Origin of the sequence: Plantactinospora mayteni, from assembly GCF_016862935.1 — a bacterium.
Lineage (GTDB): Bacteria > Actinomycetota > Actinomycetes > Mycobacteriales > Micromonosporaceae > Plantactinospora > Plantactinospora mayteni.
Genome location: NZ_BONX01000017.1, coordinates 1 through 50,918 on the forward strand (window position 1 = coordinate 1; position 50,918 = coordinate 50,918).

Annotated in this window: 43 protein-coding genes; 29 read left to right on the forward strand and 14 right to left on the reverse strand. The window is 73.0% G+C overall.

Annotated elements, in window-relative coordinates:
- The 7 genes from Pma05_RS13255 to Pma05_RS13285 all read left to right on the forward strand — a co-directional run.
- The coding region (locus tag Pma05_RS13255) for an adenosylcobinamide amidohydrolase (RefSeq protein WP_203857688.1) at positions 1-337 on the forward strand (337 nt) is incomplete at its 5' end.
- A gap of 253 nt (positions 338-590) precedes the next feature.
- Positions 591-1,676, forward strand: a complete 1,086-nt coding sequence (locus Pma05_RS13260) for a hypothetical protein (RefSeq protein WP_203857689.1) — start codon at positions 591-593, stop codon at positions 1,674-1,676.
- A gap of 151 nt (positions 1,677-1,827) precedes the next feature.
- The gene (locus Pma05_RS13265; protein ID WP_203857690.1) at positions 1,828-3,027 is read left to right on the forward strand and encodes a CapA family protein; all 1,200 of its coding nucleotides are present in this window, start codon (positions 1,828-1,830) and stop codon (positions 3,025-3,027) included.
- A 304-nt stretch (positions 3,028-3,331) separates the two neighbouring features.
- Positions 3,332-4,126, forward strand: coding sequence for an endonuclease III (gene nth / locus Pma05_RS13270; RefSeq protein WP_239312321.1), 795 nt, complete (start codon positions 3,332-3,334; stop codon positions 4,124-4,126).
- Positions 4,123-4,866, forward strand: a complete 744-nt coding sequence (locus Pma05_RS13275) for a TlpA family protein disulfide reductase (RefSeq protein ID WP_239312307.1) — start codon at positions 4,123-4,125, stop codon at positions 4,864-4,866. The genes nth and Pma05_RS13275 overlap by 4 nt, the downstream gene beginning before the upstream one ends.
- A complete protein-coding gene (locus tag Pma05_RS13280) occupies positions 4,863-5,579 on the forward strand; it encodes an NUDIX hydrolase (RefSeq protein WP_203857692.1) in 717 nt (238 codons plus the stop codon). The genes Pma05_RS13275 and Pma05_RS13280 overlap by 4 nt, the downstream gene beginning before the upstream one ends.
- A 299-nt stretch (positions 5,580-5,878) precedes the next feature.
- Positions 5,879-7,057: a MarP family serine protease gene (locus Pma05_RS13285; RefSeq protein WP_203857693.1), complete on the forward strand. Its 1,179-nt coding sequence runs from the start codon at positions 5,879-5,881 to the stop codon at positions 7,055-7,057.
- Positions 7,058-7,174: 117 nt separating this feature from the next.
- On the opposite strand, the gene mycP is transcribed toward Pma05_RS13285, so the two are convergent.
- Together mycP and eccCa are read right to left on the reverse strand one after the other, a co-directional pair.
- On the reverse strand, positions 7,175-8,419 hold the full coding sequence (mycP, locus tag Pma05_RS13290; RefSeq protein WP_239312309.1) for a type VII secretion-associated serine protease mycosin: 1,245 nt from the start codon (positions 8,417-8,419) through the stop codon (positions 7,175-7,177).
- 232 nt (positions 8,420-8,651) lie between these two features.
- Positions 8,652-12,632, reverse strand: coding sequence for a type VII secretion protein EccCa (gene eccCa / locus Pma05_RS13295; RefSeq protein ID WP_203857694.1), 3,981 nt, complete (start codon positions 12,630-12,632; stop codon positions 8,652-8,654).
- Positions 12,633-12,946: 314 nt separating this feature from the next.
- Here eccCa and eccD point away from each other — a divergent pair, with 314 nt between their 5' ends.
- Entirely contained in the window at positions 12,947-14,374 is a 1,428-nt protein-coding gene (gene eccD, locus Pma05_RS13300) for a type VII secretion integral membrane protein EccD (protein ID WP_203857695.1), read from the forward strand.
- A gap of 192 nt (positions 14,375-14,566) precedes the next feature.
- Here the strand turns inward: eccD and Pma05_RS13305 are convergent, their stop codons facing one another.
- Positions 14,567-15,073, reverse strand: coding sequence for an inorganic diphosphatase (locus Pma05_RS13305; protein ID WP_203857696.1), 507 nt, complete (start codon positions 15,071-15,073; stop codon positions 14,567-14,569).
- Between the two features lie 530 nt (positions 15,074-15,603).
- Between Pma05_RS13305 and dacB the strand changes: the two genes are divergently transcribed.
- The 5 genes from dacB to Pma05_RS13330 all read left to right on the forward strand — a co-directional run bounded on the left by dacB (position 15,604) and on the right by Pma05_RS13330 (position 21,087).
- Positions 15,604-17,082, forward strand: a complete 1,479-nt coding sequence (gene dacB, locus Pma05_RS13310) for a D-alanyl-D-alanine carboxypeptidase/D-alanyl-D-alanine endopeptidase (RefSeq protein WP_239312323.1) — start codon at positions 15,604-15,606, stop codon at positions 17,080-17,082.
- 47 nt (positions 17,083-17,129) lie between these two features.
- Positions 17,130-18,200, forward strand: a complete 1,071-nt coding sequence (locus Pma05_RS13315; RefSeq protein ID WP_203857697.1) for an Rv3626c family coenzyme F420 biosynthesis-associated protein — start codon at positions 17,130-17,132, stop codon at positions 18,198-18,200.
- Between the two features lie 13 nt (positions 18,201-18,213).
- On the forward strand, positions 18,214-19,218 hold the full coding sequence (gene tilS / locus Pma05_RS13320; protein ID WP_203857698.1) for a tRNA lysidine(34) synthetase TilS: 1,005 nt from the start codon (positions 18,214-18,216) through the stop codon (positions 19,216-19,218).
- Between the two features lie 128 nt (positions 19,219-19,346).
- Positions 19,347-19,877: an RNA polymerase sigma factor gene (locus tag Pma05_RS13325; protein ID WP_203857725.1), complete on the forward strand. Its 531-nt coding sequence runs from the start codon at positions 19,347-19,349 to the stop codon at positions 19,875-19,877.
- Positions 19,870-21,087 (forward strand): hypothetical protein, encoded by a 1,218-nt coding sequence (locus tag Pma05_RS13330; protein WP_203857699.1) that lies wholly within the window; start codon positions 19,870-19,872, stop codon positions 21,085-21,087. Before Pma05_RS13325 ends, Pma05_RS13330 begins: the two co-directional genes overlap by 8 nt.
- 80 nt (positions 21,088-21,167) lie before the next feature.
- Here Pma05_RS13330 and Pma05_RS13335 read toward each other — a convergent pair whose 3' ends face one another.
- Positions 21,168-22,151: a GlxA family transcriptional regulator gene (locus Pma05_RS13335; protein ID WP_203857700.1), complete on the reverse strand. Its 984-nt coding sequence runs from the start codon at positions 22,149-22,151 to the stop codon at positions 21,168-21,170.
- Between the two features lie 185 nt (positions 22,152-22,336).
- On the opposite strand from Pma05_RS13335, the gene Pma05_RS43455 reads away from it, so the two are divergent.
- The 4 genes from Pma05_RS43455 (at position 22,337) to folE (ending at position 26,476) form a co-directional block, all read left to right on the forward strand.
- Positions 22,337-22,468, forward strand: a complete 132-nt coding sequence (locus tag Pma05_RS43455) for a hypothetical protein (protein ID WP_275414687.1) — start codon at positions 22,337-22,339, stop codon at positions 22,466-22,468.
- Between the two features lie 102 nt (positions 22,469-22,570).
- Positions 22,571-23,146 carry a hypoxanthine phosphoribosyltransferase gene (hpt, locus tag Pma05_RS13340; RefSeq protein ID WP_203857701.1) on the forward strand — a complete coding sequence of 192 codons (576 nt, stop codon included), beginning with the start codon at positions 22,571-22,573 and terminating at the stop codon, positions 23,144-23,146.
- Positions 23,147-23,651: 505 nt separating this feature from the next.
- Positions 23,652-25,676 (forward strand): ATP-dependent zinc metalloprotease FtsH, encoded by a 2,025-nt coding sequence (ftsH, locus tag Pma05_RS13345; RefSeq protein ID WP_203857702.1) that lies wholly within the window; start codon positions 23,652-23,654, stop codon positions 25,674-25,676.
- Positions 25,677-25,798: 122 nt separating this feature from the next.
- A complete protein-coding gene (gene folE, locus Pma05_RS13350) occupies positions 25,799-26,476 on the forward strand; it encodes a GTP cyclohydrolase I FolE (protein ID WP_203857726.1) in 678 nt (225 codons plus the stop codon).
- Between the two features lie 55 nt (positions 26,477-26,531).
- Here folE and Pma05_RS13355 read toward each other — a convergent pair whose 3' ends face one another.
- Both Pma05_RS13355 and Pma05_RS42530 read right to left on the reverse strand, forming a co-directional pair.
- Positions 26,532-26,972: a hypothetical protein gene (locus tag Pma05_RS13355; RefSeq protein ID WP_203857703.1), complete on the reverse strand. Its 441-nt coding sequence runs from the start codon at positions 26,970-26,972 to the stop codon at positions 26,532-26,534.
- Positions 26,969-29,947, reverse strand: a complete 2,979-nt coding sequence (locus Pma05_RS42530) for an FtsK/SpoIIIE domain-containing protein (RefSeq protein WP_239312312.1) — start codon at positions 29,945-29,947, stop codon at positions 26,969-26,971. Before Pma05_RS42530 ends, Pma05_RS13355 begins: the two co-directional genes overlap by 4 nt.
- Before the next feature lie 184 nt (positions 29,948-30,131).
- Here Pma05_RS42530 and Pma05_RS13365 point away from each other — a divergent pair, with 184 nt between their 5' ends.
- Positions 30,132-30,698, forward strand: coding sequence for a hypothetical protein (locus Pma05_RS13365; protein WP_203857704.1), 567 nt, complete (start codon positions 30,132-30,134; stop codon positions 30,696-30,698).
- A 25-nt stretch (positions 30,699-30,723) separates the two neighbouring features.
- Here the strand turns inward: Pma05_RS13365 and Pma05_RS13370 are convergent, their stop codons facing one another.
- From Pma05_RS13370 to Pma05_RS13400, 7 genes are all read right to left on the reverse strand, one after another.
- Positions 30,724-31,353 carry a hypothetical protein gene (locus Pma05_RS13370; protein ID WP_203857705.1) on the reverse strand — a complete coding sequence of 210 codons (630 nt, stop codon included), beginning with the start codon at positions 31,351-31,353 and terminating at the stop codon, positions 30,724-30,726.
- A gap of 17 nt (positions 31,354-31,370) precedes the next feature.
- Positions 31,371-32,504, reverse strand: coding sequence for a M23 family metallopeptidase (locus Pma05_RS13375; RefSeq protein WP_203857706.1), 1,134 nt, complete (start codon positions 32,502-32,504; stop codon positions 31,371-31,373).
- Positions 32,505-32,529: 25 nt separating this feature from the next.
- The gene (locus Pma05_RS13380) at positions 32,530-33,075 is read right to left on the reverse strand and encodes a hypothetical protein (protein ID WP_203857707.1); all 546 of its coding nucleotides are present in this window, start codon (positions 33,073-33,075) and stop codon (positions 32,530-32,532) included.
- Positions 33,076-33,079: 4 nt separating this feature from the next.
- Positions 33,080-35,104 (reverse strand): MFS transporter, encoded by a 2,025-nt coding sequence (locus Pma05_RS13385; RefSeq protein WP_239312314.1) that lies wholly within the window; start codon positions 35,102-35,104, stop codon positions 33,080-33,082.
- A gap of 3 nt (positions 35,105-35,107) precedes the next feature.
- Positions 35,108-38,641 carry an ATP-binding protein gene (locus Pma05_RS13390; protein WP_239312316.1) on the reverse strand — a complete coding sequence of 1,178 codons (3,534 nt, stop codon included), beginning with the start codon at positions 38,639-38,641 and terminating at the stop codon, positions 35,108-35,110.
- Between the two features lie 111 nt (positions 38,642-38,752).
- A complete protein-coding gene (locus tag Pma05_RS13395) occupies positions 38,753-39,115 on the reverse strand; it encodes a hypothetical protein (RefSeq protein ID WP_203857708.1) in 363 nt (120 codons plus the stop codon).
- A gap of 15 nt (positions 39,116-39,130) precedes the next feature.
- Positions 39,131-39,448: a hypothetical protein gene (locus Pma05_RS13400; RefSeq protein WP_203857709.1), complete on the reverse strand. Its 318-nt coding sequence runs from the start codon at positions 39,446-39,448 to the stop codon at positions 39,131-39,133.
- Between the two features lie 383 nt (positions 39,449-39,831).
- Here Pma05_RS13400 and folP point away from each other — a divergent pair, with 383 nt between their 5' ends.
- The 7 genes from folP (at position 39,832) to Pma05_RS13435 (ending at position 44,705) form a co-directional block, all read left to right on the forward strand.
- Positions 39,832-40,698, forward strand: a complete 867-nt coding sequence (folP, locus tag Pma05_RS13405) for a dihydropteroate synthase (RefSeq protein WP_203857710.1) — start codon at positions 39,832-39,834, stop codon at positions 40,696-40,698.
- On the forward strand, positions 40,695-41,117 hold the full coding sequence (gene folB, locus Pma05_RS13410) for a dihydroneopterin aldolase (RefSeq protein ID WP_203857711.1): 423 nt from the start codon (positions 40,695-40,697) through the stop codon (positions 41,115-41,117). Before folP ends, folB begins: the two co-directional genes overlap by 4 nt.
- A 4-nt stretch (positions 41,118-41,121) precedes the next feature.
- Positions 41,122-41,646: a 2-amino-4-hydroxy-6-hydroxymethyldihydropteridine diphosphokinase gene (folK, locus tag Pma05_RS13415; RefSeq protein ID WP_203857712.1), complete on the forward strand. Its 525-nt coding sequence runs from the start codon at positions 41,122-41,124 to the stop codon at positions 41,644-41,646.
- A 127-nt stretch (positions 41,647-41,773) separates the two neighbouring features.
- On the forward strand, positions 41,774-42,253 hold the full coding sequence (locus Pma05_RS13420; RefSeq protein ID WP_203857713.1) for a DUF3180 domain-containing protein: 480 nt from the start codon (positions 41,774-41,776) through the stop codon (positions 42,251-42,253).
- Positions 42,254-42,583: 330 nt separating this feature from the next.
- Positions 42,584-43,777, forward strand: a complete 1,194-nt coding sequence (locus Pma05_RS13425; RefSeq protein WP_372441467.1) for an ABC transporter permease — start codon at positions 42,584-42,586, stop codon at positions 43,775-43,777.
- 81 nt (positions 43,778-43,858) lie between these two features.
- Positions 43,859-44,167: a hypothetical protein gene (locus Pma05_RS13430; protein ID WP_203857715.1), complete on the forward strand. Its 309-nt coding sequence runs from the start codon at positions 43,859-43,861 to the stop codon at positions 44,165-44,167.
- 46 nt (positions 44,168-44,213) lie between these two features.
- Complete coding sequence (locus Pma05_RS13435; protein WP_203857716.1) at positions 44,214-44,705, forward strand: hypothetical protein; 492 nt, start codon at positions 44,214-44,216, stop codon at positions 44,703-44,705.
- Between the two features lie 187 nt (positions 44,706-44,892).
- On the opposite strand, the gene Pma05_RS13440 is transcribed toward Pma05_RS13435, so the two are convergent.
- On the reverse strand, positions 44,893-45,924 hold the full coding sequence (locus tag Pma05_RS13440; RefSeq protein WP_203857717.1) for an ABC transporter ATP-binding protein: 1,032 nt from the start codon (positions 45,922-45,924) through the stop codon (positions 44,893-44,895).
- 2 nt (positions 45,925-45,926) lie between these two features.
- On the opposite strand from Pma05_RS13440, the gene Pma05_RS13445 reads away from it, so the two are divergent.
- From Pma05_RS13445 to Pma05_RS13460, 4 genes are all read left to right on the forward strand, one after another.
- Positions 45,927-46,619, forward strand: a complete 693-nt coding sequence (locus tag Pma05_RS13445) for an ABC transporter permease (RefSeq protein ID WP_203857718.1) — start codon at positions 45,927-45,929, stop codon at positions 46,617-46,619.
- Positions 46,620-46,662: 43 nt separating this feature from the next.
- Positions 46,663-47,397, forward strand: a complete 735-nt coding sequence (locus Pma05_RS13450) for an ABC transporter permease (protein ID WP_203857719.1) — start codon at positions 46,663-46,665, stop codon at positions 47,395-47,397.
- 272 nt (positions 47,398-47,669) lie between these two features.
- A complete protein-coding gene (locus Pma05_RS13455; protein ID WP_203857720.1) occupies positions 47,670-48,683 on the forward strand; it encodes a glycine betaine ABC transporter substrate-binding protein in 1,014 nt (337 codons plus the stop codon).
- 146 nt (positions 48,684-48,829) lie between these two features.
- On the forward strand, positions 48,830-50,918 hold a 2,089-nt coding region (locus Pma05_RS13460; RefSeq protein WP_203857721.1), incomplete at its 3' end, for a hypothetical protein.

The following is a 50,918-nucleotide window of genomic DNA, read 5'->3' on the forward strand; positions in this document are numbered from 1 at the left end:
GGACCCGGGATCGGCATCGGCATCGGCATCGGTCGGCAGGGTCAATCCGGTCGGCACGGTCAACATTGTCGCGCTGTTGCCGGAGCGCCTCGGCGACGCTGCCCTGGTCAACGCCGTCGCGACGATCACCGAGGCGAAGGCGCAGGCGTTGCGCGAGCTGGGCCTGCCGGGCACCGGTACCGCCACCGACGCGGTGACCGTGCTCTGCCCGCCGGACGGCCCTGCCGCCCCCTACGGCGGCCCACGGTCGCGCTGGGGTGCCCCGCTGGCCCGCGCTGCCCGCCGGGCGGTACGTGCCGGCGGTGCCCGGCCGACCGTCCCCTGGTCGCAGCGGTGAACGCCGCCGTGCCACCTGCCACCGGAACCGGACCCCGTGCTGCCGGAACCGGACCCTGCGCTGTCGAAGCCGGACCCCGTGCTGCCGGAAGCGGAGGTCGAGGCGGTGGTCGGCCGGAGGTCGACATGCCGGACGGGACCCGGTGCTGACCGCAACGGCCGTTCGCCGGGTGGGGCTGCGACGGTAGCTTGCGTGGGCCATCATGACTCACGTCGATCTGGTTGACACGGCGGCGGTACGGGGGAGCGATTCGATGCGACGACTCGGCGGCATCCTGCTGATACTCGCGTTGAGCGGCGGGACGGTCGGCTGTGGCGGTGCCGACGAACCCGAACTGCTTCCGGTCCCCGACACCTTCGTCGTCGAGGGCACGTCCCGGCTGTCGGATCCGTTCGGCGACCTGGAACTCAATTCGTGGGAGTTTCCCGAGGACGCCGTACTCGTCGGCGCGGAGTACGAGGTGGCGCTGAGTCGTTACGGGGTGGCGACCAAGCTGACCGAGGAGGCGGTCCGGGAACTGCACCTGCGGGGCCAGGCGCAGGCTCCGCCCTGGCTGGCCGGTGCGGGCCGGGAGTTCCTGATGGTCCACCTGACCGAGCCCGAGCAGCCCAAGCGTCGTCTCTCCAACCGGTTTCCGAAGGCGGCCGTGCTGGTGGACGGCGAGGCCCGGGAACTCGGCGAGACGGCGCTGCTGCCGAACAGCGTCGTCGTCGTGTCGGTACCGGGAGGGGCGGACGCCACCCTCGCCGTCACCGAGGGCGGGCAGACCCAGTCGATCAGCATGCGTACCGGAAAACTTGTCGGACCGTCGCCGGAGCCGGTGGCGCCGAGGACGTCCGCGCCCCCGACGGACGACCGGGCGGTCGCCTCGGGTTCGGCCCGGCTGGCCGACTACATCGCCGTCCCCCGCCGCGACCCGGGCCTCGGTTGGGACGCCCTGGTCGACGTCGATGTCGATGTCGAACTGCGCCGGTACGACGAGAAGCGGGGCGCGGCCCCGGACGGCACCCTCTGGGCGCAGGTCAGCGTGAAGCTGAACGCCAACCCGACCCGGGTCAGGTTCAAGATCGATCTGTCGCGGAGCCTGACCATCCGGACCGCCGCCGGGCAGGTCCTCCGGGTCCCGGCCGGTACGACGATGTCGGTGCCCAACTACCAGGCGCCGGGTTCGACGCTGACGGTGCCGATCACCTGGTCCGAGTCGTTCGAGGTGCCGGCGAAGACGCGGAAGCTGTCGGTGACCTACCGCACCCGGGCCACCGTCACCGCGGAGGACGGCAGCAAGGCGGGGTTCGAGCGGCGCGACACCCGCAACACCGGCACCATCACCCTGAAGTGACGGCTCCGGTGTAGTCGACGGAACGCGCTGGTCGCGGACCCTCCGGGCCCGCCCCGGTGCCGACCCGTCCGGCGGCCAAACAGGCGGCGAGGCAACATCGGCCGGTTGGGCGGTCGCCCCGGATGCCCGATCCCGGTACTGTCACCCAGCGATGTACGACACCAACCCGCCGACCACACCCAGGTCCCGCCGGGCACCCCGCAGTGCCGGCCGGACCGCCCTTGTCGTCACCGCGGTCCTCGCCGTGCTTCTCGGTACGGGCGTGGCCGGAGTGGCGGCCTTCAACATGCTCGGCGACGACCCGGCCGGGCCGCAGACCGCGCCGAGCGCCGCCGGCTCCGCCTCCGCCGACCCGTCCCCGACCGGCGAGCCGGAACCGAAGGTCATCTCCCTGTCCGCCACCGGCGACATCGTGATGGGCAACGCCCCGGGGCGGTTGCCGGCCAACGGTGGCAAGGGCTTCTTCAACTCGGTCAAGAAGGCGCTCGCCGCCGACCTGGTGATGGGCAACCTGGAAGAGCCGCTGACCGACGACACCGGCACCTCCAAGTGCGGCGCCAACTCCACCCGCTGCCACCAGTTCCGGGCCCCGCCGTCGTACGCGGCGCATCTCAAGGAGGCCGGCTTCGAGCTGCTGAACCAGGCCAACAACCACGGGTACGACTACGGCAAGGCCGGCTACGAGAACACCCAGGAGGCGCTGGAGAAGTACGACCTCCAGCACACCGGCGCGCCCAACCAGATCACCGTGGTCGACGTCGAGGGCGTCAAGGTGGCAGTCGCCGGCTTCTCGTCGTACGTCTGGTCCAACAGCCTGGTCGACATCAGCTCGGCGAAGAAGGTGATCCAGAAGGCCGCCACCATGGCGGACCTGGTCGTCGTGCAGGTGCACATGGGCGGTGAGGGCTCGGAGAAGACCCGGGTCCGGCCGGGTACCGAGATGTTCCTGGGCGAGAACCGGGGCGACCCGATCAAGTTCTCGCACTCGATGATCGACGCCGGTGCCGATCTGGTGGTCGGGCACGGGCCGCACGTGATGCGGGCGCTGGAGTTCTACAAGGGGCGACTGATCGCGTACAGCCTCGGCAACTTCGCCGGTGGCGAGGGGACGCTCAGCAACAACGGCCGGCTCGGCTGGGGAGCCGTACTCAAGGTCTCTCTGACCGCCGAGGGCGAGTGGTCGGGCGGGCAGCTCATCTCGACGTACATGAACGGCGCGGGTAAGCCGACGATGGACTCGGAGCGGCGGGCCGCCGGGCTCGTCCAGGACCTCTGCAAGTCCGATTTCCCGAAGACCGGCGCCCGGGTGGCCGCGGACGGCAAGATCACCCCACCGGCCGCCGCGAGCTGAGCCGGCGCCGCCGCGAGCTGACGCGGGGGCGGAGCGAGCTGAGCCGGGCGCCGAACTGGCCACGCCGAACTGGCCACCCCGGGCGCGCGCAGGCAGTGCGCGGCAGGCAGTGCGCGACAGGCTGGGGCGGGGCTGCGGCGTAACGGGCGGGGCGGGGCGGGGCGGGTGAGCTTCCCAGGGTTCGGCCGGGTCGGGCTCCCCGGCGTCGATGTCGGCGCCGCGACGTAGGCTGGCCGGCGTGAGTGCCAGAGACGACTCCGTGGAGACCGGGGTGGGAGTCGCGCCCGGCGAGGCGACCCGGGCGATCCGGGCGGCGCGGCCGACCCGGCGTACCGTCGAATCCGAGCTCGGCCGCAAGCGGCGGGCCCGGCGGATCGGCCGGATGCTGACCGAGACGCACCCCGACGCACACTGCGAGCTCAACCACCAGGGTCCGCTGCAACTGGCGGTGGCGACCATCCTCTCCGCGCAGTGCACCGACCAGCGGGTCAACGAGGTGACGCCCAAGCTGTTCGCCCGCTATCCGACGGCGGCCGACTACGCCGGGGCGGACCGGGCCGAGCTGGAGGAGATGATCCGGCCCACCGGCTTCTTCCGGAACAAGACCAACTCCTTGATCAACCTCGGCCAGCAACTCGTCGAGCGGTACGACGGCCAGGTGCCCCGCCGGATGGCCGACCTGGTGACCCTGCCCGGGATCGGCCGCAAGACCGCCAACGTCATCCTCGGCAACGCCTTCGGAGTGCCCGGGATAACCGTCGACACCCACTTCGACCGGCTGGTGCACCGGTGGGAGCTGACCACCGAGACCGACCCGGTCAAGATCGAGCACGCCGTCGGGGCACTCTTCGAGCGGCGCGACTGGACGATGCTCTCGCATCGGGTGATCTTCCACGGCCGGCGGGTCTGTCACGCCCGCAAGCCCGCCTGCGGCGCCTGTACCCTGGCCCGGCTCTGCCCCTCCTACGGCATCGGCCCGACCGACCCGGCCGCCGCCGCGAAACTGCTCAAGGGCCCCCGGGCCCGCGAGCTGGCGGTGCAGGCCGGGGTCGATCCCGACCTGGTGCCGGCGACCGCCGCCGTCGGCGACACCCCGTGAAGCGGCTGGCACTCGGCGGGCCGCTGCTGGCGCTGGTGTTGCTCGGCACCGCCTGTACCGGGCCGGACGCGGAGCAGCAGGCCGACCCGGCACCGGGTGGCGAGAACGCCACGACGGCCGCCTTCGCCGACTGCGCCGCCCTGACCACCCCGCTCGCCGCACCCACCAGCACCCCGCCCGGCTCGACCACGAGCACCCCGGCCGGTTCGACCGCCAGCACCCCGGCCGGCTCGACCGGCACGCCCACGAAGACTCCGGCCGGTTCGACCGGCACGCCCACCAGCGTGCCGGCGGGCTCGGCGCCGGGGTCGGGACGGTCGTTGCCGGCGCTGAGTCTGCCCTGCTTCGTCGGGACCGGCGAGGTCGCCGTCGGCGAGTTGCGCGGGCCGGCCGTGCTCAACCTGTGGGCGTCGTGGTGCGCGCCCTGCCGCAAGGAGCTGCCCGCCTTCCAGCGGCTCGCCGAGCGGGCCGGCGACCGGCTCCGGGTGGTCGGGGTGAACAGCGGCGACGCCCGGTCCGCCGCCCAGTCGATCGGCGAGGACTACGGGCTGGAGTTTCCCAGCCTCTACGACCGCGACAAGAAGCTGCTGACCGGGCTGGGTGGCCGGGCCGTACTGCCGGTCACGCTCTTCGTGGACGCCGAGGGGCGGATCCGGCACCGGGACGAGACCGGTGCCCTCGACGACGCCGAGCTGGCCACGCTGACCCAGCGGCATCTGGGGGTGGCGGTGCCGTCGTGACCGAGCCCGAACTTCCGGCGTGGTGCGAGCCGCTGCTCACCCGGGTCCGGTCGGCCCGTACCGAGGACTTCACCCGGGTACGCACCCCGGTCGACGGCGGGCGGGCCAGTGCCGTACTGGTGCTCCTCGGCGAGCAGCCGGAGCACGGGCTCGACGTGCTGATCCTGCAACGGGCCGCGACCCTGCGTACCCATGCCGGGCAGCCGGCCTTTCCCGGCGGGGCATGTGACCCGGACGACGAGGACGCGTCGGCGACCGCCCTGCGGGAGGCGCACGAGGAGGTCGGCCTCGACCCGACCAGCGTCACCGTGCTGGCCCAGCTTCCCCGGCTCTGGATTCCGGTCAGCGACTTCGTGGTCACCCCGGTACTCGCCTGGTGGCACCGGCCGCACCCGGTGCACTCCCGCGAGCCGGCCGAGGTGGCGCACGTCGCCCGGCTGCCGATCACCGAACTCGTCGATCCGGCCAACCGGGTCCGGGTACGCCATCCCAGCGGCTGGATCGGCCCGGCCTTCCAGTCCCGGGGCATGCTGGTCTGGGGCTTCACCGCCGGGGTGCTCGCCGCACTGCTGGAGATGGCCGGCTGGGCGCGGCCCTGGCCGCAGGACCGGATCCTCGACCTGCCGCCGACGAGCCCGCCACCGAGCCCCGCGCCCGGCACCGAGCAGCCCGACGAGGCGGACGAACTGACCGGCCCGGCGACACCCTCCTGACCCGACCGCCCCGCCCCGCCGAGCTGAGCCGGGCGGCCTGCCGAGCTGAACCGACCGACCGGCCGCCCTGCCGAGCTGACCCGACCGGCGGGCCTGCCGAGCTGAGGCGGCGTCCGGCCTGCCGAACTGAGCCCGGCCGTCCGGCGCGCTGAGCTGAGGCGTCCGCCCTGGTCGACGGGGTGGTGCACAGCTCGGGAGCGGGTGGTGCGGGAAGTTCGCGGCGGGTGGTGTGGAAACTGATTCGGCGTCAAGCGCCGGTGGCCCAGGCCATTCCCAGTTCTCCCCCGTACCCTTAACGGGTGTCGGTGGTGGATGTGGTCCTGATCCTGCTCATGTTGCTGTTCGCGATCAGCGGCTACCGGCAGGGATTCGTCATCGGTCTGCTCTCCTTCACCGGCTTCTTCGGCGGCGCCCTGATCGGGTTGCAGGTCGGCCCGCTCCTTGCCGAGCAGTTCACCAGCAACTCGACCCGGGTCGTGGTCGCGCTGGTCTCGATCTTCGGTCTGGCGGTACTCGGCCAGGCCCTCGCCGGCTGGCTCGGCTCACACCTGCGGCACGCCATCACCAGCCAGGCCGGCCGGACGGCCGACGACGTCGGCGGTGCGCTGGTCTCGCTGTTCGCCGTACTCCTGGTGGCCTGGCTGGTGGCCGTCCCGCTGGCCTCCTCCTCGCTGCCCTGGCTGGCCAGCGCGGTCCGGAACAGCGCGCTGCTGACCGTGGTGGACCGGGTGCTGCCGCCGGAGGCGCAGGCGCTGTCCCGGGCGCTGCGGGACACGGTCGACACCAACGGCTTCCCGGACGTGTTCGGCGGGCTGACCCCGACCCGGTCCCGGGAGGTGGCCTCGCCCGACCCGGCACTGGCCGGCTCGCAGGTGGTGGTGAACGGTCGACGCTCGGTCGTCAAGGTGCTCGGCAACGCACCCAGTTGCTCCCGGCGGATCGAGGGTTCCGGTTTCGTGTACGCCGAGAACCGGGTGATGACCAACGCGCACGTGGTGGCCGGCACCCGGAGTGTCCAGGTCGAGGTGGCCGGCGAGCGGCACAGTGCCCGAGTCGTCGTCTACGACCCGGACCGCGACCTCGCGGTGCTCTACGTCCCGGAGATGTCCGCCCCGGTGATGCGGTTCGCCACCGGTGAGGCGGCGATCGAGGACGACGCCATCGTGCTCGGGTTCCCGCTGGACGGGCCCTACAACGCCCAGCCCGCCCGGATCCGCGACGTCGGCGAGATCGCCGGTCCGGACATCTACGAGTCGGGGCGGGTCAACCGGGAGATCTACACGATCCGGGGTCTGGTCCGGAGCGGCAACTCCGGCGGCCCGCTGGTGGCCCCGGACGGCCAGGTACTCGGGGTGATCTTCGCGGCGGCGGCCGACGACCCGAACACCGGCTTCGCGGTGACGGCCGACGAGGCCCGCTCCACCGCCAGCACCGGGCTGGACCGGACCCGGGTCACCAACACCGGCGCCTGCACCTGACGCCTGCACCCGAGCCTGCACCCGACGCCTGCACCTGATCGGGGACGGGACCGGGGACCGGGGCCAGGGGACGGGGAACCGGCGGCCTGGAAACGCCGCCGCCCGCGTGGTGCCGGTTCAGGGGTGGTCGCGGTGGAATCGGCGCCGGACCACCAGCACCGCCCCGGCGACCACCATGAGGAAGAGGATGCCGCCGCCGCTCCAGAGCCCGGGCAGCGGATGGCTGACCTGGTGGCCCGCCGCCTGCGCGGTCCAGTCGGACGAGCGGCCGGACGCCGCCGTACCCACGGTCTCCGGCCCGTTGGTGGCCGGCGGTGCGGTCGACTCCTGGCCGGGCGCCGAGCCGAAGCCGGCGACGCCGGGCGGTGCCGCGCCGTCGTCCAGCGGATTGCTCCGTACGCTCGACACCTCGCCGTTCAGCGCGGCGATCGGATCGACGACCCCGAAGCCGAACCGGTCGTCCCGGCCGGACGGCCCGACGTCCCGAGCGGTGTTGATGAGGCGGTTGACCACGTCACCGGCGGACATCTTCGGCCAGTGTGACCTGACCAGGGCCGCCGCCGCGGCCACCAGCGGCGCGGCGAAGCTGGTGCCCTGGACCCGCCAGTAACCGCCGGGCCGGGCGCCGGTGAGGCCGGTGGCCGGGGCGGAGAGCACGGTCTCCGGGCCGGTGATCGAGCCCGACCAGAGCGCGTCGCTCTCGCGTTCCAGGCCCGCCACCGCGACCACGCCCGGCTCGCGGGCCGGATACCAGACCCGTTTGCCGGCGGACGATCCCAGGTTGCCGGTGCAGGCGACGACGACCACGTCCCGGGCGGAGGCGTAGTCGAGGGCTGCCGCGAGCGCGGGGCTCTCCCCGGTACCGCCCAGCGACAGGTTCACCACCTGGGCGCCGTTGTCGACCGCCCACCGTACGCCCTTCGCCACGATCAGCGCGTCGTCGTAGCGGTTCTCCTCGTCGAGTACCCGGACCGGCAGGATCTTGGCTTTGGGGGCGAGCCCGGCCACCCCTCGGGTGTCGTCGTTGCGGCCGGCGATCAGTGCGGCGACGGTGGTGCCGTGCCCGACCGGGTCGGTCTGCCCGTTGCCGCTCCCCTCGACCAGGTCGATGCCGGGCAGCACCTGCCCGGCGAGGTCCTCGTGCGAGGCGTCGACCCCGGAGTCGACCACCGCCACCGTGACGCCCTTGCCGGCGGCGATCTTCCAGACCGCCGTGGAGTTGAACTCGTCCAACTGCCACTGCTCGTCCCGCACCGAGTCGGCCAGCACGGGCAGGCTGACCGGCGGCGCCGGCACGGCGGCCGTCGCCGGTGCCGGACGCGGACCGAACAGCGCTCCGGCGACCCCGGCCGTGGCGAGCAACGCCGCTCCGGCGACTCGGGCGACAGCACGTTCGTGTATATGCGGCAGCCTGGTCACAGCATGGTCATTTCACCCCGGGGGACACATGATGCACGGAGGTTACCCCGTTTCACCCCTGTCGCGTGGTGAAACTTTGCAACCGATCCGAGATCCACTGTCCACCGCCCCGAGACCGAGGGCCCGACCACCCGGGTGATCAGGTAGGTCGGGCCCTCGGCGGGAGACGAAAAGATCAGCTAGCCGGCAGGTAGGCGAGCTGCACCAGCCGGATGCCTTCCTTCCGGGTCACCAGCCGACCTCGGCCGGGCGGCATCGGGCCGGGGCGTACCGAGCCGATCAGGGCGCCCTCGTCCTTGCTGCCGGACATCACCAGACCCGGGGAGGAGAGTTCCCGGAGGCGCTGGATGATCGGCTCGTAGAGCGACCGGCCGGCGCCACCCGAACGCCGGGTCAGCACCACGTGCAGGCCGACGTCCCGGGCCTGGGGGAGGTATTCCACCAGCGGCAGCAGCGGGTTGTTCGGGCCGGTGGCGACCAGGTCGTAGTCGTCGACGAGTACGAACAACTCCGGCCCGGTCCACCAGGAGCGGTCCCGCAACTGCTGCGGGGTGACGTCCGGTCCGGGCAACCGGCGCTGCATGTAGCCGGCAACCGACTCGATCAGCTCGCTGGTCGCCTGGGCGGCGGTGCCGTACCCGATCAGGTGGTCGGACTGGATCACGCCCAACAGGCTGCGCCGGAAGTCGACCAGGATGATCCGGGCCTGCTCCGGGGTGTACCGGCTGGTGATCGAGGTCGCCAGGGCCCGCAGGAAGGACGACTTGCCGCACTCGGCGTCGCCGAAGAGCAGGAAGTGCGGCTCGGAGGCGAAGTCGACCGCCACCTGCTGGAGGTCCGCCTCGGAGATGCCGATCGGCAGCCGCAGGCCGGCCGCACCGGCGACGTCCAGGTCGGCGTAGGGCAACACCGGCGGGAGCAGCCGGACCCGGGGGGCCGGTGCGCCGCTCCAGTTGCCGGCGACCGCCTTCACCAGCGCCTGGGTCTGCCCGCCACTCAGGCTGGACAGCTCCGGCATGACGGTCAGGAAGTGCAGGCTCTCGGCGGTGATACCGCGACCCGGCGTCTTCTCCGGCACGTTCGCCGCCGCCTTGCGGGAGACGATCGAGTCGGTGGGGTCACCGAGCCGCAGCTCCAGCCGGGAGCCGAAGAGGTCCCGGATCGCCGGCCGGAAGTCCATCCAGCGGGGCGCCGCCGCGACCACGTGCACGCCGTACGAGAGGCCCCGGGTGGCGATGTCGGTGACCAGGGGCTCCAGGTCGTCGTACTCGCCGCGCAGGGTGGGCCAGCCGTCGATGACCAGGAACACGTCACCGAACGGGTCCGCGCCGACCCCGACACCGCCGGCCGAGGCGCGCCGCTTCCGGTACGCCGGCATCGACTCCACGCCCAGCTCGGCGAAGCGCTGCTCGCGCTCGTTGAGCAGGGTGGCGATCTCGCCGACGGTACGCCGCACCGCCGCCGCCTCGGAGCGCCCGGCGACCCCGCCGACGTGCGGCAGGTCGCGCAGCGCGGCGAGCGAGCCACCACCGAAGTCGAGGCAGTAGACCTGCACCTCGGCCGGGGTGTGGGTGAGCGCCAGCCCGCAGATCATGGTGCGCAGCAGGCTCGACTTGCCGGACTGCGGACCGCCGGCCACCGCGACGTGCCCGGCACCGCCCTCCAGGGAGAGCCAGAGCAGGTCACGGCGCTGCTCGAACGGCTTGTCGATCATCGCGACCGGCACCTGGAGCGCGCCGTGCAGCTCGGGGTTGCCGAAGGTGAGCCCCCGGGACGGGTCGGTGACCACCGGGCCGAGGATCTCGTCCAGCGCCGGGGCCTGGGACAGCGGCGGCAGCCACACCTGGTGGGCCGGCGGGCCCTGGCCGACCAGCCGGGAGACCATCACGTCGAGCAGGCTCTCCGCCGTGGGGTCCTCCGGGGCCGGCTTCGGGGTGGCCTGCACCACCGGTTTCGGCACCGGCACGAAGTGCGTCGAGTACGACAGCAGCAGGGGGCCGGTGTAGCCCTGCGCGCCCGGCCCACCCACGGCGGTCTTCTGGTACGGACCGGAGACGTACGCCGCCTTGAACCGGACCAGCGGCTCGGTACCGAACTTCAGGTAGCCGTGCCCCGGCGCCCGGGGCAGCTCGTACGCGTCCGGCACGCCCAGCACCGCCCGGGACTCCAGCGCGGAGAAGGTCCGCAGACCGATCCGGTACGACAGGTGCGTGTCCAGCCCGCGCAGCCGGCCCTCCTCCAGCCGCTGCGAGGCGAGCAGCAGGTGCACCCCGAGCGACCGGCCCAGTCGACCGATCTGCACGAAGAGGTCGATGAAGTCCGGCTTGGCGCTGAGCAGCTCGGAGAACTCGTCACAGATGATCAGCAGCGAGGGGAGCGGTGCCAGCGCGGCCCCGCCGGAGCGGGCCTTGTCGTAGTCCTTCAGGTTGGCGTAGTTGCCCGCCTTGCGGAGCAGCTCCTGCCGGCGGATCATCTCGCCGTTGATCGCGTCGACCATCCGGTCGACCAGTGGCAGCTCGTCGGCGAGGTTGGTGATCACGGCGGCGGTGTGCGGCAGCCGGTCCAGCGAGGCGAAGGTCGCACCACCCTTGAAGTCGACGAGTACGAAGTTGAGCGCCTCGGACGAGTGCGTGGCCGCCAGCCCGAGCACGAGGGTACGCAGCAGTTCGGACTTGCCGGAACCGGTGGCACCGATCAGCAGGCCGTGCGGGCCCATGCCGTCCTGCGCGGACTCCTTGAGGTCGAGGTCGACCACGCCGCCGTCGCCGCCGACGCCGATCGGTACCCGCAGCTTGTCCCGGTTGGGCCGGGGTGCCCAACCCTGCACGGTGCTGAAGTTCTCCGGGTCGCCGACCCCGAGCAGCTCGCCCAGGGTCATCTCCTTGACCAGCGAATCGTCCGAGGAGCCCTTCTGGGCGGCGGCGAGCCGCAGCGGGGCGAGCCGGCGGGCGACCGCCTCGGCCTCCTCGACGCTGAGCCGGTCGGGGGTGCCGACCTCGGCCTGCCCGTCCATCGAGTAGGTGTTCAGTCGGCCGCCGTCGGTCTCCAGCACCAGCATGGCCCGGTCCAACAGCCGGGGCGGCGGGCTGTCCAGGTCGACGATGGTGACCGCGTCGATGCCGCTGTCCCCGGCCAGGTAGCTGGCGCCGTTGAGGTCACCGCCGTCGAGCACGATCATCACGTGCGGGCCGTCGGTCGCCGGGCCGGAGAGGCTGAACCGGGACCGGTTGCCGACCACGTCGTCGATGAGCTTCTCCAGCTCGACCGCGGAGCTGGCCACCAGGCGTACCGGGCCGAGCGCGTCTACCGCGGTCGGGTGGTGGGTGTGCGGCAGCCACTTGGCCCACTCCCACCGGGCCCGGCGCTCCGGGCCGGCGCAGATCGCGATCAGCAGCTCCTCGGGGGCGTGGAAGACCGAGAGCTGGGTCAGCACCGCCCGGGCCAGCGCCTGCGGGTCGCCGCCGGCCGCTTCGCGGGACTGGTCGCGCTGACCGGGCGCGCTGCGGACGAAGACCCGGGCGAAACCCCGGATGGAGAGCGCCACCGGCAGGTCCGGCACCACGGAGTAGGCGTCGAGGAACCGGCGCAGCGCACCGGCGGTCATCGGCTCCAGGTCCTCCAGTGGCCGGGTCACCGGCGGCACCAGCGGGGTGGCCAGGGTCTGCGGGCCGACCGCGACCCGGACGACACCGAAGTCGCCGTCGCTGGGGCGCCGTTCCCAGACCCGGTAGCTGCCCACAGTGGACCAGAGCTGGGCCGGTTCGGGATGCCGGTAGAAGAGGCCGGCCCGCTGCTTCGACGCGGTCTCCCGGACCCGGCGCCGCAGGGTGGCCAGGTGCCGGAGGTATTCCCGGCGGGCCTGCATCATCTCGGACTTCTTCGGCGAACCCGAGGCGCTGCCCCAGGAGGAGGCCACCATGGCGAGCGAGGAGACGCCGAACATCGCGCCGACGACGTACGAGTAGGCGCCGCCGCCCCGGCCGAACATCATCGCCATCGCGACGGAGCCGCCGAGCATCGGCAGTACCATCATGATCTGCTGCCACTTGCCGCCGGCCGCCTGCGGGATCTCCGGCGGCGGCTCGACGGCGAGTTCGCCGGTCGGGATGTCCGGCGCCGGTCTGCGCGGCGGACGCTTGATGACGACGGTGCTCATCGGTCGCCTCCCGCCCGCTGCTCCGCGCTGTCCCGCCGATCGGCGCCCACCCGCCCGGACCAGCCGCCACCCGGCCGTACGTCGAGCTCAGGGGCACGTCCGGCGCGGTCGCCGCCGCTCCGGCCCCGGCTATCCGTGTCCATTGAGACCTCCCCTAAGGCCGCGCCGACGGTTGCGGTGAACCGTCCCGGCGGGCCATCCGACGCCCCCGCGTCGCAAATGTCATCGCGCTCGGTCGGACGAGTGAGACCCATCCTAGGTAAAGTGCGGTCGTCCGCGCAGCCATGGGTTGCCCCTTCGATGGAGGACTGTCGATGAGTACCGGGCTCGCCCGCGTCACGATCAGCGCGCCGCAACGACGGGTGGACGTCGCGCTGCCCGAACACCTGCCGCTGGCCGAACTCCTGCCCGAAGTTCTCCGGCACGCGGGCGAGGGGCTGGCCGACGACGGGGAGAAGCACGGCGGGTGGTTGCTGCGCCGTACCGACGGCGAGCCGCTGGCCGCCGGCAAGGCCCTGTTGCCACAAGGGGTACGCGACGGCGACGTGCTGCACCTGGTGCCGGCCCGGGCGCAGTGGCCGGAGCTGGAATACGACGACGTGGTGGAGGCGATCGCCGACGGGGCGAGGCGCCGGGGCAGCGCCTGGTCCGGCCGGAACACCCGGATCGGCACGCTGAGCGCGGCCGGCGGTCTGCTCGCCGTCTGCCTGCTCGCGGTGATCGGCGGCGGCACGTTGTGGGAGCTGGGCGCCTTCGTCGCGCTCGGTGCGGCCGTACTGCTGTCGTTGAGTGCGGTGGTGGCCTCCCGGGCGTACGGCGACGCCACCGCCGGTGCCGCCCTCGGCGGGTACGCGATGCCGTTCGCCTTCTTCGGCGGCGCCCTGCTGGTCGCCTCCGGTGACCCGGTGGGCGTGATCGGCTGGATCGGCTGGCTCGGTGCGCCGGAGGCGCTGGCCGGCTCGGTCGCACTGCTGCTGGTCGCCGTGCTCGGCATGGTCGGGGTCGCCGCCGGGCTGCGGGTCTTCGCCGCCGGTGTCTCGGTCGGGCTGCTCGGCGCGCTGACCGCGCTGGTCGGGTTCGTGATCTCGGCGGCCGGGTCGGCCGCGATCCTGATGGCCGCACTGGTCTGCGCGATCGGCATGCTGCCGCTGCTGGCGATCCGGTTCGGCAAGCTGCCGATGCCGCCGATCACGCTGCCCACCGGTGCCGAGGCGGCGGAGGGATTCACGGCGGCCAGCCCGGTGTCGAGCGGCGTACGGGAGCGGCCGGACCGGGGACGGGTCTTCGCGGCGGTCGCCCGGACCGAGGAGATGCTCACCGGGATGCTGGTCGGGCACGCCGTACTGGCCGTGGTGGCGGCGCTGGTACTGGTGGTCGCGGGCGGGTTCTCCGGCCGGCTGATGGTCGCGGTCTCGGCGGCGGCCCTGCTGCTGCGGTCCCGGCTCTTCGTCACGGTCCGGCAGCGGGTGCCGCTGATGGCGGCCGGGATGGGCTCCGCCGTGGTACTCGGGATCGCCCTGCTGTTCCGGATGCAGGAGACCGGCCTGCTGCTGCTCACCGCCGGCGGGCTGGTGCTCGCCCTGGTGACGATCGGGGCCGGCGCGACCTACTCGAAGCGGGAGCCCGGGCCCTACCTCGGCCGGACGGCCGACATCGTCGACACCCTGATGGTGATCGCGGTGGTGCCGGTGGCCTGCGCCGTACTGGGCCTCTACGCCCAGGCCCGGGGCCTGCTCGGCTGACTGGCCCGGCCCGGCCCGGCCCGTCCCGCCTCGGGCCGGGACCTCGCGATCGACGGCCGGGTCCTCGTGATCGACGGTCGGGTCCTCGTGATCGACGAATCGGCCGGTGGTCCCTGACGGGATACCACCGGCCGATTGCTGTCGTCGTGGGCGTCCTGGCCGCCCGTTGGGTCAGTGCGGTCGCCCGTGGGGTCAGTGCGGCGACTCGCCCCGTTCGACCGCTTCCTGGTGCCGGCGGTAGGACGTCCGGATCTCCGCCTCCGCCTCGGTACGGCCGACCCAGGTGGCACCCTCGACCGATTTGCCCGGCTCCAGGTCCTTGTACACCTCGAAGAAGTGCTGGATCTCCAGCCGGTCGAACTCGCCGAGGTGGTGGATGTCCCGCAGGTGCTCCTGGCGCGGGTCCTCGTACGGCACGCAGAGGACCTTGTCGTCGCCGCCCTTCTCGTCCGTCATCCGGAACATGCCGATCGTCCGGCACCGGATGAGGCAACCTGGAAACGTGGGTTCGGGTACCAGCACCAGAGCGTCGAGGGGATCGCCGTCCTCACCGAGGGTGCCTTCGATGAAACCGTAGTCCGCCGGGTACTGGGTCGACGTGAAGAGGGTCCGGTCCAGCCGGATCCGGCCGGTCGCGTGGTCCACCTCGTACTTGTTGCGGTGACCCTTGGGGATCTCAACCGTGACGTCGAAATCCATCTTCCACGCTCCCTCGTTTGCCGGCGCTGGCCAACGGAACCACAACGGCGGGCACCTGCGCGGGTGATCTCGCGATTCACCTTGCCGCGCCGGCCCCCGTGCGGTGTTCGGACCAAAGTAGTGTCGCCTAGGCAGAATTCGACGCGGAGGAGGGGCCGGTGGGGAGTGAAGATTCACACTCGGGCCTGACCGGAGAGAACCCGCCGGAGCACCCGGCACAGGGCCGCGTGGTGGTGCCGGGGGCCAGCGGGCCCAAGCCGCCCGCCGCGTCTCCGCCGGTCCGTGGCCGGGCCGTCGTGCCGCTGCCGACCAGCCTACCGATCCCGCCCTCGAACACCCCGAATCCCCCGCCCGGACCGTCGACGGACCCGCTCGCCTGGTCGGCCCGGCCCGCGCCGCCGGCCTGGCCCGGCCGGTCGGGCGGCGACCCGCCGGGCGGACCGGGTACGCCGGCCGCCGGCAACCGCCCGCTCCCACCTGGCACGCCACCACCCGGCAGCCCGCCGGCGGGGGTGACCGTCGGTGGGGCGGTGCCTGGCGGCGTACCGCCGACCGGTCGGCGCCGGGGCGGGCTGCTCGGCGTACTCGCCACCGTGCTGGTGCTCGCGCTCGCGGTCGCCGGGGTGGCCGTGCTCCGCCCCGGCCCGGTGGACGGCTGGCTGGGCGGGGACGACTCGGCCTCTCCCGGTGCCGTCGACCCGACCGAACCGCCGCCACCACCCGTACTCGCCGCCGCCGGGGCGAACGCTCCGGCACCCACCCCGGAGGGCGTACGGGCCGCGCTGAGCCCGCTGCTCACCTCGTCCGCGCTGGGCAAGGAGGTGAACATCTCCGTCGTCGACGCGGTCACCGGGCAGGCGCTCTACCAGAACGGCCAGGACACCCCGACCATCCCGGCGTCGACCACCAAACTGGTCACCGCGGCGGCCGTACTCGCGGCACGTGGTCCGGCGTACCGGATCGCGACCCGGGTGGTGGCCGGGGCGAGCCCGGGCGAGGTGGTGATCATCGGTGCCGGTGACCCGACGCTGGCGGTGAACGGCACCGGCTGGTACCCGGGCGCCGGGCGGCTCGACCGGCTCGCCACCCAGGTCAAGAAGGCGCTCGGCGGCACCGCGCCGACGAAGGTGGTCGTCGACGGAAGCCTCTTCCCCGGCCCGGTCGTCGAACCGGACTGGGACTCGGACATCCCCACCGGTGGGTTCGGCGCGGTGATCACGGCGCTGATGACCGACGGCGCCCGGAAGGACCCGGAGGACAAGGGCAAGGGCCAGGAGCGGTACGCCAAGCCCGACGAGGCGGCCGGACGGGCCTTCGCCAAACTGCTCGGGCTGCCCAACTCGGCGGTGGTGATCGGCAAGGCGCCGGCAGCCGCCGCGACCGCCCCGGCCGCGGCGGCCAGCGCCAGCCCCGGTACCCAGAGCGCCGGCACCGAGCTGGGCCGGGTCGAGTCGCCGCCGATGATCCGGCTGGTCGAGTTCATGCTCCGGGAGAGCGACAACGTGGTGGCCGAGGCGCTGGCCCGGCAGGTCGCGCTGAGCCGGGACAAGCCGGCCTCGTTCGTCGGCGCGGCGGAGGCGGTCGACGAGATGGTCGGCGAACTCGGGCTGCCGGCGGCGGAGAGCGCGCTCGCCGACGGCAGCGGGCTGTCCCGGGCCAACCGGGTCACCCCGAGCCTGCTGACCGACGTGCTGACGATGGCCGCCAAGCGGACCCGGCCGGAACTCGCCGACCTCTTCCCCGGGCTGCCGGTGGCGGCCTGGTCGGGCACGCTCAGCGACCGGTTCGACCGGTCCGGCGAGAAGGCGACCACGGCCGGCGCGGGTGTGGTGCGGGCCAAGACCGGCACGCTGAGCGGGGTGCACGCGATCTCCGGCGTGGTGACCACCGCCGACGGCCGGCTGCTGGCCTTCGCCGTACTTGCCAACAAGGTGCCGGTGGGGCAGGACGAGGCGCAGCCGGAGCTGGACCGGATCGCCACCACCCTGGCCCGGTGCGGCTGCCGCTGACCTCCGAGGTCAGAGTGGGGGTGTGAGCACCCGGGTACGGTGGTGTTATGGCGCAGTTCGTGGACTGGGATCTGGCCGCCGCCACCGCAGGGGCGTTGGGAAAGTCGGGACCACGGGTCTCGTACGACGAGGCGACCGAGGTGGTGTCCGAGCTGCGCCGGCTGACCGACGAGGCCGCCGGTCACGTGCTGGCCTACACCGGGCTGCGCTCGCAGGTGGCCCATCCACCGGTACGGGTGGTGGACCGGCGGGACTGGGCGGCGACCAACATCGCCGGGCTGCGTGAGGTGATCACCCCGCTGATCAGCCGCATCTCCGGGGACAAGCCGCCGGGGGTGATCACCGACACGATCGGTTCCCGGCTGACCGGGGTGCAGGCCGGCACCGTGCTCGCCTACCTCTCCGGCCGGGTCCTCGGCCAGTACGAGGTCTTCTCCGCCGATCCCGGTCAACTGCTGCTGGTCGCGCCGAACATCGTCGAGGTCGAGCGGAAGCTCCAGGCCGACCCCCGGGACTTCCGGCTCTGGGTCTGCCTGCACGAGGTGACCCACCGCACCCAGTTCACCGCCGTACCGTGGATGCGCGGGCACTTCCTCGGCGAGGTGCAGGCGTTCGTCGACGCCTCCCAGGCCGGCGGGGACAACTTCCTCGACCGGATCCGCCGGGGCGTCGGTACCCTCTCCGACTCGATCCGCAACCCGGAGAGCCGGGCCAGCGTGCTGGACATCGTGCAGACGCCCGGCCAGCGGGCCGTACTCGACCGGCTGACCGCGCTGATGACCCTGCTGGAGGGGCACGCGGAGTTCGTGATGGACGGCGTCGGGCCGGAGGTCATTCCGAGCGTCGAGTCGATCCGGGCCAAGTTCAACCGGCGCCGCGAGTCCGGCAACCCGCTGGAGAAGGCGATCCGCAAGCTGCTCGGCGTCGACGTCAAGATGCGCCAGTACGCCGAGGGCCGCAAGTTCGTGCACGGTGTGGTGGACCGGGTCGGCATGGAGGGCTTCAACCGGATCTTCAGCTCGCCGCTGACCCTGCCCCGGCTGGAGGAACTCTCCGACCCGGACGCCTGGGTGGCCCGGGTGCACGGCCCGGTCGGCCCGGTCGCCGCCACCGGCTGACCGGCTCCCGATCGTGGCCGCGCTGCCGCCGCCGGTCGCGGCGATCCGGGTCGCCGTCCGGCGGGCGCTGCACGGCGTACCCCGGGACCGGCCGGTCCTGGTCGCCTGCTCGGGCGGCGCCGACTCGCTCGCGCTGGCCGCCGGCACCGCCTTCGTGGCTCCCCGGCTGGGCGTGCCGGCCGGGCTGGTCACCGTCGACCACGGCCTTCAGGAGGGCTCGGCCCGCCGGGCCGCCGACGTCGCCGAGTGGGCTGGCGGGCAGGGGTTCGCGCCGATCGAGGTGGCGACCGTGCAGGTCGCAGGCCGGTCGGGCGGGCCGGAGGCGGCGGCCCGGGAGGCGCGGTACGGCGCCCTGGTCGAGGCCGCCCACCGGCACGACGCCAGCACGGTGCTGCTCGGGCACACCCGCGACGACCAGGCCGAGACCGTGCTGCTCGCGCTGGCCCGGGGCGCCGGCCCGCGCGGGCTCGCCGGTATGCCGGCCACCCGGGAGTACGTCGGGGTGACGCTGACCCGTCCCCTGTTGGAGATCACCCGTGAGCAGACCCGGAAGGCGTGTGCGCTGCTCGGGCTGACCCCGTGGGAGGACCCGCACAACACCGACGACCGGTACGCCCGGGCCCGGGTCCGGGCCGACGTGTTGCCGGTACTGGTCCGGGCGCTCGGCCCCGGGGTGCTGGACAACCTGGCCCGGACCGCCAGGCTGGCCGCCGAGGACGGCGCCGCCCTGGACGACCTGGCCCGGACGGGTTACGCCGAGGCCCGGATCCGGCCGGCCGGCGAGCCGGAGGGGACCGCCGGGCTGGCCGTACCGGTGCTGGCCGGGATGCCCCCGGCGGTGCGTACCCGGGTGCTGCATCTCTGGTGCCGTGAGTTGGGCGCGGCGCCGGCCGCGCTGTCGTACCGGCACGTCGCGGCGCTGAACGCGCTGGTGAATGCGTGGCGCGGCCAGGGCGCGGTGCACCTGCCCGGCGGCATCCGGGCGACCCGGCGCGGCGGGGTGTTGATCGCGGAGTAGCCCTTGGGGGTCGCCTCTTCCCGCGACAGTCGCGAATTGGTCTGCAACGCTCCCCTCGCCTGGCATGTGTTGCCCCTGAACGGCTGGGGAGGTCGGCCGCACCAGGGGAGGAAGGCAGCGTGATCGCGTTGCAGGGCAAGGGCGACCCGCCGGCGGTCGCCGACACCGGACCACCGAGTCGACCCGGTTTCGAGGAACTCTACGTGGCGTACTTCCAGTCGTTGACGGTCCAACTCTTCGCGTACACGAACGACATGGGTGTCGCCCAGGAGGTGGTACAGGAGGCGTTCTGCCGGGCGCTCGCACGGTGGAAGAAGATCGCGCTCTACGACGACCCCTCGGCCTGGGTGCGCCGGGTGGCCTGGAACCTCGCCACCAACCGGTGGCGCCGGGCCAGGACGGCTGCCCAGTTCCTCCGGCGCCAGCGCGAGGAGTACACCCCGGCGCCGAATCCGGACCGGGTGGCGCTGGCGCAGGCCCTCAAGGCACTGCCGGCCCGGCAGCGGCGAGCGGTGATCCTCTACTACCTCGCGGACCTTCCGGTGAACGAGATCGCACGCCAGGACGGCGTCGCCGAGGCGACGGTCAGGTCCTGGCTGCATCGCGGCCGGTTGGCACTCGCGGCCCAACTTTCCGGACCGGGGGAGCGTCATGTCTGACTTCGACGACAAGTTGCTGACCGGTGCCTTCGCCGAGTTCCGCAACGAGGCCATGCCACGGGTGAAGCCGGTCGGGGTGGCGGCGGCGTACGCCACGGTGCGCGGCCGGCGCCGGACCAGGACGATCACCACGGTGGTGCTGGCGGTGCTCTTCGTGGTCGGACCCGTCACGGCGTACGCGGCGGTCGGTCACGACTCGCAGCGCCCACCGCCGTCCGAGGTCGCCGACACCCCGACTCCGCAGCCCGAGCCGACCACGCCGCCGGCGACCATGCCCTCGTCCGCGACCGCGACCGCGACCACGCCCCCGGCGGCGCCGGATGGCCGGATCAGCCAGGCGGAGCTGGGCCGGACGACCTTGGAGATTCCCGCCTGGCCGTCCGACGCGATCGTTTCGGGCTGCGTCTCGGGCTCGGTGCGCTTCTCGAACGGGGAGTACCGGATCCGCGACTCGGTCGCGATGAACTTCGACAAGGTGGTGCACACCGACCTCGACCGGGACGGCGCGCGGGAGACGGTGGCCCGGCTGAGCTGCGGCGACCAGGGCAGCAGCACGTTCCAGGTGCTGGCCTTCGACCGGGACGCCGCCGGCAAGATCCGTACCCTCGGCCGGGTGGTGGCGCAGACCGGCCCGATCAAGGGGATCTGCGACGTACGTGCGGGCTCCGCGAGTACCGTCCAGGTGCGGGTGGTCGACTATCCGACTCCGCACCGGTGCTTGGAGCCACTGCTCATGCCCGCTTACGCGCAGGAGCAGTGGCGGACGTACGCCTGGGACGGCGACCGGTTCACCCAGACCGGCGAGCCGACCGCCTTCCCGCCGAACAACGGCGTCAGCGATCTGACCGTGACCAGTTCCGACCTGACGTTCGGAGCGCCGGACGGCGGTGTGCGGCGGGGCACGATGACGGTGACGGTGCGCAGCCTCGGCCCGGGAATGGTGCCGTACGAGGTCCGCCTCAACCTGCCCCGCGGGCTCACCCTGCTGCGGCCCGATGGTTGCGAGGTGGAGAACCACCCGACCGGCAGCATGGCCGTGAGCTGTGACTACCCCGCGCTCAACCGGAACGGGAGCCGGACCTTCACCTTCGAGTTCACCGTGCCGAAGGCGGTCGAGTTCGACATCGTGCCGAGGGCGGGCGTCTGGCCGGACGGTTGGGGTGACCCGGAGCAGGACAACAACTACACGGAGTTCTCCATCACGTTCTGATCCTCCGGCATCGATGTCCGACCGGTGGCCGGTCGCTCCCCGGAGCGGCCGGCCACCCCGGGGTGTCGGTGCGGCTGCGGTCAGCCGGGGAGGAGGGCCTGGTCGTGCGGGACGCGGCCTCGGAAGGTGGACCGGTAGGCGTGCGGGGTGGCGCCGAGCCGGCGGCCGAAGTGGTGCCGCAGGGTGGCCGCGTCACCGAAGCCGGCCCGGGTGGCGACCGCCTCGATGCTCAGCTCGGTCTCCTCCAGCAGCCGCCGGGCCAGCAGCACCCGCTGGTTGGTGATCCAGTCGTGCGGGGTGGTGCCGGTCTCGGCCCGGAACCGCCGGGCGAAGGTGCGGGGCGCCATGTGCGCCCGGCCGGCCAGGTCGTCGACGGTGAGCGGCCGGTCGAGGTGCTTCATCAACCAGCCCAGCACGGGCTCCAGGGTCGGCGCCGCCGGGGTGGGCGCGATCGGTGCCTCGATGTACTGCGCCTGCCCGCCGTCGCGGTGCGGTGGCACCACCATCCGCCGGGCGAGTTTGGTGGCGAGCGCCGAGCCGTGCTCCTGGCGGATCAGGTGCAGGCAGGCGTCGATCCCGGCCGCCGTGCCGGCACCGGTGAGCAGGTTGCCGTCCTGCACGTAGAGCGAGTTGCACCGCACCTTGGCCAGCGGGTACATCTCGGCGAGCCGGTCGGCGTACTTCCAGTGGGTGGTGCACTCGCGCCCGTCCAGCAGACCGGCGGCGGCCAACACGAACGCGCCGGAGCAGACACTCAGCACGTACGCCCCACGGTCGGCGGCCCGGCGCAACGCCGCCAGCACGGTCTCCGGGACCGGGTCGCCGATGGTGTGGATCGCCGGTACGGCGACCAGGTCGGCGTCCTCGACCGGGGTCAGGTCGGCGCTCGGGGTCAGCCCGAAGCCGGACCGGGTGCGTATGGGCTTGCCGTCGTGGGTGCAGACGTCGAAGCGGTAACTGGGGAAGCCGTCGATGACCCGGTCGGTCCCGAAGACCTCGCAGAGCACGCCCAGCTCGAAGGGGGCCACCGGCTCCAGGGCGATCACGGCCACGTTGCGAAGCATGGGATCGAGGCTAGCCGAGAAGTGGCAGAAAATCGATGGCCGATGGCAAAGCTGCCACTGTCCGGGTAGTACCCAGCGGCGCAGACTGGAGTCGCAACAGCCGGTGCGCACCGGCGGCGAACCAACAAGACCTGGTCAGGCCCGAGATTTCGGGTCGGCCGTATCGACTGGAAGGTCGCGCCGCCATGGAACTCTTCGTCCCCCTCTTCTTCCTCGTCCTGCTCGTCGCCTCGATGCTCGGACTCACCGCCGACAGCCGTGACTCGGCCGACTGGCGGCCCAGCAACGGTGGCTGGCGGTCGTCGCCCCGTGGCTGACGAACCGTGTCGAACAATCCACGCCTGGCCAGCCGGGGTGGGCACCGCGGGAAGGTGCCGCCCCGGCGACGGGCGCGAACCGGCGTACGGCAGGCTAGGCGCATGGCTCAGGGCTCCTGGTACGACGCCGACATCGACCACGTGATCATCTCGGAGGAGCAGATTCGGGAAAAGATCGCGGAACTGGCCAAACAGGTAGCAGCGGACTACGCCAGCACGAAGGACGGAATCCTGCTGGTGTGCGTACTCAAGGGCGCGGTCATGTTCATGGCCGACTTCGCCCGGGCGCTCGGCCGGCACGGCCCCTCGGCCGAGCTGGAGTTCATGGCCCTCTCCTCGTACGGGCAGGGCACCACCTCCTCCGGCACGGTACGGATCCGCAAGGACCTGGACCGGGACATCGCCGGCCGGCACGTGGTGGTGGTGGAGGACATCGTCGACTCCGGGCTCACCCTCTCCTGGCTGCTGCGCTATCTGGAGTCCCGGGCGGCGGCCAGCGTCGAGGTGGTCGCGCTGTTCCGCAAGCCGGACGCGATCAAGGTCTCGGTTCCGGTGAAGTACGTCGGCTTCGACATCCCGAGCGAGTTCGTGGTCGGCTACGGGCTGGACTTCGGCGAGCGCTACCGCGAGGTGCCCTACGTCGGCGTCCTGAAGCCGGAGGTCTACGCCCGGTCCTGATCCGGGCCTCTGCCCCCTTCGCCCGGTCCTGATCCGGGCCCCCATTTTCGCCCGGGTCTCGACCCGGTCGTCCGGTCGTCGACCCGAATCGTTGTCCGGTCCGCCCCGGCCATCCTGAATGTCGGCGCCGAAATATCGAGTGGACGTACAGCGCGCTCCCAGGAAACGCGGTTACGGTATGCGGTGGTGGCGCGGAAGCATCCCGCGCCGGGCCTCCTGCCCAGTTTGACCCGAAAGATGGGGCCGCACAGGGCCAGGCGTCCGGCACTGGTCCGTGGTCACCCGGCACCCGGGCGGAAGCGGACCTGTTACCCCAGGGCTCGCAGGCTCGCTCCTCGCGTTCACGGTGTACCGTCGAATGACCGCGGCGCGGTACCAAGCGCCCGGCGTCGAGGCCGACTCGCAGGGGACGGCTTCGGCCCGCCGCTCCGGCGGCGGCAGAAGGCAACCAGACGATCAGGACGTCGATCAGGAGGGTCCGGGCGTTACGGCGCTCGACAACAGCATGGAACGTACGCGTTTCTTCCGCCGCCCGGTGGTCTGGATCATCCTGGTGATCATCGGTGCGATAGCGCTCAGCTCATTCTTCAGTGGCGGCCCGAGCTATCACAAGGTCGAGACCAACGTGGTGCTCGACCAGCTCAACAAGGGCGACATCGAGAAGGCCATCTTCCAGGACAAGGAGCAGACGCTCCAGCTCGACCTGAAGAACTCGGCCAAGTTCGGTGACACCGACACGGACAAGATCCAGGCCCAGTTCCCGTACGAGGTGGGCGACGAGGTCTGGAACTCGGTGGCCGCCGCCAAGGCGGCCGGGCGGATCAGCGGTCCGATCGACACCGAGGTCTCCGGTGACAACCTCTTCGTCTCGCTGCTGGTCAACCTGCTGCCGATCGTCATCCTGGTGATCCTGCTGCTGCTCTTCATGTCGCAGATGCAGGGCGGCGGCTCCCGGGTGCTCAACTTCGGCAAGTCCAAGGCCAAGATGATCACCAAGGACACTCCGAAGACCACCTTCGCGGACGTCGCGGGCTCGGAGGAGGCCGTCGAGGAACTGCACGAGATCAAGGATTTCCTACAGAACCCGGCGAAATACCAGGCCCTCGGCGCCAAGATCCCCAAGGGCGTGCTCCTCTTCGGCCCACCCGGTACCGGTAAGACGCTGCTGGCCCGGGCCGTGGCCGGCGAGGCAGGGGTGCCGTTCTACTCCATCTCCGGCTCCGACTTCGTGGAGATGTTCGTCGGTGTCGGCGCCAGCCGGGTCCGCGACCTCTTCGAGCAGGCCAAGGCGAACGCCCCGGCGATCGTCTTCGTCGACGAGATCGACGCCGTCGGCCGGCACCGTGGCGCCGGCATGGGCGGCGGCCACGACGAGCGGGAGCAGACGCTCAACCAGCTCCTGGTCGAGATGGACGGCTTCGACACCAAGGGCGGCGTCATCCTGATCGCCGCGACCAACCGGCCGGACATCCTCGACCCCGCGCTGCTGCGCCCCGGCCGGTTCGACCGGCAGATCGCGGTCGACACCCCGGACATGGAGGGCCGCAAGGCGATCCTGCGGGTGCACGCCAAGGGCAAGCCGTTCTCGCCCGACGTCGACCTCGACGCGGTGGCGCGGCGTACCCCGGGCTTCACCGGTGCCGACCTGGCCAACGTGATCAACGAGTCGGCGCTGCTGACCGCCCGCAGCGACAAGCGGGCGATCTCCAACGAGTCGCTGGAGGAGTCGATCGACCGGGTGGTCGCCGGCCCGCAGCGCCGGACCCGGGTGATGAGCGACAAGGAAAAGAAGATCACGGCCTACCACGAGGGCGGGCACGCCCTGGTCGCCTGGGCGCTGCCGCACTCCGCCCCGGTGCACAAGGTCACGATCCTCTCCCGGAGCCGCTCCCTCGGGCACACCCTGGTGTTGCCGACCGAGGACAAGTACACCCAGACCCGGGCCGAGATGATCGACACCCTGGCGTACGCGCTGGGTGGCCGGGCCTCCGAGGAACTGGTGTTCCACGAGCCGACCACCGGTGCCGCGGACGACATCGTCAAGGCCAGCGCGCTGGCCCGAGCGATGATCACCCAGTACGGCATGAGCAGCAAGCTCGGCGCGATCAAATACGGCACCAGCGGGGATGAGCCGTTCCTGGGCCGCAACATGGGCCACGAGCGGGACTACTCCGATGCGGTGGCCGCCGAGATCGACGCCGAGGTCCGGTCGCTGATCGAGCTGGCCCACGACGAGGCATGGGAGATCCTGGTGGAATACCGGGACGTCCTGGACAACCTCGTGCTGGAGCTGATCGAGAAGGAGACCCTCTCCACGGCCGACATGGCGCGGATCTGCGCCCGGGTGGTCAAGCGCCCGCCGATGGCCCCGTACAACGGGTTTGGGAAGCGGCAGCCGTCGACCGAGCCGCCGGTACTCACCCCGGCCGAGAAGGAGAAGCTCAAGGCGCAGGCCGAGGCCGACGGCGTCCAGGCGACCGTCGGGGGCAACACCAACAACACCACGCCCAACTCGGACGGCCCACACTGAGCGCAGCGAACCATCGGGCCGCCGGCGGTAACGTCGGCGGCCCGTCCGCGTCCAGGGACAACGGCGGTCTGTCCGGGTCGACGGACGACGGCGGCCGGTCCGCGTCTTCGGGCGGCGGTGGTCTGTCCGGGTCCGCTACCGAGCCGGACGGTGACGAGGAGCTGGACTACCTCGCCGCTCGGCTGGTCAACGGCAAGCTCGGCGGCGGGCCGGTCGAGGACGCCGTCGACCTGGCCCGGATCGAGAAGGCGGTCCGGGAGATCCTGATCGCCGTCGGCGAGGACCCGGACCGGGACGGCCTGCGCCAGACGCCGGCCCGGGTGGCCCGGGCGTACGCCGAACTCCTCGCCGGGCTGCGGGTCGATCCGGCCCAGGTGCTCAGCACCACCTTCGAGGCCAACCACGAGGAACTCGTACTGGTCCGGGACATCGACGTGATGAGCCTCTGCGAGCACCACCTGCTGCCGTTCCGGGGTTCGGCGCACATCGGTTACATCCCGGGCGAGAACGGCCGGATCACCGGGCTCTCCAAGCTGGCCCGGCTGGTCGAGGTCTACGCCCGCCGGCCGCAGGTGCAGGAGCGGCTGACCTCGCAGATCGCCGACCTGCTGATGGCCAGGCTGGAGCCGCGTGGCGTGATCGTGGTGCTGGAGTGCGAGCACATGTGCATGGCGATGCGCGGCATCCAGAAGGCCGGCGCCAAGACCATCACCTCGGCGGTACGCGGCGCGCTGCAACGGGACGCCAAGTCCCGCGCCGAGGCGATGGCCCTGATCCTGAACGCCGGCCGTACCCTCTGACCGGCCGCCCCGGTCGTGCCCGAAGCCCGACGAGCAGGCCAGCCCGGCCCGCCGGTCAGCCGCGCCACCTGACCAGGTAGAGGCCGCCGAGGCAGAACACGGTCAGCAGGCCGAGCAACGCCATCACGAGCGCGCCGTAGAGCAGCACCCGGGTCCAGGGCAGCGGGCCGGCGCCGGGCAGCCGGGTGGCGGCGTCCGCCGCGTCCGCGGTCGCCCGGGCGTCCCGCAGCGCCGCCAGTACCGCCTGGGGGCCGCCGGCCATCGCCTGACCGGCCGCCGCGACCTCCGGCTCGGACGGCACCAGCTCGGCCTCGGAGACGCCCAACGCCCGCAGCCGGGACTGCTGGGGTACCAGCCGGGCCCGGATCCCGGCCAGTTCCTCCCGGGCGCTGTGCACGCCCCGCTCCTGCTCGGCGGCGGCGGTGGCGGCGGATCGGCGTACCGTGTCGAGCCGCTGCGTGGCGGCCAGGTAGTCCTGCCAGGCGTCTCCGCTCACGGCGTACCCTCCCCGTCCGGTGCGCCGTACGGGACGACCAGGCTGGCCAGGTCGGTGCGGCGGTCGTAGAGCAGGGCCCGGCCGGGGCGGGGGTGCCACCGTACCGGCCGACCGAGCAGCCGGGTCACCTCCGCCTCGGGTACGTCGAGCAGGAGCAGCCCGTCGACGGTGGCCGGAGCCGCGACGGCCGTCCCGGCGTCGGCCCCGGGTTCCGGGTCGGCAGGTGGTTCGGGCCCCGCCGGTACGGCGACCAGTTCGGCGAACGGGCCCACCGCCCGCCACCAGCCGAGCAGGTGTACCCCCCGACCCGGCCCGTCGCGCAGCAGGGTTCGGAGCCGGTCGGGCGGCAGGTCACCGGCCGTCGTCAGCTCGTCCACCCCGAAGGCGACCAGATAGCCGGGCCCGGCCAGCTCCAGCGCACCGGCCAGCCCGGTGGCGTCCACCCGGTGCACCGGATGCCGCCGGGACAGCTCGGCGGCCAGCGCCGACACCGCCGGATCCTCGGCTGGCGCGACGATCACGAACTCGACGCTGCCGGCGGGATGCCGCGCGGCAAGTCCCCGGGCCGCGCCGGCAAGTATCCCGGCACCGCTCGGATCCGCCCCCAGGATCGCGAGGTGCCGGCCCGGCGCCCGGTCGAGCGGCAGCTCCGCCGGACGCGGCGACACGTCGACCAGCAGCCCGACCGGCGCCCCCACCGGCTCCGATAGCTGGCCAACCCCGGCTGGCCGGCCCGCCACGTCTGACCCGTCGACCCCCGTCGCCCCGTCGCCCCCTGCCGGCCCGTCGCCCCCTGCCGGTCTGTCGCCCCCTGCCGGTCTGTCGGCCACGGCTGGTCTGTCGGCCACGGCTGGTCTGTCGGCCACGGCTGGTTTGCCGGCTCCGGCTGGCCCGTCGATCCCCGCCGGTCCGTCGATCCCCGTCGGTCTGTCGGCTCCGGTTGGCCCGTCGGCCCCGGTCGGGTCCGGTTGGTCCGTTGGCGTCGGGACCGGAGGTGGCGGTGGGGTCAGGTAGCCGGTGAAGACGGCCGGTGCGGGTGTGCCGGCCGGGCGGTCCGCCCAGAGCCGGTGCCGGAGCCCGCTGAGCGCGCCCGGGTCGACGTGCGGATCGGGAAACCGGACCGTCCGTTCGTGCCCCCGGGTCGCGCCACGCGGCCCGCCCAGCCCACCGGCGGTGTTCACCACCGCCGTACCGAGCGGCAGGCCCGCCGCCGAGTCGTTCGTCGGCTCCAGTACGTCCGCGCCGCCAGGCAGCGCCACCCGGACCGGGAACTGCCCGAGGAACGAGTCCCGGCGGGCGCGCAGCGCGGTCAGGACCGGCGCCGGCCGCCCGGTCAGGATCAGGTGTACGCCCGCCGACCGCCCTCGCCGGGCCACCGACTCCAGCCGGGCCAGCGCCTCGGTACCGATCGCGTCGTCCTCGGCCAGCAGCAGCGCGTGCTCGTCGAGTACGCAGAGGATCCGGGGGGTCGGGCGGTCGGCGTCGGCCCGCTGGGCGGGTACCGGTGCCGCCACCGGGCGATCCGGTCCCACCGGTACCGGGGACGGGTCCGCCGCGCCACGGCGGTCCAGTTCGGCGTCGAGTTCGCGGAGCACCGCGATCCCGTACTCCCGGTCGGCCTGCACCCCGACGGCCCGGACGTGCGGCAGCCACGGCCCGCCCGGCCCGGTGCCGCCGGACCCGTCCGCCGGCTCCGGCACGAACTCGGTGAACGCCGTCCCGTCGGCGAAGTCGACCAGATAGAGCGCCAACTCGTCGGGGTGGTAGCGGGTGCAGAGCCCGTAGAGGACGTTGACCAGGAACGCACTCTTGCCGGCATCGCCCCGGCCGCCGACCAGCCAGTGCGGGGTGCGCTCGTCGAAGCCGAGCGACACGGTCCGGTCGCCGGCGTGCCCGACCGGGGTGCTCAGCCCGTCGGCCGCGGACTCGGTCCAGAATCCGTCCGGCGGCTCCGGCAGCAGGTCGTCGAGGGTACGCCGGTAGTCGGCCTGGAACCGCGCGGCCAGGTCCCGGCAGACCCGGTCCAGCAGCGGGACCGGCGGGCACTCGTCGAGGAACACGGGCGCGTTGAGGCCGGTGCCCGGCAGGTGCGGTACCGGAGCGCTGAACGAGGCCCCGGGCGGATCGCCGACCAGTGCGTACGGGTTGCGCATCGCGATCATGGTGGATCGGGAGAGCGGTGCCTGACTCGTCTCCGCGGTCAGCGGTGGCGGTGGCCAGCCGGCGACGATCAGGTGCAGCCCCGCCTCGGGACCCTCCCGGGCCAGCGCGCCGATCCGGGCCAGGTCGGTCGCCTCGGTCAGCTCCGGCAGCGAGCCGACCACCAGCAGCAGGGTACGGTCGTGCCGGTTGTAGCGGGCGGTGGCCGGCCGGGTGGGGCGTACCCACTGCTCGGCCTCGGCCAGCACGGCCCGCAGGCCGGTGCGGTCGGTGACCGGCGGCGGCATCAGGCCGGCGGCGGCGAGCGGCCCGAACGGCGCGAAGAGCCGGCCCCCGGCGGTGGCGTCGACGCCCCGCACCAGCAGCGAGCCGGCCGGGGCGGCGGCGAGCAGCCGGAGGAGTACGGACCGGAGCAGCCCGGCCACCCGGGGATCCCGGCTGTCCGCGTCGACGGTGAGGTGGCCGGTGCCGAGCAGCGGCACCAGGACCGGAAACCGGGCGTCGTCCAGCGGCTGGGCGGTGCCGACCCGCACGTAGGCCGGCTGGGCGGGGCCGCCGAGCGGGGCGTCCTCGGACTGGGCGTCCAGGGGCGCGCCCAGCCAGCCCGGGGCGAGCTGGCTCGCTGCGGCGCGCAGCCGTTCGGCGAGTTCGTGCTGTTCCCGCTGGTCGGCGGGGATCGGCCGGATCGCCTCCAGGGCGGTGGCCGCGGCGGCGGTGGTGGCGGCGGCCCGGCGGTGGAGTATGGCCGCCGTGCCGGCGGCGGCCCGCCAGCGCAGCGTGGCGGCGTGCCCGGTCGGCCCCTTCCAGGTGTCCACCGCACCAACTCCCTCGTCCTGGCATGAGACGGTATCCCAGTGCGGCGGCATCGTCGCGGACCCGCCTGGACGGTCGTGGCACAGATAGCCGGGTTAGCGGAGAGTCATCGGTTGCTCCCTTTTGGTTATCAAGCTGGAATTCTCGCCCATTGGGTACGGAGGCGCCAGCGGCTAGCCTCAGGGGGTGGAATCAGTGCACCCCCCGGCCGATTCCCAGGTGTCCCGGGTACCCACCCAGCGGACTCCGCCCGGACAGGCCGCTCCCGAGCCGGTCGCACCTCCACCGGCGCCGCCACGTCGGCGACTGGGCCTGGTGCTGGCGGTGGTCGGTGGCGCACTGGCACTGTTCTGCCTGGCCGGCGCCGCGTTCGCGTACGTCGCCTACGACCGGTTCACCGCACCCGACCGGAGCGCCCCGGACGTGGTCGTGGACAACTACCTGCGGGCCTTCCTGGTCGACGAGAACGACGTACTGGCCGAGCAGTTCGAGTGTGCCGACCCGGCCGGACTCGCTCCGCTGCGGACCCTGCGCGCCGACCTGACGGCCCGGGAGAAGCAGTTCCAGATCACCTTCGTGGTCAAGTGGGGGCCGCTGGACGTACGCACCCAGGGCGAGCGCGCCGACGTGTCGGTGGAGCTGGTGATCTCGTACCTGGTGGACAACCTCGCGCAGACCGAGCACCAGCGGTGGCGCTTCGGCACCGAGCAGGACGACGGCTGGCGGGTCTGTCAGGCCAACCCGGTGACCTGACGGGTTGCCCGGGCCGGGCTCCCGCTCATTCGATCCAGAGCAGGTGGACCGGTACCTCCAGGGTGGTCGGCGGCCGGCCGCTCCACGCCCAGCGATACCAGTCGAGTTCGGCGGTGACCCGTACGCAGATGTCCCCGTCGCCGCTGGTGTAGACCTCGGTGACCGCGCGCAGGTCGCGCCGCTCGACCGCGTCGGCGACCTGGACCACCCGGCGGCCGGCGACCGCGTCCGCCTCGACCACCGGCACCGGAGCCCGGTGCGTCGGCGCGTCCAGCGAGACCAGCCGGGAGATCACGTCCGGCCGGGCCGGTCGGGGGATCGGCGGTGCCCCGGCGTCCCACGGGGAGACCTCGCCGAGGGTCTCCACCCAGACCCGTTCCGCCGGTACCAGCGGGGCGAAGACCTCGATCTGCTCGGCCTCGGCCCTGTACCACTCGTGCTCGGCCAGTACCGGCACGTAGGTGCGGCTGCCCTGCACCACCCGCTCGTCCGCCCGCAGGTCACCCCGCCAGCCGAGCCCGGGCAGCCCGACCAGGACCCGACGGCCGCGCAGGTCCACCCGGTTCGCGGCGGCGGCGATCACGATCGGTCGGGGCGGCGTCGGGGCCCAGTCGGGCTGGCCGGCGAACGGATCGGGAAGTGGATCGTGGCTCACGAGTCGCTCCGGCTGCCTTATCCGCCGTCCGTCAGCGGTGCGCCCCGGTCCCGCATGAACGGCACCGGGTCGATGGCGCCGTGCCGGCTCCGGTCGGCGCGCAGGTGCACCTCGAAGTGCAGATGCGGCCCCGAGGAGTTGCCGCTCGATCCGACCCGACCGATCACCTGTCCGGCCTCCACCATGTCGTTCTTCGAAACCATCGGTCTGCTGACCATATGGCAGTACCGGGTGATCACGTTGCCCGCGTGCAGGATGTCGACGAACCAGCCGCAGCCGCCCTTGCCCGGGAAGCCGTCGACGTCGCAGCTCAACCGGCCGCGGTTGTCGGGGTCGCAGCGGGACACCAGTACCCGGCCGGCCGCCACCGCCCGGATCTCGGTGGTGTACTTCGCCGCGCCGATGTCGACGCCGTTGTGCGACGGCCGGGCGGCGGTACGGAATCCGGAACCGACTCCACCGGGGATCGGCGCGGTCCAGCCGGAGGCGGCGATCTCCGCCCCGTCGGCGCAGCCGAGCCCGAGGTCGGTACCGGCGGCCCGGGCGGCCCCGCCGGTCAACGCGTTCACGATCTCGGTGGCCAGCGGCTCGTGCTTGGCGTACGCGTCCGGGAAGGCGCTGACCTGCACCGCCTGGGCGGCCCGGGTGAGCGAGCGCTTCTGCCAGTCCCGGATGGTCTTCAACTTCTCGTAGAACTTCCGGGCCGCGTACTCCGGGTTCCGGATCTGCTCCGGGGTGCCCCAGCCGGTGCTGGGCCGCTGCTGGAACAGCCCGAGCGAGTCGTGGTCGTTCCGGTCGCCGAGATGTCCCAGGTTGGTCAGGCCGGACTCCTGCATCGCGGTGGCGACCGCGATCACCCAGGCCCGGGGCGGCAGCCCCATCTCCCGACCGACCTTGATGATGATCGCCGCGTTCCGCATCTGGCTGGCCTTGTAGGGCCCGACCAGCGGCAACTCGCCCTCGATCTTGATCGGGTCGGTGTTGCCGCAGCCGATGGCGGCCGCCGCCAGGTTCTCCTCCTCGGAGGCGAACATGGTCACCAGGAACGCACCGGTGCCCCCGACGCAGCAGAGCAGCGCGAGTACGCCGGTCAGCGCCGTCGCCAGCGCGACCCGGCGTACCGGCCGCCGGGCCGGACCGCGGTCGGTCATCCCCCACCCACCTCCCCGCGCCCGCTCAGCGCCGTTGCCAGTCCACCGTGTCGACCCGCCAGCGCCCCTCCGGGGCCACCAGGCCGAGCCGGAGTTCGCCGGAGTCCACCGGTACGACCACCTCGACCAGGCTGTCGTTCTGGGGTACGACCAGCAGCTCGCCGGTGATCCGGTCGGCCGGCACGGTGACCGGGTCGACCCCGGTCAACTGCTCGGCCAGGTCCTCGGTGGCGAGCGGCCGGAGCCCCTCGTGCCACTCGGCGGCGGTCACGTCCCGGTGGTCGAGCCAGGCGGTGGCGAACGACCGGGCCACCGCCGCCGGCTCGGGCGCACCGGGGCTGGTCCGCGGCGACGGCTCCTCGGTCACGGTCAGCCCGTCGTCGCCGGCCTCCGGGTCGGTGACGCTGATCGGGCCGGGGGTACCGCCGATCAGTCCGGGCCGGTCGTCGCCGGGTCCGGCGACCAGCCGGGCCGCGCCGACGATGCCGACGACCAGTACGGCGATCACGATCGCGATGCCGAGCCGGGACCGGAGGAGCCGGGTGAAGAGGAACTCGAGGGCCCGCCGCATCGGGTCACCTCGCCTCGGAGCGGATCCGCGGGGCCCGCGCGGGTGTCGGGGCGGGCGCGGGTGCGGAATCGGGCCGGTAGATCACGTAGGAGGGGTTCTCCACCGGTACGTCGGGCTCGGTCCACTCCGCCGGCCGGCGGCGGGACGGCCGGCTCCGGCCCGGGCGTGAGCCGGAGCCGCTGTCGGGGGCGCCCGACGGGGGCGTGTCGGGTGCCTCGGTACCCCGGTCGGTGCTGCTCTCCGCGCGGCTGCCGGCGCCGGACTGTGCCGGATCCTCGTGCCGGGTCTCCGGGCGTACGTTGGTCTGTTGGATCACCACGTTGCGGTTCTTGACCCGGATATCGGTGTGGTGGTCCGAGTCGTTCTCCAGCCGGGAGGCCGAGCGGACGTCCCGGAAGAACCGGCGGTGCCACGAGCCGGCCGAGGCGATCACCTCGGTACTGTCCTTGCCGCCGAGCTGGGTGATCCGGCGGTACGGCCGCAGCAGCAGCCAGCCCACCACGCCGCAGAGCCAGACCAGCACCACCTGGAGCCAGCCGGGAATGGTGGGTGTGCTCATCACCAGGTCGACTGCGAAGAGATAGATCGCCGCGCCGGTGCCGAAGATGGCGATGTTGAACACGGCGGCCACCACGGCGTTGCCCAGCCGGCGCAGTCCGGCGCTGGCCGGGCGGAGCAGCCCGACCGTGCCGAGCACCGGGGCGGCGATCACCGCCCACCGGAACAGCAGGAAGCCGAGCAGCACCAGCAGGGACGCGGTCAGGTCGAACATCGCGAAGACGATCGCGGCCAGGATGGCGATCAGCCCCGCGCCGATCCGGTCCGAGTCGCGGGCGCCGCGCAGATATTCGTACGCCTCCGCGTCCTCCTGCCGGATCTGCTCGGCGACCTTCATCCACTGTTCCTGCTTGGCCTCCACAGTGGTCTCCCGGGTGGCCGGGTTGGCGGCGATCTTCGCCGTCTCCTCCCAGGTGAGCGCCTTGGCGTCGTAGAGGGCCCGACCGTATTTCCGGGCCGTCTCGCTGTCCGAGGAGCCGAGCGCGCCGCGCAGCCAGTTGCGGTAGAGCATCGTCTCGGTCGCGGTGTCGCTGGCCCGCAGCGCCGGCGGCCGGTTGTCCTTGCAGGCGGCCGGGTTGAGCGAGCCGCACCGGTCGGCCGGGATGCTCTTGTCCCGGGGGCCGACCGCCTCGTGCACCACGTTCAGCGTGGTGACCAGGGTGCCGTCGGCGACGTTGGCGGACTTGACCGGCCAGGCGGCGATCGCGGTCACCGCGACCATCACCAGTACCGCCCAGCCGGCGGTGGTCATCGCGTTGCTCATGTCGGACTGCCGGGAGCGCCAGAGCAGGTAGATGCCGACGATGCAGAGGGTGATGATGCCGAAGACGCTGAAGACCCGCTCGTAGACGGCCTTGGTGGCCTGCTCGACCAGCGGATCGGCCCAGTCCCACATGCTGCTCGGATCCCAGGCCCGCTCGCGCAGCGCGTTCGAGGCGCCGATGATCGCGGCGGCGATCCGGATCTCGCCGTCCGCGATCTTGTTGAACACCTTGCTGCCCGGGTCGATCACGTCCGAGGCACAACCGCCGGTGTCGTCGTACGTCTCGTAGCTGTAGCCGGCGTTGCCGTACTCGGAGTACATGCCCTTGACGCCCGGCTGGCCGCTCGCCTCCGGCCGGGTGGCGAACCAGCCGCCGAGCCCCTGGTCCGGGGCGCTCGGCGTGGGCGCCTTCACGCAGTCCCGGATGTTCTGGCCGACGTCGGCGAGCCGGTCGACACAGGCCCGGAAGTCGGCCTCCCACTCGGCGGTGGTGCAGAGCGCGACCTTGGCCCGGGTCGGGATCGGCGCGGCCGAGGCGGGCGCGGCGCTGCCCAGCACCGGCCAGACCAGCGTGGCGGTCGCCAGCACCCCGATCGCGAGCAGCAGAGCGGCGAGCCGGGCACCGGTCCTCGTCGAACCCTTTCCAACCTGGGCAGCGGGGCGCCGACGGCCACGGCGGACCGCGAACGGCGGTTGGAAACGGTCCATCGGTCAAGCCTCCAGGTCCGCGATGGGGGAGGGCAGGTTGGCCGCGGCGGCCTTCGCCGTGACCGGGGTGGTGTCCAGGTGGTCGAGCAGGCCGGGCACGTACGAGACGTCGACGCGTACCTTCTGCACCCGGCCGTCGACGTCGCGCATCACGAACTCCCGGAAGCCGAGCCGGTCCGCCGAGGACGCGTCCACACTGGACAGCGAGGCGAGGGTCGCCTCGTAGCCGTCGTTGACCGGCACCCGGAGCAGTCGCAGCGCCTCGGAGGCGATGTCGACGTCCTCGGCGATCCGGCCGACGAAGACGGTGGAGACCAGGTTCTGCACGTCGAGGCCGAGGATGTCCTTCGGGTTCTGCGAGGAGACCAGCGCGGCGAGGTTCCACTTCCGGGAGTCCCGGGCCAGCCGGACCAGGAAGGACCGGCCGGAGCGCCAGCCCTCCATGAAGTGCGCCTCGTCCAGGCCGACCAGCTTCCGCGACGACATCGCGCCGCCGTAGCAGCGGCGTACCGCCAGCCGGTGCGCGGTGTGCAGCATCGGCAGCGCGAGAGCCTCCTCGGCCGACCAGTACTCCCGCTCGATCTTCAGGTCGGGGAGCCGGAGCCCGGCCATGGTGATCACGGTCAGCGTGGCGTCGGGGCCGAGCAGCCCCTCCGGCGGACGGCCGAAGAAGAGCAGCGCGAGCGGCATCTCGGCGGTGTCCAGCAGCAGGTTGGCCAGCTCCCGGCCCTCGTCCTCCAGCCCGGCCAGGCAGGCCACCACGTCGTCCAGTGTGGACGTCTCCTCGGCCGGTACCTGCCGGACCGCGTGCCGGAACAGCGTCGCGGTGGACGCCTCCCTGGCCACCTGTGGCGGCACCAGCATCATGCAGATGTCCTGCACCAGCATCCGCCGCTCGGCCCGGGCGTTGGAGACCGCGATCTGGAACTCCCGGTCGCCCGCCGCCCCGGTGGGGAACTCGCTGCGCAGCGGGGTCGGGATCAGTGCGTACGGCGCCAGGGTGCCGTGCTCGGAGCCGGTCAGGTTCAGCACCCGTGAGTACGGTCGCAGCTCCGGCATCGCGCAGAGCCGGGCCAGCGGGCCGGACGGGTCGAGCAGGGTCACCTGCACCCCGCGCCGGGCGGCCAGATAGCCGAGCGCGCCGAGCAGGGTCGACTTGCCACCGCCCGGCTCGGCGACGAAGACGGCGAGGCCGGAACGCTCGCGTACCTCCATCGGGAAGTGCATGTCGAGGAAGACCGGCCGGCGGCAGGTGCCGGCGGTACGCCCGATCAGGTCGCCGCGCCGGTCACCGACCGTGGAGGCGGCCTGCGGCAGCGCGGCGGCCAGCAGCGGAACCGGCATCCGGCGCAGGTAGCCGGTGTTGGCGATCGGTTCGCCGGGAATGAACTCCCGGGCCAGCCAGTCCTGGTTCTTCGGATGCTGGAGCGAGATCCGCAGCTCCCGCGAGTAGAGCTGGATCAGTCGCCGGGCCCGCTCCAGGCACTCTTCCCTGGTCCGCCCGCCGACCGCGATCCGGTGCCAGCCGTGTGCCCGGGCCGAGTCCACCGGCAGTCCGGTGGTCATCTCGTCGCCGATCACCAGGGCGCGCTTGGCCAGCCGTTCCAACTCGGGCGGGGCGTCGATGCCGTGCTCGGCGTAGTCGAGCTGCTGGGACCGGATCATCCGCAGCCGGTGCTCCAGATTGCGGAACGAGTCGCCGGAACCGAGGATGTCGACCCGGGTGGACAACTCCATCGGCCAGGGCAGCCGCTCGTGGAAGTGCAGCCACGGCTCGTGCCGCTCCGGGATCTCCAGCGGCTCCATCCGGCCCACCGCGAGTACGGCGACGTGCCGCTCCTCCCCGGTCATCCGGTTGACCAGCTTCACCGTCGACCCGTACGGGGTGCGGTAGCGCTCCACCTGCTCGGTCAGGGCGAGCAGGTCACCGCGTTCCCAGCGGCCGTTCGTGACCGGAGAGAGCTCGCCGGGCGGGGCCATGCAGAGCGCCACGGAGCGGTACATCAGCCACTCCAGCTCCTCGGCGGTGACCTGCCGCCCGCGCATCCCGAACGCGCCGAGCACCTCGTCGAACTGCTCGACCGTCCGGCCCAGCTTGCGGCGCTCCCCGTCGGCGACGCCCCGGCCGAAGGCCCGGAGGATCCGCTCGGTCAGCGAGTTGCCGAGCGACCGGCGGGCGAAGGTGACGCCGAGATAGGTCTGCCCCTCGGCGTGGTTGACCGAGAGCAGGTGCCGCTGGGCGGCGACCAGGTGGTCCGACCAGCTCGGCGCGCCGGCCACGGTGGCCAGCGGCTGCGGGGTGTGATGGTCGATCGTCCGGGCCCACTCGTCGGCGGGGAACGGTCGGGTGGTCCGGCGCAGGTGCAGCCGGAAGCCGGCGAGCCCGGCGTACTGCTCGGAGATGGCCGAGAGCAGCGCCTCCCGTTCGGCGTCCGGCCGGAACGCCCAGCGCACCTCCGGCAGCCAGTACCAGGCGGTCACGGTGTTCGGGGTGAAGGTCAGGTGGCCGGCGATCTCGGTGATGGCCAGCTCGACGGCGGGATCCCGGTCGCCGAAGCGGACCTTCGGTGCGCGTACCCGCTGGGGTTTGGTCAGCGGTTGCGGCCGGGTCGGCTTCGGCGTGCTCCGCCGCTGCTTCGGCGCGACCGCTCCGGCGTCCCGCTCCGAGCGCCTGCCGGGCCGGCGGGTCGGCTGCTCGGCGGGCTCGCGGACGATCGGCAGCGCCCCGGAGTGCTCGCCACCGCGCTGCTGCGGCGCCGGCCGCGCGGAGGACGTCTCGGCCGGGCCGCCGGCCAGCGCTCCGGCCGCACCGCCGGGCATGGCGCGGTTCGCCGCTGCTCCGGGCGGCCACCCGGTGCCGTCGACCGGGCCAGGGTCGAGACGGGCGGGCTCGACCCGCCGAGCGGCTCCGGTGTCGGCTCGGGCGGCCGTGCTGTCCGCCCGAGTGGCTGTGGTGTCCGCCCCCCGGGTGGCTGTGCTGTCGGCCCGGGCGGCAGTGCTGTCCTGGTGCACCGGCCGGGAGGGCTGGGCGAGCTGGGAGGGCTGGGCGGCCGGCGGAGCGTACCGGGCGGTGGGCTGGCCGGGTGCGGTCTCCCGCTGGCCGGTGCCGCCCGCCGGAACGTCGTCCGGCTCCCAGGCCGGCAGGCCGACGGCGGCGTCCGGCTCCTCGCCCCAGCGCCCGCGCGGATGCGGCGAGGGCGGACGGTGCGTCGGGCGGGCTGCCGGCGCGGCCGGCGACGCGGGCTGGACCGGGCCGGCGCCGAAGAGATCGAGGAAGGGGGAGTCGATGTCCGGGTGCTCGACCGGGGCCGGCGGCCGGGCCGGCGGCGAGGCGGCCGGGCGGTTCCGGGCCGGTGGCTGCGGCGCCTGGAAGACCGCGACTCCGCCGTGGCCGGTGTTGCTGAGCAGCGCGGCGTCGTACTCGTTCTCCTCGGCCGGCTCAGACGGCTGGTAGCCGGAGGACTGCGTACCGTTACCGGCGTTGTCGGCCGGGCGTCCTGCCGGGTGCGCGGAGCCCGGCCGGGAGGGGCGGGTCATGCCGCCGCCTCGGCCAACCCGACGGGCTCCTCGGCCAACCCGACAGGCTCCACTGTGGAGTGGCAGAGGAATCTGGTTCGCTCGGTCACGCCGTCACCTCGCTGCGGTCGGTCATGTCAACTGCTCCCGGATCCGGATACGGGTCGCGACCAGTCGGGGATCGCGCTGCTCTGTCGCCGGTTCGCGGGTGCGCCGCCAGTCGGTCAGTGCCGTTCGGATGACCATCCGGGCGGGCCGATCGGGGTCGACGTACCGGAAGACGAACGAGGTGGTGACGATCGCGAGCGCGATCTCCCAGGCGGGGATCAGCTCGACCTTGAGCGTGAAGAGCCAATGAATGAATATGAAGAGCGGCACCAGCAACATGAACAGCCCGTACTGCGTGTAAGGCAGGTGGATGGGCAGCGTGTAGCCGGGCGGCCCCAGGTAGACCAGGCGGGCCCGATAGATGTCGTCGTCGGTGCGCAGCCGCATCTCGTGCTCCGCGGTCTATTCGAAGATCAGGTTGATCAGGCTCTCGCCGACGAAGAACAGCGTCGCCGCCCCGGCGATGAAGGCCAGCCCGAGCAGCGCGATCGCCGAGCTGGTCAGCACCTTGGAGACCTCGCCCTTGCTGGCCCGGCCGATGAAGATCACGCCGAGTACGGCGAGCAGGATGGGCGCGATGTTGCTGGCGAAGAAGCCAACGATTCCCTCGGTGTTGATATTGCCCTCGGACGGCGGCTCGGCCGCCGTGACGGACGCGAGGGTGTGGAGCGCGTGCGTGGCAGCCGGCCATGCCGTCTCCACCAGCTCCATGGCGAACATCGGAATCCTCCCCGGGTGCGGCGACACCTCGCCTCCGCACTGCTGTCAAGCCCGGTCAACCGGGTCGGTCGTGGGGTGTTGATCGACCCTGCGTCTCGCAATCACCGCGAAGGGTGATGGTTTGTGGGCATCTTTGTCCTGATTCGGCCCATCTCTTAAGTTCTGGCATCTGGCTGATGCGAGCGTACGGCGCGTGCCTCTTTGGAACAAGCGGTCCCGACTGCCACCGAACCACCCCGACCGCCCACTTTTCACGTGCCTGCCCCGCGCAAGATCGCACTGCTTCCGGGGAGGAGTGGCCCCCGCGCCGGGTCCAGGGGACTCTTTCGCGGAAGTAGCACCCGCACCCGAGACGCGCCCCGGGAGGTGGGTAGCGTCGGGGCGTGAGTGAGTCAGGGGAGGACGGGGGGCTTCGGTCGCCGGTGGTGGTGGGCGTACTCAATGTCACGCCCGACTCCTTCTCCGACGGTGGCCGGTACGCCGACCTCGACGCCGCGGTACGACACGGGGTGCGGATGTACTCCGACGGCGCCCAGCTCGTCGACGTGGGTGGCGAGTCCACCCGGCCCGGCGCGGACCGGGTCGACGCGGAGACCGAGGCGGCCCGGGTGCTGCCGGTCATCCGGGAACTCGCCGCCCGGGGAGTGCCGATGAGTGTCGACACCTATCGGGCCAGTGTCGCCGCCGCCGCGCTGGCCGCCGGTGCGACCGTGGTCAACGACGTCTCCGGCGGACTCGCCGACCCGGACATGGCCAAGGTGGTCGCCGAGGCGGGCTGCCCGTGGATCCTGATGCACTGGCGCGCGCACGCCAAGCGGATGCAGGAACTCGCCCGCTATACCGACGTGGTCACCGACGTGCGGGCCGAACTGGCGCAGCGGGTCGAGGACGCCCTGGCCGCCGGGGTCGCCGCCGACCGCATCGTGCTCGACCCCGGGCTCGGCTTCGCCAAGCGGCCCGCCGACAACTGGCAGCTCACCGCCCGGCTCCCCGAGCTGCTGGCGCTCGGCTATCCGCTGCTCTTCGGGGCCAGCCGGAAGTCGTACCTGGGTGCGTTGCTGGCCGAACCGGACGGCACGCCACGGCCGACCGAGGGGCGTACCGCCGCCACGATCGCCACCAGCGTGCTCGCGATCGCGGCCGGCGCCTGGGGGGTACGGGTGCACGACGTACGGGAGACCGTGGACGCGCTCGCGGTCTGGGTCGCCAGCGGCCGGCCCCGGCTGGTGACCGGGGAGGTGGCCGGATGACCGGGCCGGTGGGCGAGCGGGGTGGGCCGGGCGGCGGGCACACTGGGGCATCCGGGCCGGGGACCGACCGGATCGTGCTGACCGGGCTGCGGGCGCGCGGCCGGCACGGCGTCTACGACTTCGAGCGGGCCCAGGGGCAGGACTTCGTCGTCGACGTGGTGCTGGAACTCGACCTGACCACGGCGGGCCGCTCCGACGACGTGGCCGACACCGTGCACTACGGCGAACTCGCGGAGCGGCTGGTGGCGATCGTGACCGGCGAGCCGGTCAACCTGATCGAGACGCTGGCCGAACGGCTCGCCGCCGCCTGTCTCGCCGATCCACGAGTACTGGTCAGCACGGTCACCGTGCACAAGCCGCAGGCGCCGATCCCGCACGACTTCGCCGACGTGGCGGTGACCGTGACCCGGCGGAGGTGACCCGGTGACCCAGGCCGTGGTCTCGCTCGGCAGCAACCTCGGCGACCGGCTCGGCCACCTGCGCACGGCGGTGACCGGGCTGCGGGACGTACTCCTGGTGGCGTCCGGGGTCTACGAGACGCCGCCGTGGGGCGACCCGGACCAGCCGGCGTACCTGAACGCCGTGCTGCTGGTCGCGGACGCCGCCGCCGGCCCGCGCGACTGGCTCGACCGGGCCCGGGCCGCCGAGGCGGTGGCCGATCGGGTCCGCGACCCGGAGCGCCGGTTCGGGCCGCGCAGCCTGGACGTGGACGTGATCGCGGTCTGGTCGGCCGACGGCGAGCCGGTGCGCAGCGCCGACCCGGAGCTGACCCTGCCGCACCCCCGGGCCCACCTGCGGGCGTTCGTGCTCCGGCCGTGGATCGACATCCAGCCGTACGGGCGGCTGCCCGGCCACGGCTGGCTGACCGACCTGATGTCGACCGAGCCGGTCGCCACCGACGTGCTGGACCTGCGCCCCCGTCCGGATCTGCGGATAGAGTCGGATTGACGGTGACCGCGGCGCGGACCGGAGGAGTCCGCCGACCCGCGGGACGCGGTGCCGACGAGCGGAGTGAGGAATAGTTGTGACCGAGCGCAGACCCCCGACGCGCGGCCCGGCCCCCGAGCGCGGGCGGATGGGTCCGACCAGACCCGCCTCCCTGGTGGTGGCCGGACTGGCCTCGGCGGCCCTGGCCTGGTTGCTGGTCAGCAGCTTCTACAGCCACATCCCGCCGCTGCCCTGGCTGCCCATCGTCACGCTCCTCGGGCTCGCCGCCCTGGAGGGGTACGCGGCGGCGAACACCAAGGCCCGGATCGAGCGCAAACCGGGCCGGGATCCGGTCGACCCGCTGGCGGTGGCCCGGTTCGTCGTACTGGCCAAGGCGTCGGCGCTGGCCGGGTCGATCTTCGCCGGCTTCTACGCCGGGCTGGACGTCTGGCTGCTCATCGAGCGGACCCGGGCCGCCGCGAACGACGTACCGGCGGCCAGTGCGGGACTCGGCGCGTCGCTCGCGCTGGTGGGGGCGGCGCTCTGGTTGGAACGGGCCTGCCGGGTGCCCGATCGTGATGACCGTGATTCGGAGAGTGACGATATGGGCCGGCGCGACCAGCGCTGAGCAGGTCGCGGGCCGAATCAATGCACACCGGGGGTGACGACCGGGCGTGCACGCGGGTACGGTGCCTCCGACCGGGCCAGATCCGTACACCCCACTGGATCGGGCCCACGTCCGACCGCTCCGGTCCCGGATGGCGCCCCGGGTCGGAGCCCGCTCGGCGGGACCAAACAGGAGGCGCGCGAGATGGCGTACGACGATTCGATCTACCGGCGACGGGACCCCGGGATGGATCCGGTGGGTACCAGCGAGCGGGAGGATCCCCGGTACGGCGGTGACCCCGGCTACGACGCCGACCCCCGTACGTCGTCCAGCCACGTCACCGGCCGGTTCATGGGTGGCGAGCCGGCCACCGCGACCGACCCGGAGTCGACCGAGCCGACCCGGCGCCGGAACGTCTCGCCGGCCGCGCTGGAGAACGTCTTCGACGATCCCGCACACGGCGAGCCCGGACGGGACCGGATCGGCGTGCACCTGCTCTGGGAACTGGTGCTGCTGGTCGTGGTGGCGGTGCTGCTCTTCCTGTGCAACCGGGACTATCCCGACCTGCTCCGTGGCGCGCAGCGGGAGAGCCTGCTGGTCTTCGGTACCGCGATCGGGCTGCTCACCCTCGGTGCCGGGCTGACCCTGCGGACCGCCGCGCCCAACCTGGCGCTGGGTCCGGTCGCGGTCGCCGCCGCGCTGCACTTCGCGGAGAACTCCGACCGGGGTGTCGTCACGGCGATGCTGCCGGCGCTGGCCGCCGGGGTGGCCGTCGGGCTGGTGATCGCCGTACTCGTGGTGGGCTTCCACGTGCCGAGCTGGGCGGCCAGCCTCGCCGCCGGACTCGCCGTGATCGTCTTCATCGAGCAGCGGAGCGCCCCGGTCGACGTGCAGGGCGAGTACGACCCGACCCAGCACGCGGTCTACCTCTTCGCCGGCTTCGCCGCCGTCGCCGTACTGGCCGGCCTCTTCGGCACCGTCAAGACGGTACGTCGGGCCGTCGGCCGGTTCCGCCCGGTGGCCGACCCGGCGCGGCGCCGGGGCGGGGGCGCCGCGGTCGTCGTCACGCTCGGCCTGGTGCTGTCGACGGTCTTCGCGGTCGCCGCCGGGATGCTGCTCGCGGCCGGTGGCACCGGGCCGGTGGCGCCGACCACCGGCATCGAGTGGACGGGTCTGGCCATGGGCGCCGCGCTGCTCGGTGGCGCCAGCGCCTTCGGGCGACGCGGCGGGATCGCCGGCGGGCTGCTCGCGGCCGTCGCGCTGGCCCTGTTCATCCGGTACGCCGACGAGCGCAACCTGGACATCGCCCCGGCCGCCCTCGCCGCCGTACTGGTGGCCGTCGGTCTGGTGGTGACCCGGCTGATCGAGGCGAACGGCCGTCCCCGGTCGTCCGCCGAGCGGGATCGGGACTGGGTGGAGGAGCCGGCGACGACGGCGAGCTGGGACACCGCACAGGCCCAGCCGCCGGAGCCGTGGACCTCCTCGCTGCCCGGCCAGCCGACCGACCGCTGGGGCGGCGACCGCTGGGACGGCCCGGACCGCTGAGGTGTACGGCCCGGACCGCTGACGCGTGCGGGGCGGGCCGGTGGTGCGGCTTGCGGTGGTTCGGGCGGATAGGCTCGGCCTATGACGGAATCGGGTCCCGAGTCTCGTACCACGCCGACCTTTGCCGAGCTGGACGCGCTGTCCACGGAGGAGTTGCGCGAGCGGGCCTTCGCGCTGGCCCGGGAACGGCGGGACATCGGCTTCTTCTGGTCCGTGATCCGGCACCTGCCGAACGCGGACGAGGCGGCGGCGCTGGACGGGTCGCCGAACGCGGCCGGCCCGACCGTGGACGAGGCGGTCGCGCTCTGGCGGGAGTTCACCGGCCACGGCTACGAGGAGACCGCGCCGCTGCTCCGGGCCGCGTTCATCGACTATCTTCAGCAGCACTGACCAGGCGGGGTTTCGCGATCAGATTCCGCAGGGAATAAACCTGTGCATGGCTCTCACCAACAGATACAAGACGGCCACGGGTGCGGGTACGCTCGCCGCACTCGTACTGGTCCTGGTCTTCGGCGGCCCCTGGTATGCCGACTGGGCCCGGGACGAGACCGACTCCGACACGGCGGGTGGCTGGTTCCTCCGGCTGCTCGGCTGGCCGGCCTGGCGGTTCGACTCGGACGACACGATCCAGAACATCATCGCCGCCGACCTCAAGGCCATCCTGGTGGTGGTACTCACCTGCGTCTTCCTCTACCTGTTGCCCGGCTCGCAACTGGCCCGGGCCCGGGGCACCCTCAGCCAGTTCCTCGCGGGCTGGTCGGCGTACGTCTTCGCCGGTGCGTTCGCGGCGATGTTGGCCACGCTGATCGGCAGTAACCCGTCGTCGCTGGGCGCCTTCCAGGCCGCCGGCAGCGGTGCCGGGTACGGCTTCTTCGTCGGCTGGATCATCGGGCTGGCCACCCTGGGCGGCTGGCGGGGCCGCTCCTGAACCCGCGGCAGTCCCGGACCACGACAGTCCCGGACCACGACAGTCCCCGGACCACGGCAGTCCGGGTTTCGTCGACGGTGGCCGTCGGGTGGCCGGGCTGGCCCTGGCCGGGCTGGCCCTGGCCGGGCTGGCCCTGGCCGGGCTGGCCCTGGCCGGGCTGGCCCTGGGCGGGCGGGCCGGGGAGCGGTTATCTGCCGACCGGGTCGGCCGGGTAGTCGATGCTGAGGATCTGGTGCCGGCTCACCGTGCCGACCGGCTCGCCACCCTGGTCGGTCACCCGGGCGTCGTCCGAGTTCGTCCGGAGCAGTACCGCCAGCGCGTCGTAGAGCGACGACCCTAGCGGTACGGACGGCAGCCCGGCGGTGGTCGCCGGATCGGCCGGCAGCGGACGCAGCAGGTCCCCGGTGACCGGGGTGACCGCGAGTCGCCGGATCGCCCGGTCGGCCCCGACGAACTCCCGGACGAACGCCGAGGCCGGCTCGCCGAGCAGGGTCGCCGGGCTGGCGTACTGCTCCAGCCTGCCGCCCTGGGAGAGCACCACGATCCGGTCGGCCAGCCGGACCGCCTCGTCCAGGTCGTGGGTGACCAGCACGATCGTCTTGCGTACCTCCGCCTGGAGCCGGAGGAACTCCTCCTGGAGCCGGGCCCGCGCGATCGGGTCGACGGCCGAGAACGGCTCGTCCATCAGCAGCACCACCGGGTCGGCGGCGAGCGCCCGGGCCACCCCGACCCGCTGCCGCTGGCCGCCGGAGAGTTCGTGCGGATAGCGCGGGCCGAAGGTGGCCGGGTCGAGACCGACCAGGTCCAGCAGTTCGGCGGCGCGTTCCGCGATCCGGGCCTTCGGCCAGCCGAGGAGCCGGGGTACGGTGCCGACGTTGGTGGCGATGGTCTGGTGCGGGAAGAGCCCGACGTTCTGGATCACGTAGCCGATCCGCCGCCGGAGGCGTACCGGGTCGGCCCGGGTGACGTCCTCGTCGCCGAGCAGGATCCGCCCGGAGGTCGGCTCGATCAGCCGGTTGATCATGCGGAGCACGGTCGACTTGCCGCAGCCGGACGGCCCGATCAGCACGACCAGCTCGCCGGCCTTGACCTCCAGACTCAGCTCGCCGACCGCCACCGTGCCGTCGGGATACTGCTTGCGTACCTGGTCGAGGGTTATCGCGGCGGCACCCGTGGTGCCGGCGGACCCGGCGGAGCCGGCCTCCGGGGTAACGTCCACGTATGTCCTTCCGGGTGATCGACCGGGCTGACCCGGGTAATCCGTGGTTCTCCTGGGACTATGTGCAGGGCAATTCCGAGACGATTCTCGCCGCGCTGCGGGAACACGCTGCCCTCACCGCCCAGGCCGTACTGATCGCCGCCCTGGTCGCGATCCCGCTGGCCGTGCTGGCGTACTGGTTCAGGCCGCTCACCGGGCCGATTCTCGCACTCTCCGGCGTGCTCTACACGATCCCGTCACTGGCGCTGTTCGCGTTCGTCGCACCTTACCTGGGTACGGGGACGGCGACGGTACTGCTCGGGCTGGTCCTCTACGCCCTGCTGCTGATCATCCGGAACGCGCTCGCCGGGCTCAACCAGGTGCCGGACGAGGTCCGGGACGCGGCCCAGGGCATGGGGTACGGCCGGTTCGCCCGGCTGCTCCGGATCGACCTGCCGCTGGCGTTGCCCGGCATCTTCACCGGCCTGCGCCTGGCCACCGTCTCCACGGTGGCCCTGGTCACCGTCGGGGTACTCGTCGGGCACGGCGGGCTCGGGCAGCTCATCCTCGGCGGGTTCCGGAACAACTTCTTCAAGGCCGAGATCATGACCGGGACGCTGCTCTGCGTACTCCTGGCCCTGGTCCTCGACCTGGTCCTCGCCGGCCTGGCCCGGCTGCTCACCCCGTGGGCACGGCGTCGGGGAGCGACCGGATGAGGCCGGCCCGACAGGACGGGACGACGCTGGGGAGAGCCGCCGGATGAACCCGATCGAGCAGGCCGTCGTCTGGCTCAACGACCCGCTGAACTGGACCAACCCCGGAGGTGTACTCGACCGGCTGGTCGAGCACCTGGGCATCTCCGGCGCAGCCGTCGCGCTCGGCTGTCTGGTCGCCTGGCCGCTCGGGCTCTGGCTCGGGCACACCGGTCGGGGCGGCGGGGCCGTGGTGCTGGTCTCCAACGTGACGCTCGCCATTCCGACCATCGCACTGCTCACCATCCTGCCGCTGACCGCGCTCGGCTTCGGCAAGCCGCCGGTGATCATCGCGTTGGCGGTCTTCGCGGTACCGCCGCTGCTGGCGAACGCGTACACCGGGATCCGGCAGGTCGATCCGGAGGTGCGGGACGCGGCGCGCGGGATGGGGCTCTCCGGCGGCCAGTTGCTGCGCCGGGTGGAGTTGCCGCTCGCGGTGCCCTACCTCGCGGCCGGATTCCGTACCGCCGCAGTGCAGGTGGTGGCGACCGCCGCGCTCGCCTCGTTCGTGAACGGGGGCGGGCTGGGCCAGATCATCAGTGCCGGGTTCGGGCTGGGCATCTCGGTCGGCGGCGGGCAGATCCTGGCCGGCGGGTTGCTGGTCGCCCTGCTCGCGCTGCTGGTCGAGCTGGTCTTCGCGCTGGTCGAACGGGTCGTCACACCCCGGCCGCTGCGCCGGGCCCGACGCCGGATCATCCGGCGGGCCGACCAGCGGGCGGCGGCGGCGATCACCGGCTCCTGACCGGTGGACCGGTGTGGGTCTCGTCACTCGTCGCGCCCTCGGCGGGATCCGACCGGCCTCCTCGGCACGCGTGACTATCACACCGAGTGACCGCCTCTGCGCGTCTCGTGCCCCTTTGCGTGACGATCCGGTGACGAAGCCCGCAGCGGATTGTCGTACCTGACGAGAGGATGTTTCGTGGGAAGTCGCGGGCGACCGTCCTGACATGTCGCCCGTCGGACACGCGGCCGGCCCACCCGGGCCGCGCCGGGACACAGGAGGCGGGCGTTTTCATGCGTACACGTACACGTCTGGCAGTCGGCGCTGTCGGTGCCGTCGTCGCGGCCGGGTTTCTCGCCGGCTGCGGTGGGGCCGGCTCGTCCGGCACCCAGGCCCCGGCCAGCGGGGCGCAGGGCGCCGGTTGCGTACCGGTGGCCGGGTCCAGCCTGGTCGTGCTCGATGACGACAAGAAGCTCCAGAACACCGACAACATCATCCCGGCGATCAACAGCAAGGTGGCCCAGCCGCAGCTCGTCGCGGCCCTGGACAAGGTCTCGGACAGCCTCGACACCAGCAAGCTGATCGGCCTGAACAAGGCGGTGGACGTCGAGCGCAAGACCCCGAAGGTGGCCGCCGAGGAGTTCGCCTCGGCCAACAACCTGACCGCCGGCATCCCGACCGGCGGCACCGGCAACATCACCGTCGGCGCGGCCAACTTCAGCGAGAACCAGACGCTGGGCGAGCTGTACCGGATCGCCCTCACCGCCGCCGGCTACCAGGTCAAGGTCCAGCAGATCGGCAACCGCGAACTCTACGAGCCGGCGCTGGAGAAGGGCGACATCCAGGTCGTCCCGGAGTACGCCGCGACGATGGCGGACTTCCTGAACAACAAGGTGAACGCCTCGTCGGGGGCCACCCCGCCGCCGATCTCCTCGCCGGATCTCGACCAGACGGTGACCGGGCTCAAGGCGGCCGGCGAGAAGGTGGGGATCACCTTCGGCAAGCCGTCGGCCGCACAGGACCAGAACGCGTTCGCGGTCACCAAGGAGTTCGCCGACAAGTACGCCGTCCGGACGCTCAGCGAGCTGGCGGAGAAGTGCTCCGGCTCGGCGACCGTGCTCGGCGGCCCGCCGGAGTGCCCGCAGCGGCCGAAGTGCCAGGCCGGACTGGTCCAGGTCTACGACTTCAACGCGGGCCGGTTCGACTCGCTCGACGCCGGTGGCCCGCAGACCAAGTCGGCGCTGACCAGCGGCACGATCAGCGTCGGGCTGGTCTTCTCGTCGGACGGCGCGCTCGCCACGAGCTGACGACCGGCGCGGGGGGCGAACTCTCCGCGTGGGGAACGGGTCTAACCGAGGGGTCGGTTGACGTCACCGTATGTGTCGTCGACCGGCCCCTCGTTTGCCGGCGCTGCCATTTCGGTCCCCGGTAAGTGTGGGTAGGCTCGACTGCCATGTCAGCCCGCGAGGCCCCCGAGGACAACCGCCGCCGGCCGCTGCTGACCGTACTCTTCTGGGTCGGGGTGGGGCTGGCGCCGCTGGCCGCCCTGTTACTCCTGGTCGGACAGGGCAACGGGCCGCTCCGGATCGCGGCGGTGCTCGCCGTGCTGGCGGTCGTACTCATCGGACTGTCGATCACGTTGCGTGGCGACTCGGAGGGTGTCCGGCTGGACATGGAGGAGACCCTCATCGAGGAACTCGACGACCTGCGGGGCGAACTGCGCAACGACATCGCCACCGCCGCCCGGGCCACGCACAAGGCGTTCGGCGAGAAGCTGGAGGTCGTACAGGGCAACGTCGAGGCGTTACGTGGCCAGATCGAGGCTGTCCGGGCCGGTACCGCCGCGCCGGCCCCCTCCGCTCCCGCCGCGTCGACCGCCGCGACCGGTCCGGTCGGTGCCGCGGTGGTGGTCGGCGGCCCGGTCGGCGCCGCCAGCGTGCCGGCCGGACGGGCGTCGACCGAGCCGGGTCAGAGCGGCTGGGCGGCCACCGATCCGGGCCGGGCCGGTCGGGTGCCGGACGAGCCGGCCTCGGCGGGTTGGGCGCCGGGCGGTCCGGCCCGGGACGGATCCGGCTCGCGCCCGGACGGGCCACGCCGGACGGCCGGCGGCCCGGCCACGTCGCACTCCGCCGCCCCGTCGCACTCTGCGGCCCCGTCACACTCTGCGGGTCCGTCGCACTCCGCCGACCAGGGTGATACCGGCGAGTTCCAAGGCCGACCGGGTGGCGGTTACCAGAGTGGCGGTGCCCACCAGGGCGGTGGCTACCAGGGCGGCAGTTATCAGGGGGGCGGCCATCCCGACGGCGACCGGGCCGGGTCGGGCCGGGGGCGGTACGGCCGGGACGACGGCGGCGCGGGTGAGCCCGGGCAGTACGGCCACTCGTGGGCGCAGGGCGCCCGGCCGAGTCGGGGCGGTCCGTCGGGCAGCCCCGGTGGGGTGTCCGGGCCGCCGCTGGGCCGGGGCGTCGTCCGGCACACCGAGACCGTGCAGGTGACCACCCGGCAGACCATTGTCGGCGGGCACGAGGACGACTCTGGCGGCTACGGCGGCGGGACCTACGGCGGCGGCGTCTACGGCGGCGGTGCCCAGTCGGGCGGCCACGGCAACGCCAACGCCGGTTACGGCGGCGGCGCCCAGGCCGGCACCCACGGTGGCGCCGGACAGGCTGGCGGCTACGGCAGCGGTGACCAGACCGGCGGCTACGGCAGCGGTGGCACCTATGGCAGCGGTGGTCAGACCGGCGGCTACGGCAGCGGTGGCACCTACGGTGGCGGTGGCCACGGCGGCGGCGAGGAGCGGACCGGCGGTCCGGGCCGGGGCGGTGACGAGCGCCAGGGCGGTGCCGAGCGTCGAGGTGGTGACGAGCGCCGGGGCGGTGGCGGTAACGGCGGTGACCGTCGTGGACCCGGTGGCGGCGACGATCGAGCTGGCCACGGCGACGACGATCGTGGCGGTTACGGCCGTGCCGGGGATCGTGCCGGCCACGGCGGCGGGGATCGTGCCGGTTACGGGGCCGGTGACCAGGGCGGCGGCTACCAAGGCGGCACCTACGGCGGCGGTACGTACGGCGGTGGCACCTACGGCGGCGACGGTCGCGAGCGGGACGGGCGGGACGAGGACCCGGACGACCGGCGCTCGGCGCGGGGCGGGCAGTACGCCGAGCCCGCCGACGAGGGGCGGGACGGACGTCGGTCCGGCGAGGGCGGCTGGCGTGGCCGCTCGGCCGACCCGGAGCCGGAGACCGGCGACCCGGCCGACGACTCGTACTGGGCCGAGTTGCGGGCCGGTGACCGCTGGGCCTCGGTACGCAGCGACGACCGGGGCCGGGAGGTCCGGATGGGCGAGCGGCGGGCGTCGATGCGGTCCGACGAGTCGGGTACGGAGCTCCGGGTCGAGGACCGCTGGGCGGAGATGCGCCGGGAGGAGCCGAGGCCGGACGAGGACCGGCGGGCCGGTCGCCAGTGGTCGGAGCCCCGCGACGATGACGACCGGCGGTCCGGCGGTCAGCGCGGCTCGGGCGGCTGGTCCGGCGACGACGATG

What these genes read in the sequence shown, in the direction of transcription:
- Pma05_RS13260 (WP_203857689.1), top strand. Translation starts at nt 591, where the DNA reads ATGCGACGACTCGGCGGCATCCTGCTGATACTCGCGTTGAGCGGCGGG.
- Pma05_RS13265 (WP_203857690.1), top strand. Translation starts at nt 1,828, where the DNA reads ATGTACGACACCAACCCGCCGACCACACCCAGGTCCCGCCGGGCACCC.
- eccCa (WP_203857694.1), bottom strand. Translation starts at nt 12,632, where the DNA reads ATGAGCACCGTCGTCATCAAGCGTCCGCCGCGCAGACCGGCGCCGGAC.
- eccD (WP_203857695.1), top strand. Translation starts at nt 12,947, where the DNA reads ATGAGTACCGGGCTCGCCCGCGTCACGATCAGCGCGCCGCAACGACGG.
- Pma05_RS13305 (WP_203857696.1), bottom strand. Translation starts at nt 15,073, where the DNA reads ATGGATTTCGACGTCACGGTTGAGATCCCCAAGGGTCACCGCAACAAG.
- Pma05_RS13315 (WP_203857697.1), top strand. Translation starts at nt 17,130, where the DNA reads ATGGCGCAGTTCGTGGACTGGGATCTGGCCGCCGCCACCGCAGGGGCG.
- Pma05_RS13330 (WP_203857699.1), top strand. Translation starts at nt 19,870, where the DNA reads ATGTCTGACTTCGACGACAAGTTGCTGACCGGTGCCTTCGCCGAGTTC.
- Pma05_RS13335 (WP_203857700.1), bottom strand. Translation starts at nt 22,151, where the DNA reads ATGCTTCGCAACGTGGCCGTGATCGCCCTGGAGCCGGTGGCCCCCTTC.
- Pma05_RS43455 (WP_275414687.1), top strand. Translation starts at nt 22,337, where the DNA reads ATGGAACTCTTCGTCCCCCTCTTCTTCCTCGTCCTGCTCGTCGCCTCG.
- hpt (WP_203857701.1), top strand. Translation starts at nt 22,571, where the DNA reads ATGGCTCAGGGCTCCTGGTACGACGCCGACATCGACCACGTGATCATC.
- ftsH (WP_203857702.1), top strand. Translation starts at nt 23,652, where the DNA reads ATGGAACGTACGCGTTTCTTCCGCCGCCCGGTGGTCTGGATCATCCTG.
- Pma05_RS13375 (WP_203857706.1), bottom strand. Translation starts at nt 32,504, where the DNA reads ATGACCGACCGCGGTCCGGCCCGGCGGCCGGTACGCCGGGTCGCGCTG.
- Pma05_RS13380 (WP_203857707.1), bottom strand. Translation starts at nt 33,075, where the DNA reads ATGCGGCGGGCCCTCGAGTTCCTCTTCACCCGGCTCCTCCGGTCCCGG.
- Pma05_RS13385 (WP_239312314.1), bottom strand. Translation starts at nt 35,104, where the DNA reads ATGGACCGTTTCCAACCGCCGTTCGCGGTCCGCCGTGGCCGTCGGCGC.
- Pma05_RS13390 (WP_239312316.1), bottom strand. Translation starts at nt 38,641, where the DNA reads ATGACCCGCCCCTCCCGGCCGGGCTCCGCGCACCCGGCAGGACGCCCG.
- Pma05_RS13395 (WP_203857708.1), bottom strand. Translation starts at nt 39,115, where the DNA reads ATGCGGCTGCGCACCGACGACGACATCTATCGGGCCCGCCTGGTCTAC.
- Pma05_RS13400 (WP_203857709.1), bottom strand. Translation starts at nt 39,448, where the DNA reads ATGTTCGCCATGGAGCTGGTGGAGACGGCATGGCCGGCTGCCACGCAC.
- folB (WP_203857711.1), top strand. Translation starts at nt 40,695, where the DNA reads ATGACCGGGCCGGTGGGCGAGCGGGGTGGGCCGGGCGGCGGGCACACT.
- Pma05_RS13420 (WP_203857713.1), top strand. Translation starts at nt 41,774, where the DNA reads ATGGGTCCGACCAGACCCGCCTCCCTGGTGGTGGCCGGACTGGCCTCG.
- Pma05_RS13425 (WP_372441467.1), top strand. Translation starts at nt 42,584, where the DNA reads ATGGGTGGCGAGCCGGCCACCGCGACCGACCCGGAGTCGACCGAGCCG.
- Pma05_RS13430 (WP_203857715.1), top strand. Translation starts at nt 43,859, where the DNA reads ATGACGGAATCGGGTCCCGAGTCTCGTACCACGCCGACCTTTGCCGAG.
- Pma05_RS13435 (WP_203857716.1), top strand. Translation starts at nt 44,214, where the DNA reads ATGGCTCTCACCAACAGATACAAGACGGCCACGGGTGCGGGTACGCTC.
- Pma05_RS13445 (WP_203857718.1), top strand. Translation starts at nt 45,927, where the DNA reads ATGTCCTTCCGGGTGATCGACCGGGCTGACCCGGGTAATCCGTGGTTC.
- Pma05_RS13450 (WP_203857719.1), top strand. Translation starts at nt 46,663, where the DNA reads ATGAACCCGATCGAGCAGGCCGTCGTCTGGCTCAACGACCCGCTGAAC.
- Pma05_RS13455 (WP_203857720.1), top strand. Translation starts at nt 47,670, where the DNA reads ATGCGTACACGTACACGTCTGGCAGTCGGCGCTGTCGGTGCCGTCGTC.